This is a genomic window from Maritalea porphyrae, assembly GCF_030159895.1.
GTDB lineage: Bacteria > Pseudomonadota > Alphaproteobacteria > Rhizobiales > Devosiaceae > Maritalea > Maritalea porphyrae.
Genome location: NZ_BSNI01000002.1, coordinates 2,458,102 through 2,515,772, shown reverse-complemented (window position 1 = coordinate 2,515,772; position 57,671 = coordinate 2,458,102). Strand labels below are relative to the sequence as shown.

53 protein-coding genes (2 of these 53 only partly in view) are annotated in these 57,671 nt (G+C 50.4%); 35 read left to right on the top strand and 18 right to left on the bottom strand.

The genetic code is table 11. From position 1 onward, the window contains the following. A protein-coding gene (locus tag QQL65_RS15785) for a flavodoxin family protein (RefSeq protein WP_284366021.1) crosses the window boundary here: on the bottom strand, positions 1–167 show its 5' end (the start). The gene continues 316 nt to the left of window position 1, outside the view; the window shows 167 of its 483 coding nt (coding positions 1–167); the start codon lies at positions 165–167; its stop codon lies off the left edge, out of view. A 549-nt stretch (positions 168–716) separates the two neighbouring features. On the opposite strand from QQL65_RS15785, the gene QQL65_RS15780 reads away from it, so the two are divergent. From QQL65_RS15780 to QQL65_RS15770, 3 genes are all read left to right on the top strand, one after another. Next, positions 717–1,343, top strand: a complete 627-nt coding sequence (locus tag QQL65_RS15780) for a TetR/AcrR family transcriptional regulator (RefSeq protein ID WP_284366020.1) — start codon at positions 717–719, stop codon at positions 1,341–1,343. A 59-nt stretch (positions 1,344–1,402) separates the two neighbouring features. Next, a complete protein-coding gene (ilvC, locus tag QQL65_RS15775; protein WP_284366018.1) occupies positions 1,403–2,422 on the top strand; it encodes a ketol-acid reductoisomerase in 1,020 nt (339 codons plus the stop codon). Positions 2,423–2,550: 128 nt separating this feature from the next. Further along, positions 2,551–3,177: an MSMEG_1061 family FMN-dependent PPOX-type flavoprotein gene (locus QQL65_RS15770; RefSeq protein ID WP_284366016.1), complete on the top strand. Its 627-nt coding sequence runs from the start codon at positions 2,551–2,553 to the stop codon at positions 3,175–3,177. A 26-nt stretch (positions 3,178–3,203) separates the two neighbouring features. On the opposite strand, the gene QQL65_RS15765 is transcribed toward QQL65_RS15770, so the two are convergent. Continuing rightward, positions 3,204–3,521, bottom strand: coding sequence for an NIPSNAP family protein (locus QQL65_RS15765; RefSeq protein ID WP_284366015.1), 318 nt, complete (start codon positions 3,519–3,521; stop codon positions 3,204–3,206). Between the two features lie 131 nt (positions 3,522–3,652). On the opposite strand from QQL65_RS15765, the gene QQL65_RS15760 reads away from it, so the two are divergent. The 4 genes from QQL65_RS15760 to msrA all read left to right on the top strand — a co-directional run bounded on the left by QQL65_RS15760 (position 3,653) and on the right by msrA (position 7,713). Further along, a complete protein-coding gene (locus QQL65_RS15760) occupies positions 3,653–4,549 on the top strand; it encodes a PhzF family phenazine biosynthesis protein (protein ID WP_284366013.1) in 897 nt (298 codons plus the stop codon). Positions 4,550–4,627: 78 nt separating this feature from the next. Then, positions 4,628–5,056, top strand: coding sequence for a hypothetical protein (locus QQL65_RS15755; protein ID WP_284366012.1), 429 nt, complete (start codon positions 4,628–4,630; stop codon positions 5,054–5,056). 370 nt (positions 5,057–5,426) lie between these two features. After that, entirely contained in the window at positions 5,427–6,986 is a 1,560-nt protein-coding gene (locus tag QQL65_RS15750; protein ID WP_284366011.1) for a 2-isopropylmalate synthase, read from the top strand. Between the two features lie 127 nt (positions 6,987–7,113). Then, the gene (gene msrA / locus QQL65_RS15745) at positions 7,114–7,713 is read left to right on the top strand and encodes a peptide-methionine (S)-S-oxide reductase MsrA (protein WP_284366009.1); all 600 of its coding nucleotides are present in this window, start codon (positions 7,114–7,116) and stop codon (positions 7,711–7,713) included. 86 nt (positions 7,714–7,799) lie between these two features. Here msrA and QQL65_RS15740 read toward each other — a convergent pair whose 3' ends face one another. The 4 genes from QQL65_RS15740 to QQL65_RS15725 all read right to left on the bottom strand — a co-directional run bounded on the left by QQL65_RS15740 (position 7,800) and on the right by QQL65_RS15725 (position 10,600). Then, positions 7,800–8,786: an aldo/keto reductase gene (locus QQL65_RS15740; RefSeq protein WP_284366008.1), complete on the bottom strand. Its 987-nt coding sequence runs from the start codon at positions 8,784–8,786 to the stop codon at positions 7,800–7,802. Then, positions 8,783–9,160 carry a MerR family transcriptional regulator gene (locus tag QQL65_RS15735; protein ID WP_284366007.1) on the bottom strand — a complete coding sequence of 126 codons (378 nt, stop codon included), beginning with the start codon at positions 9,158–9,160 and terminating at the stop codon, positions 8,783–8,785. Before QQL65_RS15735 ends, QQL65_RS15740 begins: the two co-directional genes overlap by 4 nt. Positions 9,161–9,234: 74 nt before the next feature. Beyond that, positions 9,235–10,059, bottom strand: coding sequence for a mechanosensitive ion channel family protein (locus tag QQL65_RS15730; protein ID WP_284366006.1), 825 nt, complete (start codon positions 10,057–10,059; stop codon positions 9,235–9,237). A 103-nt stretch (positions 10,060–10,162) separates the two neighbouring features. After that, positions 10,163–10,600, bottom strand: coding sequence for a GAF domain-containing protein (locus QQL65_RS15725; RefSeq protein WP_284366005.1), 438 nt, complete (start codon positions 10,598–10,600; stop codon positions 10,163–10,165). A 189-nt stretch (positions 10,601–10,789) separates the two neighbouring features. On the opposite strand from QQL65_RS15725, the gene QQL65_RS15720 reads away from it, so the two are divergent. From QQL65_RS15720 to QQL65_RS15705, 4 genes are all read left to right on the top strand, one after another. Then, positions 10,790–11,428, top strand: coding sequence for a helix-turn-helix domain-containing protein (locus QQL65_RS15720; protein ID WP_284366004.1), 639 nt, complete (start codon positions 10,790–10,792; stop codon positions 11,426–11,428). 144 nt (positions 11,429–11,572) lie between these two features. Further along, positions 11,573–12,352 (top strand): GntR family transcriptional regulator, encoded by a 780-nt coding sequence (locus tag QQL65_RS15715; RefSeq protein WP_284366002.1) that lies wholly within the window; start codon positions 11,573–11,575, stop codon positions 12,350–12,352. Positions 12,353–12,436: 84 nt separating this feature from the next. After that, positions 12,437–13,219 carry a glucosamine-6-phosphate deaminase gene (gene nagB, locus QQL65_RS15710; protein ID WP_284366000.1) on the top strand — a complete coding sequence of 261 codons (783 nt, stop codon included), beginning with the start codon at positions 12,437–12,439 and terminating at the stop codon, positions 13,217–13,219. 176 nt (positions 13,220–13,395) lie between these two features. Beyond that, positions 13,396–14,523: a lipid II:glycine glycyltransferase FemX gene (locus tag QQL65_RS15705; RefSeq protein ID WP_284365999.1), complete on the top strand. Its 1,128-nt coding sequence runs from the start codon at positions 13,396–13,398 to the stop codon at positions 14,521–14,523. Between the two features lie 17 nt (positions 14,524–14,540). Here the strand turns inward: QQL65_RS15705 and QQL65_RS15700 are convergent, their stop codons facing one another. After that, positions 14,541–15,122, bottom strand: a complete 582-nt coding sequence (locus QQL65_RS15700) for a GNAT family N-acetyltransferase (protein ID WP_284365997.1) — start codon at positions 15,120–15,122, stop codon at positions 14,541–14,543. Positions 15,123–15,400: 278 nt separating this feature from the next. Here QQL65_RS15700 and acs point away from each other — a divergent pair, with 278 nt between their 5' ends. The 8 genes from acs (at position 15,401) to QQL65_RS15660 (ending at position 27,254) form a co-directional block, all read left to right on the top strand. Beyond that, complete coding sequence (gene acs, locus QQL65_RS15695) at positions 15,401–17,344, top strand: acetate--CoA ligase (protein ID WP_284365996.1); 1,944 nt, start codon at positions 15,401–15,403, stop codon at positions 17,342–17,344. A gap of 198 nt (positions 17,345–17,542) precedes the next feature. Continuing rightward, a complete protein-coding gene (locus QQL65_RS15690) occupies positions 17,543–18,367 on the top strand; it encodes a FecR family protein (RefSeq protein ID WP_284365994.1) in 825 nt (274 codons plus the stop codon). 180 nt (positions 18,368–18,547) lie between these two features. Continuing rightward, the gene (locus QQL65_RS15685) at positions 18,548–19,909 is read left to right on the top strand and encodes a FecR domain-containing protein (protein ID WP_284365993.1); all 1,362 of its coding nucleotides are present in this window, start codon (positions 18,548–18,550) and stop codon (positions 19,907–19,909) included. Between the two features lie 105 nt (positions 19,910–20,014). Next, positions 20,015–22,813 carry an EAL domain-containing protein gene (locus QQL65_RS15680; protein WP_284366314.1) on the top strand — a complete coding sequence of 933 codons (2,799 nt, stop codon included), beginning with the start codon at positions 20,015–20,017 and terminating at the stop codon, positions 22,811–22,813. 65 nt (positions 22,814–22,878) lie between these two features. Then, entirely contained in the window at positions 22,879–23,970 is a 1,092-nt protein-coding gene (locus tag QQL65_RS15675; protein WP_284365992.1) for a glycoside hydrolase family 3 N-terminal domain-containing protein, read from the top strand. 152 nt (positions 23,971–24,122) lie between these two features. After that, complete coding sequence (locus QQL65_RS15670; RefSeq protein WP_284365990.1) at positions 24,123–24,923, top strand: UDP-2,3-diacylglucosamine diphosphatase; 801 nt, start codon at positions 24,123–24,125, stop codon at positions 24,921–24,923. Further along, entirely contained in the window at positions 24,920–25,945 is a 1,026-nt protein-coding gene (locus QQL65_RS15665) for a glycosyltransferase family 4 protein (protein WP_284365989.1), read from the top strand. The genes QQL65_RS15670 and QQL65_RS15665 overlap by 4 nt, the downstream gene beginning before the upstream one ends. 94 nt (positions 25,946–26,039) lie before the next feature. Then, positions 26,040–27,254 (top strand): MFS transporter, encoded by a 1,215-nt coding sequence (locus QQL65_RS15660; RefSeq protein ID WP_284365988.1) that lies wholly within the window; start codon positions 26,040–26,042, stop codon positions 27,252–27,254. A gap of 86 nt (positions 27,255–27,340) precedes the next feature. Here QQL65_RS15660 and QQL65_RS15655 read toward each other — a convergent pair whose 3' ends face one another. Beyond that, positions 27,341–32,500 carry an apolipoprotein A-IV repeat region-like domain-containing protein gene (locus QQL65_RS15655; RefSeq protein ID WP_284365986.1) on the bottom strand — a complete coding sequence of 1,720 codons (5,160 nt, stop codon included), beginning with the start codon at positions 32,498–32,500 and terminating at the stop codon, positions 27,341–27,343. A 354-nt stretch (positions 32,501–32,854) separates the two neighbouring features. On the opposite strand from QQL65_RS15655, the gene QQL65_RS15650 reads away from it, so the two are divergent. The 8 genes from QQL65_RS15650 (at position 32,855) to QQL65_RS15615 (ending at position 40,025) form a co-directional block, all read left to right on the top strand. Then, the gene (locus tag QQL65_RS15650; RefSeq protein WP_284365985.1) at positions 32,855–33,241 is read left to right on the top strand and encodes an Hpt domain-containing protein; all 387 of its coding nucleotides are present in this window, start codon (positions 32,855–32,857) and stop codon (positions 33,239–33,241) included. 162 nt (positions 33,242–33,403) lie between these two features. Continuing rightward, positions 33,404–33,724, top strand: a complete 321-nt coding sequence (locus QQL65_RS15645; RefSeq protein WP_284365984.1) for a 2Fe-2S iron-sulfur cluster-binding protein — start codon at positions 33,404–33,406, stop codon at positions 33,722–33,724. A 206-nt stretch (positions 33,725–33,930) separates the two neighbouring features. Continuing rightward, the gene (cysG, locus tag QQL65_RS15640; protein ID WP_284365983.1) at positions 33,931–35,379 is read left to right on the top strand and encodes a siroheme synthase CysG; all 1,449 of its coding nucleotides are present in this window, start codon (positions 33,931–33,933) and stop codon (positions 35,377–35,379) included. A gap of 11 nt (positions 35,380–35,390) precedes the next feature. Further along, the gene (locus QQL65_RS15635) at positions 35,391–35,699 is read left to right on the top strand and encodes a DUF2849 domain-containing protein (protein ID WP_284365982.1); all 309 of its coding nucleotides are present in this window, start codon (positions 35,391–35,393) and stop codon (positions 35,697–35,699) included. Beyond that, positions 35,686–37,332, top strand: a complete 1,647-nt coding sequence (locus tag QQL65_RS15630; protein WP_284365980.1) for a nitrite/sulfite reductase — start codon at positions 35,686–35,688, stop codon at positions 37,330–37,332. Before QQL65_RS15635 ends, QQL65_RS15630 begins: the two co-directional genes overlap by 14 nt. Beyond that, a complete protein-coding gene (locus QQL65_RS15625; protein WP_284365978.1) occupies positions 37,325–38,611 on the top strand; it encodes a phosphoadenylyl-sulfate reductase in 1,287 nt (428 codons plus the stop codon). Before QQL65_RS15630 ends, QQL65_RS15625 begins: the two co-directional genes overlap by 8 nt. Positions 38,612–38,664: 53 nt before the next feature. Then, entirely contained in the window at positions 38,665–39,693 is a 1,029-nt protein-coding gene (locus QQL65_RS15620; RefSeq protein ID WP_284365976.1) for an NAD(P)/FAD-dependent oxidoreductase, read from the top strand. After that, positions 39,693–40,025 carry a 2Fe-2S iron-sulfur cluster-binding protein gene (locus QQL65_RS15615; RefSeq protein ID WP_284366313.1) on the top strand — a complete coding sequence of 111 codons (333 nt, stop codon included), beginning with the start codon at positions 39,693–39,695 and terminating at the stop codon, positions 40,023–40,025. Before QQL65_RS15620 ends, QQL65_RS15615 begins: the two co-directional genes overlap by 1 nt. Positions 40,026–40,217: 192 nt before the next feature. Here the strand turns inward: QQL65_RS15615 and QQL65_RS15610 are convergent, their stop codons facing one another. The 4 genes from QQL65_RS15610 to QQL65_RS15595 all read right to left on the bottom strand — a co-directional run bounded on the left by QQL65_RS15610 (position 40,218) and on the right by QQL65_RS15595 (position 44,251). Next, on the bottom strand, positions 40,218–40,505 hold the full coding sequence (locus QQL65_RS15610; protein ID WP_284365973.1) for a GIY-YIG nuclease family protein: 288 nt from the start codon (positions 40,503–40,505) through the stop codon (positions 40,218–40,220). Positions 40,506–40,792: 287 nt separating this feature from the next. Continuing rightward, positions 40,793–41,479, bottom strand: a complete 687-nt coding sequence (locus tag QQL65_RS15605; protein WP_284365970.1) for a hypothetical protein — start codon at positions 41,477–41,479, stop codon at positions 40,793–40,795. A gap of 818 nt (positions 41,480–42,297) precedes the next feature. Further along, a complete protein-coding gene (locus tag QQL65_RS15600; protein ID WP_284365967.1) occupies positions 42,298–43,029 on the bottom strand; it encodes a phosphotransferase enzyme family protein in 732 nt (243 codons plus the stop codon). Between the two features lie 19 nt (positions 43,030–43,048). Continuing rightward, complete coding sequence (locus QQL65_RS15595; RefSeq protein WP_284365965.1) at positions 43,049–44,251, bottom strand: MFS transporter; 1,203 nt, start codon at positions 44,249–44,251, stop codon at positions 43,049–43,051. A gap of 149 nt (positions 44,252–44,400) precedes the next feature. On the opposite strand from QQL65_RS15595, the gene QQL65_RS15590 reads away from it, so the two are divergent. Next, a complete protein-coding gene (locus tag QQL65_RS15590; protein WP_284365964.1) occupies positions 44,401–45,084 on the top strand; it encodes a DUF899 domain-containing protein in 684 nt (227 codons plus the stop codon). Here the strand turns inward: QQL65_RS15590 and QQL65_RS15585 are convergent. Further along, on the bottom strand, positions 45,078–46,112 hold the full coding sequence (locus QQL65_RS15585; protein ID WP_284365963.1) for a YcjF family protein: 1,035 nt from the start codon (positions 46,110–46,112) through the stop codon (positions 45,078–45,080). The two genes, QQL65_RS15590 and QQL65_RS15585, sit on opposite strands and share 7 nt — an antisense overlap. Beyond that, a complete protein-coding gene (locus tag QQL65_RS15580; protein WP_284365962.1) occupies positions 46,109–47,554 on the bottom strand; it encodes a YcjX family GTP-binding protein in 1,446 nt (481 codons plus the stop codon). Before QQL65_RS15580 ends, QQL65_RS15585 begins: the two co-directional genes overlap by 4 nt. 321 nt (positions 47,555–47,875) lie before the next feature. Between QQL65_RS15580 and QQL65_RS15575 the strand changes: the two genes are divergently transcribed. The 3 genes from QQL65_RS15575 (at position 47,876) to QQL65_RS15565 (ending at position 50,227) form a co-directional block, all read left to right on the top strand. Next, complete coding sequence (locus QQL65_RS15575; protein ID WP_284365961.1) at positions 47,876–48,133, top strand: YjhX family toxin; 258 nt, start codon at positions 47,876–47,878, stop codon at positions 48,131–48,133. Positions 48,134–48,420: 287 nt separating this feature from the next. Then, positions 48,421–48,960, top strand: a complete 540-nt coding sequence (locus QQL65_RS15570; RefSeq protein ID WP_284365960.1) for a DUF2087 domain-containing protein — start codon at positions 48,421–48,423, stop codon at positions 48,958–48,960. Positions 48,961–49,063: 103 nt separating this feature from the next. Continuing rightward, positions 49,064–50,227: an MFS transporter gene (locus QQL65_RS15565; RefSeq protein WP_284365958.1), complete on the top strand. Its 1,164-nt coding sequence runs from the start codon at positions 49,064–49,066 to the stop codon at positions 50,225–50,227. On the opposite strand, the gene QQL65_RS15560 is transcribed toward QQL65_RS15565, so the two are convergent. The 4 genes from QQL65_RS15560 to QQL65_RS15545 all read right to left on the bottom strand — a co-directional run bounded on the left by QQL65_RS15560 (position 50,224) and on the right by QQL65_RS15545 (position 53,977). Beyond that, positions 50,224–50,766 (bottom strand): PadR family transcriptional regulator, encoded by a 543-nt coding sequence (locus tag QQL65_RS15560; protein WP_284365956.1) that lies wholly within the window; start codon positions 50,764–50,766, stop codon positions 50,224–50,226. The two genes, QQL65_RS15565 and QQL65_RS15560, sit on opposite strands and share 4 nt — an antisense overlap. Before the next feature lie 7 nt (positions 50,767–50,773). Next, the gene (locus QQL65_RS15555; protein ID WP_284365955.1) at positions 50,774–51,946 is read right to left on the bottom strand and encodes an alpha/beta hydrolase family protein; all 1,173 of its coding nucleotides are present in this window, start codon (positions 51,944–51,946) and stop codon (positions 50,774–50,776) included. Positions 51,947–52,091: 145 nt separating this feature from the next. After that, positions 52,092–53,006 carry a homoserine O-succinyltransferase gene (locus QQL65_RS15550; RefSeq protein ID WP_284365954.1) on the bottom strand — a complete coding sequence of 305 codons (915 nt, stop codon included), beginning with the start codon at positions 53,004–53,006 and terminating at the stop codon, positions 52,092–52,094. A 101-nt stretch (positions 53,007–53,107) separates the two neighbouring features. Next, positions 53,108–53,977, bottom strand: a complete 870-nt coding sequence (locus tag QQL65_RS15545; protein WP_284365953.1) for an ATPase — start codon at positions 53,975–53,977, stop codon at positions 53,108–53,110. A gap of 32 nt (positions 53,978–54,009) precedes the next feature. Here QQL65_RS15545 and QQL65_RS15540 point away from each other — a divergent pair, with 32 nt between their 5' ends. The 4 genes from QQL65_RS15540 to QQL65_RS15525 form a co-directional block, all read left to right on the top strand. Next, positions 54,010–54,264 (top strand): hypothetical protein, encoded by a 255-nt coding sequence (locus QQL65_RS15540; protein WP_284365952.1) that lies wholly within the window; start codon positions 54,010–54,012, stop codon positions 54,262–54,264. Further along, positions 54,264–55,628, top strand: a complete 1,365-nt coding sequence (locus QQL65_RS15535; protein ID WP_284365951.1) for a flagellar hook protein FlgE — start codon at positions 54,264–54,266, stop codon at positions 55,626–55,628. The genes QQL65_RS15540 and QQL65_RS15535 overlap by 1 nt, the downstream gene beginning before the upstream one ends. A 66-nt stretch (positions 55,629–55,694) precedes the next feature. After that, positions 55,695–57,542 carry a flagellar hook-associated protein FlgK gene (gene flgK / locus QQL65_RS15530; RefSeq protein ID WP_284365950.1) on the top strand — a complete coding sequence of 616 codons (1,848 nt, stop codon included), beginning with the start codon at positions 55,695–55,697 and terminating at the stop codon, positions 57,540–57,542. Between the two features lie 12 nt (positions 57,543–57,554). Then, positions 57,555–57,671, top strand: the start of a protein-coding gene (locus tag QQL65_RS15525) for a flagellin N-terminal helical domain-containing protein (protein ID WP_284365949.1). Its footprint extends 1,383 nt past the window's final position; the window shows 117 of its 1,500 coding nt (coding positions 1–117); the start codon lies at positions 57,555–57,557; its stop codon lies beyond the right edge, outside the window.

Sequence of the window (57,671 nt, the reverse complement as noted above, 5' to 3'; positions counted from 1 at the left end):
GGTTTGCGCCCAAGAATGTTGTCTAAGCCCGCGCGCAAATCGCCCGCAGCGCCTAGATACTGATCACATCGGATTTCCTGCAGGTCAATTTGCAGCTTTTTTGCAATTGCGCGCGCGACAACTCGTGAATTGCCGGTTTTTGAATAGTAGATAACGAGTGTGCGCATATCATTCCCCCAGAAATATACTATCAGTTTAGGTGCTTAGTACGCTTGGCGCGATGATGTGGATCAACATTGGATTGGTCCGTTGTTTGCTACGGCTAAGGGATGTTTGCTCGCTAAAAGCTTGTGCGATGATGCTCAAACCTTTTCTTGAAACCGCTCAGGACATTGACGAATGTCTGGCGGTGAGGGGAGTTTTTTGAGGCGTTGGTTTCTTTCCCTCGTCAAGCCCGTGGGTGACGACAAGGGAGTTGCGCTAGCCGCGCTAATAGGTCCCTTATCAGCGCTCGTTGCGCGAACGCCACTTGGTTGTAAGGGCCGGTGCGAGATATACTTAATTTCCGCCCGCACCACCCCGCACGCGCCAAGCGCCGCTTGGGTAGATCCGGGGTCTGCATCAGCCCCGCAACATGGTGTTCTGCACCCCCGCCAAACACTTCCAAAGCGGGATGCAAAAAGGAAAAATCACAAATTCAAATTTCTTCTTGCAATTTACCGAACCGTACGGTACGGTTCTGTCAATAACGATCACTTAACCATTGGAGAATTGTGTTGGCTCAAGCAGTGCGTCTCGGCGATGAAGAATTGACATCACGTCAGCAGGACGTGCTCGATATTGCGCTTTCATTGTTGGTGGAGGTCGGTGACAAACTGACCATGACCGGCGTGGCGCGGCGTGCACGTTGCTCGAAGGAATCGCTGTATAAATGGTTTGGCGATCGCGACGGGTTGCTTACAGCGATTGTCCAGTGGCAAGCGGCAAAGGTTCGCTCTGTTCCTGTTGGTCCGCAGCGCATGTCTAAAGAGACGTTGCAGTCTCACCTCGAGCAGTTTGCATTTGATTGGCTTAAAGTGATATCGGGCGACATTTCCGTTGCACTGAACCGGTTGGCGATTACACATGCTGGGCCGCTGAGCAATTTGGGCACAACAGTTCTGATGAATGGGCGCTTTGCCGTTGGTCAACGCCTTAAACCGCTATTGAAGGCAGGTCGTGGGGCAGGGTTGTTGCACTTTAGCGACGAAGAAGAAGCATTTCGAACATTTTTCGGTTTGGTGATCAGAGATGTGCAAATCCGACTACTGTTGGGTGAAGAACTGGTGTTAAGCGAAACCGATGTGGTGCGCGATGCCAAGCGCGCAGTTGAACAATTTGTAACGCTTTACGGCGTGCGATGAAACAAGGCGGGACCAATCCCGTCATAAGAAGAATATAAATTACAAGAGGGATGACACCAATGCGTGTTTATTACGATCAAGACGCAGATCTTAATCTGATCAAATCAAAAAAAGTTGCCATTATTGGCTATGGTAGCCAAGGTCGCGCGCACGCGTTGAACCTTAAAGACTCTGGTGCGACAAATGTTGCTGTGGCTTTGCGCGAAGGTTCTTCAACCGCTGCAAAAGTTGAAGCAGATGGCCTTAAAGTTATGACAGTTGCAGAAGCTGCGGCTTGGGCTGATGTGATGATGATGGCAACGCCTGATGAGTTGCAAGCAGATATCTACAACAACGAAATCGCACCGAACATTCGTGACGGCGCAGCGATTGCTTTTGCCCATGGCTTGAACGTTCACTACGGCCTTATCGAGCCAAAAGACAGCGTTGACGTGCTTATGGTTGCACCAAAGGGCCCTGGCCACACCGTGCGCGGCGAATATCAAAAAGGTGGCGGCGTGCCATGTTTGATCGCGATCCATCATGACGCAACTGGCAATGCGAAAGACATTGGTCTTGCATATGCTTCTGGTGTTGGTGGCGGCCGTTCAGGCATCATCGAAACTACATTTAAAGAAGAGTGCGAAACTGATTTGTTCGGTGAGCAGGCTGTTCTTTGTGGTGGTTTGGTTGAATTGATCCGCGCTGGCTTTGAAACATTGGTTGAAGCTGGTTATGCGCCAGAAATGGCCTATTTCGAGTGCTTGCATGAAGTTAAACTGATTGTTGACTTGATTTATCAAGGCGGCATCGCGAACATGAACTACTCGATCTCAAACACAGCTGAGTGGGGCGAGTATGTAACGGGTCCACGCATCATCACTTCAGAAACAAAAGCTGAAATGAAGCGTGTACTTGAAGATATCCAATCTGGTAAGTTTACTTCAGACTGGATGCAGGAATATCGCGCCGGTGCTGCGAAGTTTAAGGCGACACGTCGCAATAATGACGCGCACCAAATCGAAGAAGTTGGTACAAAACTTCGCGATATGATGCCTTGGATTAAAGCAGGCGCATTGGTTGATAAAGAACGCAACTAAGGCGCTTTGCTTTCAATAGAATAAACCCTAGCTCTCCCAGAGCTAACTTGAGGGGTGCTTCATAGCACCCCTTTTTTTATCGCAGGTCGCAGTTTTGATGTACTCTGCATCATTTGGGAGGGGAAATTATGTACGAACCAACGCACCAAGTGACGACAGGGAGTGAAATTCGAGAGACTTTAGGCGAACAGTTTCCAAGTCAAAGCAACAAGATAATAAACCATATTGATCAACACTGTCGCAATTGGATTGCCAAGTCGCCATTTGTTGTTATTTCGAGCATCTCTGCAGGCGGATTTATGGACGTTTCGCCAAAAGGCGACCCACCTGGCTTCGTTAAAGTCTTGGATGATCACACTCTGGCTATTCCAGATCGCATCGGCAATCACCGAGGTGATACGATGTTGAACGTTCTTGAAAATCCAGCCGTTGGAATTCTGTTTGTTGTTCCAAACCGACGTGAGGTGGTTCGTGTGAATGGTGACGCGCTGATCATAAAGGACCCAGAGGTTCTCGGAATGATGGTGGTGAATGATAAGTTGCCGGACATGGCTATTATGGTCCGTGTGAAAGAAGCTTTCTTTCATTGCGGCAAATCGATGATACGCTCACGCATGTGGAACCCTGAAAAATGGGAGAGCGTCGAAGGATTGCCAACTTATGCGCAAGCATTGAAAGACCACGGCGATTTGGATGAGCCTGTAGAAGACATTGAGGTGCGTACAATGTATAATGAAACAGATCGCTTGTACTAACAGGGTCTCTACTGATTTTTCGTTGTTTACCTTGCCATTGGTGCCATAAATGGCTTCAAAAACTGCCTGTCATAGCGCCGAATGCACTTTGTATCATTTGCATACTGAAATGCCGCAACACATTTCGGGTCGTTCGCTATGTCGTTGCGGTATCGCTCATAGTCAGCAAGTGATACAAACGAAAATAGGGCGAGCGCTAAATCGTTGGCGCTTTCGTGGGGCATGAAATATCCGTGATGGTAGCCGCCGTGCTTTTGCACAAGCGGGACCCAGAGTTTGGCATAGTGCTCAAATTCTGCCAGTTTGTCGGGCTCGATTTCATAATTTACATAGCAAGTGATCATCAAATTCTCCAATGCTGCTTTGGTGAAATCAGCTGGACATGATTACATGCGATGATCGAATCAATGATATTGATACTGAACGGGTGCCTGGAGCGAAAAGAGGTGCCTTGTTGCGCAATGCGGGGGGCAACATGCAACTGCCATATACAATTCTTGATGTGTTCACCAAAAAACGGCTGGAGGGCAATCCGCTGGCTGTGGTGTTTGATGCGGACAATATGCAAACCGAGCAGATGCAGAACATTGCCAAGGAGTTCAACCTGAGTGAGACGGTGTTTGTTTGCTCGCCCAAGAACGAACGACATGTAGCCAATCTGCGCATATTTACACCGTCTGAAGAATTGCCGTTCGCTGGACATCCAACCGTTGGGGCAGCTGTGCTGTTGGGTTTGCGCCAACGTATCACCGCTGTGCGCTTGGAAGAAAAAGTAGGCACAATTGTTGCGATTACCGAGCGGATCAACAAGGTGAGTGGGCACGCTCGCTTTAGTTTGCCAAAATTGCCCGAGAGGTTGGGCGATGCGCCAGCAAATGAGGATATTGCAAAAACCTTGGGATTAGACGTTGCGCAAATTGGGTGCGGTGCAATGCAACCAGCGGTCTATAGCGCGGGTGTGCCGTTTGTTTTGGTGCCAGTTCAAGATCGTGAAGCATTGGCAAACATCAAGTTGGAGCGGCGCGGCTGGTCTGGCGTTTATGAAGGGCAAAGCAAAGAAGTTTATGCCTATACACCGATTGATGCGATCCGCGCCCCGAAATTTGCTGCGCGTTGCTTTGTTCATTTAGGTGATTTGCGCGAAGATCCTGCAACCGGCTCAGCGGCTGCTGCTCTTTGTGGCCTGCTATCCGATTTGCATTTCACACATGACGGATTGATCGATTTTGTTGTCGAGCAAGGCCAAGATATGGGGCGGCCCAGTATTATTGAAGCGCAGGTCAAGCGTGATGATGGCGTTTTGACCCATGCTGGCATTGGCGGCAATGCAATCGTATTGGCAGAAGGCACATTGATGCTGCCAGAGGAATAGGACGCTTCTTGTAGGTGCAATTCACTTGCATTGGGGTTTGCGCGCGCCTAACCTTTGTGGATCTTATGGGGGGGAACCATGACGTTTTTATCAAACATCTTGTTGATGGTGCATTTGTTTTCGATGGCTTTAGGCATCGGGGTTGGCATTTCAATTGCGGTCGTTTCGGCGGGCGTTGGTGACGTTGCAAGTGATGCGGGCAAAGCAATGCTCGGCGCCTTGAAGAAACTGCAAAGAATTGGCCGGGGTGCCGTGATTTTGTTGTGGTTGACCGGCATTGCGATGGTTGTGATTTCCTATCCTGATCCAGCTGGTTTGGGCGCGACATTTATGCTCAAAATTGCGGCAGTGGTCGTTCTAACGGGGGCTGTTTTTTATGCCGGCACCCTTGGTCCCAAAGTTGCAGCAGGTGATGCAGGCGCACGTGCACTTGGCAAAAAGTTGGGAATGCTTGGCGGAGCCATGTCGACATTGGCGCTGATATTGGCGGTGTTGACGTTTTCATAGAATGACAGATTGGGCGCGTCAGTTTTTGCGCTATTTGGACGGATATGGTAAATTATGGCGTTTGCAGCGGCAAAAAAGTTTGCTATGCCTTTTAGCGCATTGATTAATTCGTGAATGCTTGGAGCAATGGTTGCATGATACGCGACGCGTTTAAAATCGAAGATCTAGAGATTGCTCAGCAATATGCTGCGGCACCTGATCTTGCGCGCGGTCAGCAAAACCTACTCCTCGACCTCCTCCTTATTAGCCCCTGAGTACCGACAGTTCTCAGCGTGAGAGCGGGTGTTTAGGGGAGAAAACAAAAGCCGAAAGAATTTGATTTTTCCGGCCCGTTTTGTTTATCCGGGGTCGGCCACATTAGGACTATATCATGAGCCAAACATCACAATCCAATACAGACCGCGTCTATATTTTCGACACGACATTGCGCGACGGTGAGCAATCGCCAGGCGCTACAATGACCCACGAAGAAAAGCTGCAAGTTGCTGAATTGCTTGACAATATGGGTGTCGACATTATTGAGGCGGGTTTTCCAATTGCGTCAAATGGCGACTTTGAAGCGGTGTCGGAAATTGCTCGCAGATCCAAGAATGCTGTGATTGCAGGCCTTGCGCGGGCAATCCCCGCTGACATTGATCGAGCTGGTGCTGCAGTAAAACACGCACGACGCGGACGTATTCATACGTTCGTTTCGACCTCGCCAATTCACTTGGCGCACCAAATGCGTAAAACCCAAGAAGAGGTTTTGGAGATTGTCACTCAGACCGTAACCCAGTCTCGCAACTTGATTGACGATGTCGAATGGTCAGGTATGGACGCGACCCGCACACCAATGGACTTTTTGGCGAAGTGTGTTGAAGCGGCGATCAATGCTGGCGCAACCACCATCAATATTCCAGACACTGTTGGTTATTCGGTGCCTGAAGAATATTACGAGATGATCAAGACCTTGATCGAGACCGTGCCAAACTCTGACAAAGCCATTTTCTCAACCCATTGCCACAATGATTTGGGTATGGCCGTTGCAAACTCTTTGGCGGGTGTTCGGGCAGGAGCGCGGCAAGTTGAGTGTACCATCAATGGCTTAGGCGAGCGTGCTGGTAACGCAGCGCTTGAAGAGATTGTAATGGCATTGCAAACACGTGGAGACGCGTTGCCATATCACACAGAAATTGATGCCACCCATTTGGCACGGGCCTCAAAAATTGTTGCAGCTGCCTGCAATTTTCCGGTGCAGTATAATAAAGCCATTGTGGGTAAGAACGCTTTCGCACACGAAAGCGGTATCCACCAAGATGGTATGCTGAAGAACGCAGAAACTTACGAAATCATGACCCCGGCAAGCGTTGGGATCAAAGAAACGTCTTTGGTAATGGGCAAGCACTCTGGTCGTGCTGCGTTTAAAGACAAGTTGAAGGATTTGGGCTACGAGTTGGGCGACAATGCTTTCCAAGAAACCTTCGTGCGTTTCAAGGAATTGGCTGACCGCAAAAAGAACGTTTATGACGAAGACTTGATTGCTTTGGTCGATGATGAAATGGGCTCGATTGAAGACAAGATCAAGCTTGTGGCGATGAGCGTTTCGTCGTCAATCGGCGGTGATCATGTGTGCCAATTGACCGTTTCGGTTGAAGGTGATGAGAAGTCGGTCAAAGTGGCTGGAACTGGCTCTGTGGATGCGATTTTTAACGCGATTAAAGAAGCGGTTGGTGCCGATCCGCACCTTGTCCACTATGGTGTTGATGCGGTTACTGGCGGTACCGATGCGCAAGCTAACGCGCATGTTCGTCTTGAAATGAATGGCCGCATTGCTTCTGGTCGAACAGCAGAACCCGATACGCTTGTGGCTTCGGCGCGGGCGTATTTGAATGCGTACAACCGTTTGTTGGTCGAGCGCGGTGCGGCTGCACAAGGTGCGATGGCTGGTTAAGTTCAATTGCAATTCAGGTTTTGGGGCGCGTCTGATTTGGGCGCGCCCTTTTTGATTCAAGGCAATGTGAGTTGTTTGTGTTCGGCTATTCTGATTGCATGTCGCTAAAAGGGATTGGAGAATAGTTATGAGATATGCACTAGCGGCCTTGACCTTGTTCATCGGCATTGGCTCTGCCAGCATTGCTGAAGAGCGTGCGATATTTGCAGGCGGCTGCTTCTGGTGCGTTGAAAGCGACTTTGAACATGTGACGGGCGTAATCGAAGCGCGGTCCGGGTATATTGGCGGCACTGTTGAAAACCCAACATACAAGCAAGTAACGGCGGGTGGTACTGGCCACTTTGAGGCGGTTGAGATTACCTATGATCCCAATGTGATTGCTTACAGCCAGCTTGTTGATATCTTCTTTCGCTCGGTCGATCCAACTGATGCGGATGGACAATTTTGTGATCGCGGGGAGAGCTATCGCACAGCAATCTTTGCGGATGGCGAGGAAGAGTTGAAGGCAGCGGCAGAGGCGAAGCGGCAGGCCTCAATTGAGCTCGGCGCCCATGTGGCAACAATTGTTCAGCCTGCGATGCCGTTTTATCCGGCTGAGGATTATCACCAAGACTATTACAAAAAGAATAGCCTCAAATATAATTTCTATAGGTTCACCTGCGGGCGCAACAAACGAGTTGAACAGCTCTGGGGGAAACGTGCCTATCAGGGCATAAAAGACCACTAGCGAAGCTAGAAATAATAAGACCAAGCTTGAAGCAAAAAAGGGGTGCGCTGGCACCCCTTAGTTTTTGATATTTTTGGAATGTTGTCTTAGGCAATTTCGCCTTTCACCAACGCGTCGATTTCAGCAATCGCGTCGACACCAAGTGGACCGAATTCGAGCGCGCCGGCATTTTCTTGTGCTTGCGCCACGGTGCGAAAACCAGGGATTGGGATGGCAGTACTATTGTGTGCCCAAATCCAACCTAGTGCTCCCTGGGCGACAGTGCGGCCACCGCTTGTTAGGATTTCTCTGATGCCATCTAGACGTTCTTGCGCGTCTTCTGCGCTGCTGACGGCGCCCATCTTATTGACCCAAGGCTCGCCGCTTGCGCGCACATCATCCTCACCAAAACTGTGATTGATTTTGTACGTGCCTCCAAGCATGCCCATGGCAAGTGGCGCGCGGTTTATCGACAACAGGTTGTTTTTGTTGATAATATCGAGTGTCTCTGTTGCTGGCGTGAACAGGTTAAGATCATGCTGAATTGCTCGATAGTTTGCGCCACCAATCCATTGTTTGGAATGGTCTGGGTGGTCGGATGACCAGCCATAGCCACGAATTAGGCCCTCAGTGACGAGCTCTTCTAAGGCGGCTTGAGCTTCGATTGCTTCGTCGCCGTCTAGATCGTCAATGTGCAATTGATAGAGATCGATGACCTCGCGTTGTAAACGCCGAAGTGACGCTTGCACGGCTTTGCGTATGTAAGCGCGGTCAGCACCTTTTCCGGTGATTTGTTTGTTCTCTTCGTTGAATTTGTTGCCAAACTTAGTGGCCACAAAAATGTCATCATGCCCCTTGAGCGCTTCGCCAAGGATTTTCTCAGAATGGCCAGCGCCATATACGTCAGCAGTGTCGAAAAATTTGATCCCCGCATCAATTGCGGCGGCAATTGCGGCTTTGGATTCATTGTCGTCGACCACACCCCAGCCAACCGGTATGGCATCAGCCCAAAATGGGCCGCCAATGGCCCAGCAGCCAAATCCTAGTCGGGGAATTGTTTGGCCGGTCCACAGTTCAATTTCAGGCTTATTCATTGCGCGGCCTCATGTTTTTGGCTTTTAAGTACTGAATTGTAGTAAGCGATTTTCTCGTCCAAGTGTTTTTCGTAGGCGTCGAGTTCAGCGCGTTTTTCGGCCAGTCTTTCCCGATGGTTTTCCAAAAGGTCGATGCGGTCTGGCACTGTGTGTTCACCTTCGTTCACCAAATGGGTGAACGTTTCGGTTTCTGCCAGTGGCATGCCGGTGCCGCGTAGACACGCCAATAGCCCCAGCCACCCCACATCACTTTCTGCGTAGTAGCGGTGCCCTTTCTCGTCCCTTTTGGTAGACAAGATCAGCCCTCGCTTTTCGTAAAAGCGAATGGTGTCGGGAGATAGTCCGCTCATTTTTGCTGCTTCGCCAATATTCATTTTGACACCCTTTCATCTGACTATCTCAGATAAATAGGGGGTTGGAGCTGCTCTAGGTCAAGGGCGAAGGTGAATTATTTTTGAACCAGTTCTGGCGCAAGTATTCGCATGTGCGGGAAGGGGATATCCACGCCAGCTGCATCAAGAGCCTTTTTGCCAGCTTCATTGATCGCCATACGGGTTTCCCAATGGTCGGATGTGCGGGTCCATGCGCGGAGTTGCAGATCAACCGAGCTGTTACCTAGATTCATCACATAGACAACGGGTTCTGGTGTACTTAGCACGCGCTCGTCAGCATTTGCGACGTCCAGCAAGACTTTGCGCGCAAGGTCGATGTCAGCTTTGTAGTCAATGCCAACATCAAAAGAGAGACGACGTGTCATTTCCTTATTGTAGTTGGTGATGGTGGCATCCCAAATCTTCGCATTTGGGGTAAATACATAAAGGCCATCAATCGTGCGCAATCGCGTTGCGAACAAGCCAACTTGTTTCACCGTGCCATTTACCGCACTTGATTCAATGTAGTCTCCCACATTGAAAGGGCGCAGCCAGATGATCATCACACCAGCAGCAATATTTGAAAGTGTGCCTTGCAAAGCTAGGGCGATTGCCAAACCGGCCGCACCAATGACCGCAATAATGGATGCGGTTTGCACGCCAAGCCCGCTCAAAGCGATTACAATCGCTGTGATGATGACGCCATAGCGCACGAGCTGGCCAAACATGGGGGCAACGGTGTCGTCAAATGCTTTGGTGTTTGGCAGCAATTGTACAACGAGGTAAGCGAGCCATTTCGCCAAATACCAGCCGACAATCAACACAATTAATGCAACAAGGACATTGGTGCCATAGCCATTGATCCAATCCAAAGTCGCGGTTGTTAGTTGCGCTAATTCCATGAGGTGAACTCCATCGTCAGCTGATAATTCTGGTTCGCCTTTAACATGGCGATGTGACTGGCTAAGTCAAGTTGGACTATGCGGTGTTGTGGTGACAGTTTGTTTAGTCAAATAGCTCTGCTAGAGCGCAAGCGGCTTGAAATTTCTCAGGTGTGAAAAATCCTGTTTCGTGCAGGATATTGATGACTAGGATGGTTTTACCGTTTTCAACCACGGGCACGTTGACGATCGCGCCACACCCCAATGATGTGATCAGGTCCAGGTCGGGGAATTGATCGCCCATTTGGTCTGGGGCGTTGGCTAGAAATGGCTTTTGCTGCATAACAACCTTTTCAAACCAATCATTGTGGATGATCGGTTTGGTGCCGCTCGTTGGGTAGGCATCTGGGTTGGAAGAATAAGCACGCTTCGCTAAGCCGGCATCCAGATCTAGCTCCATAACCGTGAGCAGCTTGCAGCCTGGATTGTGTTCAGCGGCCAAAAACAAAGAATGATAAATTGCATTGCAATCCTCTGAATTGCATTGTTTTCCATTTGTCAATTTTGAACTCAAATTCTTGTTTTTTTCGGTTTTTTTGTCGCGTTTGCTTGCGGTTTGGTTTAAGCGAACCCAACTGCGCTGACCGGGAGCGAGCGGGCTTTTGGAATCACTGCGCATTTAGGGAGCTTAGGGCGCTGGTGTAAACTCACTTTTACGCTGGCGAGGGATAGACGGGCAGGAATAGCTGACATGATCAACGCCGATTTGGATCAAAGAACAGAATTTGTGGCTTCTGGTGGTGGCGAGGAGCGATCTCATCACGCCGGAACACCGCTGGTTGGTGGTCTCATTCGCGAACGTCGTCGTGCCATGAACATGACTTTGAAAGAACTTGGTGAGTTGGCCAATCTTTCTGTTGGGTTCTTGTCTCAGGTTGAGCGCGATCAAGCAACGCCTTCTCTTGGTGCATTGTCGATGATTTCCAAGGGCTTGGATGTTGAGATGGAGTTTTTCGTCTCTTCGCCTGCCGTGCATCGTGGCCGTACGCGCCAAGGCGAACGTGAGAGCTTTTCTGTTGATGATTCATCCCTGAAATATGAACGCTTGGGTGCAGACTTCGCGGGTAAAGCGTTGTCGTCGTTTATCATCACTGTGCCCGCTGGATATAAGTCGGAACAAGTCAGCCATGAGGGCGAAGAAATCATCTATATCCTTGAGGGTGAGGTGGTGACCTATGTGGAAAATGAAAAGGTCATTCTTGGCCCAGGCGATAGCCTGCATTTTCGCTCGACGCGCACGCATAGCTGGGAAAATGTGAAAGACGAAGTCTGTCGCATACTTTGGACTGGCACTGTCCCAATCTTTAGAAACGGTGCATCCCAAAAGTAGTCTTCTGCCCAATTCTATCGGCTTGGTATTGTTTGTTGCAAGTTTGGTTGTGAATTGGTATTTGATGGGTATGGTTGTTGTTGAGTAGATGATTCCGTTCGTCGTTCAGCGGGTGACCTGACCTATTGTTGGAGGACATTGAGAATGTCGAACGTTGACGAAGCGACACAGCCAGATTTGATTGGTTATCTCAAAACCGCATTGGAGCGCCCTGGCGTTCGTTATGAACTGCTGGCCGAAGCGCTGCGTCAAGCCATCCAGAAGGGCATATTGACCGCGGGCGAATTCTTGCTCGCTGAACGCGAGCTTTCTGAAAAATTGGGCCTTAGCCGTGTCACTATCCGCCGAGCATTTAAACCTCTGCTCGATGACGGTCAGTTGGTTCAAAAACGTGGCTTGGGCACTTATGTGCCGCGCAATCGACCGCAGTCTCTTGAAAAGTCACTAAAGTTCTTGAACGGCTTTTCCGAAGACATTCGAAATCGAGGCATGGAGCCGAGCTCGCAATTGGTCTTTAAGGGGTTGGTATCGCCTATTCCTGAGGTTTGCGAAGCGCTTGGCGTTGCGCCCCATATGCGCGTTTCGTGTTTTAGGCGCATTCGCTATGCGGATGGCAGTATCATGGCCTATGAACACGCCTACTTCCCGCTGGAAGCAATTGACGCTGATGCGGTAGATGAGGGCGACAGCCTATATGCGCATTTGGATGCGCGTGGGTTCCGGCCCGTAAAGGCTCGCCAATCAATCAAAGCGACGAACTGCGACAAAGAATTGGGCGGCTATCTTGGTGTCGAAAAAGGCTCTGCGATCTTGGATATGGAGCGTACGTCTTTTGACCGGAGCGGCAAGCCGGTTGAATTCACCCACTCATATTATCGAGGTGACCGCTATATCTATTCAACAGATGTTGGAGACGAAGACTAAGAATAAGCAATCAAACGACGAAGGCGGCAATGTATCGCCTTTGCGTTTTAAAGTTCACAATCATCATCACATGGGAGCAATTCCTTGCGTCTTGTTATCTTGCCGAATTCTGACGATGTAGCAGAATTCGCGTGCGATTTATTTGCACAACAACTCACCAATAAGCCTAAGAGTGTGTTGGGGTTAGCCACGGGCTCTTCACCGACCACGCTTTATCAAAAAATGATATCTCGGCAGAAAGCTGGCGACTTGAGTTTTTCTCAAGCGACCAGTTTTAACCTGGATGAATATGTTGGCCTTAGCGGTGATCATCCGCAGAGCTATCGCCATTTCATGAACGAGCAATTGTTCAATCATGTGGACATCGACCTAGCTCGCACATTCGTGCCGAATGGGGTTGCCGACAACCCAAACGATGAATGCAAGCGCTATGAAGAGCTGATTGCATTGGCGGGCGGTATAGATCTGCAGCTGTTGGGTATAGGCATTAACGGACATATTGGGTTTAACGAGCCACTTTCCAGTCTATCTTCGCGTACACGCGTCAAAACACTGACCAAATCAACCATTGAGGCCAATTCGCGTTTCTTTGGAGATGATGAGCGCCAACCCACAGATTCTATGACGATGGGCATTGGTACTATACTTGATGCACGCCAAGTGGTGTTGCTGGCAACCGGAGCGCACAAAGCGCAAGCCATAAAGGGCTGTGTTGAGGGGCCGGTTTCAGCATCGTGTCCAGCGTCGGCTTTACAACTACACGAGCATGCGATTGTCGTTGTTGACGAAGCCGCAGCTGCGGAGCTGACGATGAAAGATTATGCGATTTGGGCTGAGACACGGCATCAGGCCATGGAGCAAATGTAGTTCATTTGTTACGCTAATTAACTCAATAGAAACCCCGTTCTCAATTGAGGGCGGGGTTCTTTGTGTACAATTTACTTCAAATTATCTGTTTAAAGGCATTTTTTGCAGGAGTTTCAAATTCAACTGTTTGAATAATAGTTTTAGTCGCGCCCAATTCTATAGGCAAAATTCTTGCAATGGCTGATATGACCGCAAAAATGCTGAATAGTTCTGATGTTTCGATCCCGAAAGGGGCGAAGCTGACAATGAGTTATTTGACGCCAAAAGAATGGGACGAGACCGCTCATTTGTTTGATGGGGTGTGCCAAGAGCAAATGCATGTTTTCGCCTCTGAACGTTGGCCGAGCATGAAAATTGATTGCCTGCACTTCAAACTGGATGATGAACTGGTCGCTGGTTGTTTGGTGATGCATCGCGCAGCACCGCTTGGTCTTGGCGGCTTAGCAGTTTGCAAGTGGGGACCAATTCTGCTCGATGCTGCAGCGCCCAATGCGCAGCAACTGTTTGGCGACGTCGTTGATATGTTGATCAATCATTATGCGGTAGAGCGCCGCTTAATGCTGTCTATGTTGCCGCGGCCGCAGCCTGCGGAAACGAATTTTGCCGTTGAGAAACTGCAGGAACGGGGCTTCAAAGAAGGCGCGGGCCTACCTTTCCCAAATCGCTATTTTGTGAATGTTCAGCTCACCGATGATGCGATGCGGGCGAGTTTCGGCCAAAAGTGGCGCGCACATCTAAAAAAGAGCGAAAAGAACGGGCTTGAATTTGAGCATTGTGACGTTTCGCAAATGCCTGTCTTTTATGAACTTTATCGAGAGATGACAGCGCGCAAGCAGTTTCCGGATTATTCGGCTTTTGATTCACTGCATCATCTGATGGACAATATACACGAAAGTGCGCGCCCTGAGCTTTTCTTGGTTCGGCATGAGGGCGAACCGGTGGCCGGTGGTGTGATTTTTACGGCAGGGGATACCTCTGTCTATCTATATGGTGCGACGAACGATCAGGCTTTGCCGCTTCGCGCTGGTTATTTCATGCATTGGCACATAATGCGTTGGCTGGCGCGACAAGAGCGGATCAAATGGTACGATTTGGGTGGAACTGACGGCTTTCTAGGGCTGCACCAATTCAAGAATGGTATGGTCGGAAAAGCCGGCGTTGTGTCGCAAGTGCCAAAAGTGATGAACTATGCGCATTGGTTTATGCCAAGGCTTTTGGGGAACACGCTGTTCTTGGCTAGGGACGTGAAAGCGCAGATTATGCGCCGAATTCTGTCGCTGAAAAAGAACACACCGTCTGACTAAAAATTTCGCTGAGTCGCCTAGGATAAAAAGCCCTTGAGCCAGCTTTTTATGCGGCCAATGCGACCTGGAACGACAAACGGGCGATAGCCGGGCACGGTTTTCTCAAGAGCAATTTCAAAAATCTTGTAGTCTTCGCCAAAAATGTGCTTTTCAAGATGAGCCACTTCTGTCCAGCCAAATCTTTTGAGAATGATAAGTGCGGTGCGGTTGCCCGTTCGCGTGAAAGTCGAAAGCTTATGCCAGTGGCCATTGTCGAAATAGGTCTTGAAGAACGTGTTGCCGACGATCGCAAGCTTTGAGTTGCGAAATTTAGGCAAAATGTAGGACCAATAGAGAAAAACAACGCCATTATCGGGCCCTGAAATCATAAACCCGGCACGCTCACCATTTTTTCGCAAGACCAGCAAGTGATGCGGGTCATAATCAAACAATGCGCGAATGAGATGCTTGTTCACCCGCTGTTTTTCGAAAGCTTTGAATTCATTGTTGTAGAATTCAAGCTCGTCAATCGCTTGGTGAACATGGGTTAAGATCCAACCCAAATCGGCGGATTGCGCTGGTCCAACGGTTTCGGTTTGTATTTCAGAATGCTCAGACATGTTCGTTCACGCTTTCGAAATGCGAATTGTTGCGCCAAATATAGCTTCATCACCTTTCCGTTTCGTTGCAGGTACAAAAAGTGTCGCAATATTGCAGCTATTACCCAGAACAAGTCCAAAAAGATGCCAACAGATATTGACCTAAAGCGGTCAAAGCTTTAGCCATTTGGACACGGTGTTGTGGGGACAACGCGTGGCGCGCTAGTTTTGCGCCACCAACCGTAAGTCCGGCAGAAATGCCCTAGTTAGTAGACTTTAAAACGAGGAGGAGTGGCTCGATGAGTGAGAGCATTTATCAACCACCTAAAGAGATTGTCTCACACGCCCTGATCGATGCGGACAAATACCAAGAAATGTATGCGCGTTCTGTGAACGACCCCGAAGGATTTTGGGGCGATGCCGCTAAACGTTTGGATTGGATGAAAGAGCCGACAAAGATCAAAAACACCAGCTTTGAGCATTCAAATGTTTCCATCAAATGGTTCGAAGATGGCGAGTTGAATGTTTCGGTGAACTGTATCGACCGGCATTTGCCAGATCGCGCAGATCAAGTCGCTCTAATCTGGGAAGGCGATGAGCCAGGCAATGACGAGCATATAACTTATGCGCAGTTGCACCGTCGCGTCAGCCGTTTCGGCAATGTTTTGCGCAATATGGGTGTCAAAAAGGGCGATCGTGTAACGATTTACTTGCCCATGATCCCCGAGGCAGCCTACGCGATGTTGGCTTGTGCGCGCATTGGTGCGGTGCACTCGATTGTGTTTGCTGGCTTCTCTCCTGAAGCGTTGGCTGGCCGCATTACAGACTGTAAGTCAACAGTTGTCATTACAGCAGACGAAGGTCGTCGTGGCGGCAAAACAGTTCCGCTGAAAGCAAATGTTGATGAAGCGGCGAAGCACGCCCTTGGTATTGAGAAAATTCTAGTTGTCGAAAATACCGGCAACGAAATCGCGATGAAGGGTGGCCGCGATATTTGGTGGCACGAAGCTGCGACTGGCGTTGACGAGTTCTGTAAGCCAGAGCGCATGAATGCTGAAGATCCGCTGTTTATTCTTTATACGTCAGGTTCAACCGGCACACCAAAAGGCGTTTTGCACACCACAGGCGGCTATCTCGTATATGCGGCGATGACCCACGAATATACCTTCGACTATCATGATGGTGATATTTATTGGTGTACCGCAGATGTGGGTTGGGTCACTGGGCACAGCTACATCATTTATGGACCGTTGGCGAATGGCGCCACGTCATTGATGTTTGAAGGTGTGCCAAACTATCCGGACGCGTCGCGTTTTTGGCAGGTTTGTGAAAAGCACAAGGTCAACCAGTTCTACACAGCGCCAACGGCCATCCGTGCGCTGATGGGCGCGGGCAACGAATATGTTGAAAAGTGCGACCTGTCATCTTTGCGGATTTTGGGCACCGTGGGTGAACCAATTAACCCTGAGGCTTGGAATTGGTACAATGACGTGGTTGGCAAGGGAAAATGCCCAATTGTTGACACATGGTGGCAAACTGAAACGGGCGGTCACTTGTTGACGCCACTTCCCGGTGCCACTGCGACGAAACCGGGTTCTGCCACAAAGCCATTCTTTGGCGTTCAGCCTGTTGTGCTTGATCCGCAGAGTGGTGAAGAAATTCACGAAACTGCTGCTGAGGGTGTTTTGTGCATCAAAGATAGCTGGCCGGGCCAAATGCGCTCTGTTTACGGCGATCACGAACGGTTCGTGAAGACATATTTCTCCGATTACAAGGGCTATTACTTCTCAGGTGATGGCTGTCGTCGGGACGAAGATGGCTATTATTGGATCACCGGTCGTGTTGACGATGTGCTCAACGTGTCAGGTCACCGTATGGGAACGGCGGAAATTGAAAGCGCGCTTGTTGCGCACAATAAGGTTTCTGAAGCGGCTGTTGTTGGTTATCCGCACGATGTTAAAGGGCAGGGTATCTACTGCTATGTGACATTGATGGCTGGTGAAGAAGAAAATCAGGACCTTAAGGTTGAGTTGCGCAATTGGGTGCGCAAGGAAATCGGACCAATTGCTTCCCCTGATCACATCCAATTTGCACCGGGCTTGCCGAAAACCCGTTCTGGCAAGATCATGCGCCGCATTTTGCGCAAGGTTGCTGAGAACGATTTTGGAGCGTTGGGCGATACGTCAACTTTGGCTGATCCTGGCGTTGTTGATGATCTTATTGAGCACCGCGAGAACAGGTAAATCCTGTTCGACATAGTTGAACAATGGGCGTCGGGACTCTGTTTCGGCGCCTTTTTCTTTACACTTTCTTTGCCATAGCAACACACGTTGCTTTTGAATTGCTGGTATTGCGTTCGCCGTAATTGGTATCTTTACCTTTGCGCCGCAGGTTATGCATTCGATTACAGGCGACAAAGCGCGCAAAGGGATATTGCTATCATGTTCAGATCAATCATCGTAGCTATGGTATTTTTGCTTACTGCACTCACAGGCGCAATTGCGGACGAATGGGTTGCGAAGAATTTGCGTGGTGGCGTTTTTGTTTTTGAAAATGGCGCGTGGCTGCAAATCAAACGCGGGCATGTGGTGACAGATGACAGCGCAATCCAGACAGCAAAAGGTGCGCGCGTTACGTTTGTGCGCGGCAAAGAGTCGATTGATATTAGAAGTGATACGCGCATCCGTATTTCCGACAAAACCGGGTCAAAGCGCACAGTGGTTTCGCAGGATTTTGGCGAAATCATTGTTGATGTTGAGAAACGCAACGTGCAGCATTTTGAAGTGCGCACGCAATTGCTTGCAGCGGTGGTTAAAGGCACGAAATTCAGCGTGTCGTTCCGCGGTGGTGCGGCGAAAGTCGACGTTCAACGGGGCAGCGTCGAGGTTAAGAATAGTAGAACACGCAAGAAACTAGATGTAGGGCCAGATCAGACTGCGCAAGTGGTTGTTACCAAACCTCAGGTGCTAGACGTTGTTAAGACTGGAACGACAATTGTTGTCAACACAACTGCGCCGATCGCGAATAGTAACAACGGTGCTGCTTCAACTGTGCCGGGACCGTCGACAGTTTCAAGCGATACGACTGAGACAATTGTTGAGCAGGTGACGCCTGTTGTGGAGCAGGTGGAATCCGTTGTCGAAAATAGTACGGGGGATACGGCACCTGTCGAAGAAGTTGTCGACATTATTAAGCCGGTCAAAAGTGACGATGATGATGACGACGATGATGATGATGATGATGATGATGATGATGATGATGACTGATCATCGTTCTTGAATTGGTTTTGAAGTGATTTGGGCGCTGAAACGTAAAGTTTTAGCGCCCTTTTTAATGACCTGTTTACGCCAAAATTGGTTTTACCACTCATGTTAACAGCTTTGTTTACTAGCCTCGGCGATGATGGCGGCAACGAAAAGACAAAGAATTGTTTGGCAGGGCAGATCATGTTCAAAAAGTTTATCATCACAATTATCGCATTCGTTGCGATGACCACGGCATCGATTGCTGACGACTGGGTTGCGAGCAAGTTGCGTGGTGGTGTGTTCATCTTTAAATCGGGTGAATGGGTGCAATTGAAGCGCGGTGACGTTGTCTCTGATGACAGCGCGATCCAAACAGCGAAGAATGCGCGTGTGGTACTTCAACGCGGCAAAGAAAGCATAAGCTTGCGTGGTGATACCCGTGTGCGTATTTCCGATAAGAATGGGTCGCAATACACTGTCGTGTCACAGGACTTTGGTGAACTGACTGTCGATGTTGAAAAACGCAATGTGCAGCATTTTGAAGTGCGCGCGCCGTTGTTGGCCGCGGTGGTAAAAGGTACCAAATTTACTGTTACCGCGGATCGCAACGGCGGGGCTGCCGAAATCAAAGTGGACCGTGGTCGCGTTGAGGCGCGGGATGACCGTGCAGGCATGAAGGTTGATGTCAAGCCACGCCAAAAGGTGAAACTAAACACTAAAGACAAGCCTGTTTTGACTGTCGAAGGTAGCGGCGCGAAAGAGCCAATCCGTTCTACAGCAACGAATAAGGTTTTGACGGTCAAAGAGATTGTTAAAAAGGCTAAAAAAGCAAATCCGCAGGCAAAAATTGAGGTTGCACAGGTAGAAGAAGTTGCAGAGCAACAAGGTCAACCACTGCAGGTTGCTGATATCAAGGCGGCGACTGAAGGTAATACGCAGTTGCCGAATGCGACGGTTAACCAGGCAGCAGCTAATGCAAATGCAGCAGCGCAAAATGCAGCGAATGCCGAAGCAGTTGCCGCACAAGCTGAGGCTGAGAAAAAGGCTGCGGAACAAGCATTAAAAGACGCCAAGAAGTCTGGAGATGAAGCGGCAATTGCAGCTGCAGAGAAAGCAGCGGAAGAGGCAAAAGCCAAGGAAAAAGCTGCCGAAGATGCAGCGAAGGATGCTGAGAAGGCCGCGAAGGAAGCCGAAAAAGCAGCCGAGGATGCGGCCAAAGAAGCTGAAAAAGCTGCTAAGGAAGCAGCTGAGGCCGAAGAAAAGGCCGCGAAGGAAGCCGAAAAAGCAGCCGAGGATGCGGCCAAAGAAGCTGAAAAAGCCGCTAAGGAAGCAGCTGAGGCCGAAGAAAAGGCCGCGAAGGCAGCCGAAAAGGCCGCTGAGGATGCCGCGAAAGATGCCGCTAAGGCCGCGGAAGATGCTGCTAAGGACGCTGAGAAAGCGGCAGAAGATGCCGCTAAGGAAGCGGAGAAGGCAGCCAAGGAAGCTGCTGAAGCCGAAGAAAAAGCTGCAAAAGATGCGGCTAAAGAGGCCGAGAAAGCAGCAAAAGATGCTTTGAAGTTGTAATAGACAACAAAACCTAGATATGGCCCGTGCATAGTTAAGGGCGTCGTAACGCAAATATTGCATTATGGCGCCCCAATTGTTTGTTGAGTTGAGTCATTTTTGTCGATGCGTCCAGGACTAAGAAACTTTGCCGCTATTTTCCTTCTAGGGATTGCTGCGTTCTTAGCTAGCCAAAATGGCTTCTTTCGCGGTATCGACAACACATTTCGAGAATGGCGTTTTTCCCAACATCACGTGAATGTCTCTGGCGAAATCGTCATGGTGGACATTGATGCGCGTAGCTTGCACCAAATTGGTGTTTGGCCATGGCCACGCTGGGTTTACGCAGGTGTTCTAGATGAGTTGGTGCGCCTCAACGCCTACGAAATCGCGTTTGATGTCGATTTTTCATCCCGCTCTCAACCAGAAAATGATGCAGAATTTGCAAAGGCTTTGGAGCGAGCAGGCGGGTTCACCTATCTTGCGGCACTTCAACAAATTGGGTTTGGCACCAACGGCGAATTGACCTTGTTGACCAACTTGCCGCTGGAAGAGTTTCGCGCGCATTCAGAGTTGGCGTTGGTCAATGTTGAACCTGAACAAGATGGTCTGGTGTGGGAATTTGCCAAATATGGCATGATTGAGGAACGTATCGTCCCTTCATTGCCGACTTTGTTTTCACCCAAGCCAGAGACATCGAACAACAATTTCTATTACGTTGATTATTCGATTGAGCTGGGCAGCATTGACCGAATTCCGCTGATCGATTTGCTAAATGGTCAAATTGATGCCCAACGCATTGAAGGCAAAAAGGTCATCATTGGTGCATCTGCGCTTGAGTTGGGCGATCTGCTTGAAGTGCCACGCTATGGTCGTATTCCCGGCCCACTTGTGCAAGTTCTGGCTGCAGAAACGCGCATTCAAAACCGAGAGCTGTCAGATGGCGGTTCTGTCTTTGGCTGGCTGATATTTGGCATATTCGCTGCCATTGTTGCACTCTTTCGGCGTCCGCCGATCATTCGAATGGCATTCGCCTTCATCGGCGTATCTATCATCGTTGAAGCGGTTGCGTTTTTAGGGCAAGCGCACCTTCTGATTTTGTCAGAGACTTTCTGGGTGCATTTTGGGATTGTGCTGACTTATGTGCTTAAAGTGCTTGAGGCAATGGACATTCAGCGTTTGCTGGTGCGCAAAGTCTCTGGCGAGAACTCGCGCATGCAGGCCATTCTTGATCGCGTTATTGCCGACAATTTTGATGGCGTGATCATTATCGATAGCGCGTTAATCGTGTTGGCGGCGAGCACGCCGGCGCGTCAAATGCTTGATTTGCGCAGCAGCTTTGTCGGTTCAACTAGTTCTGTGCTGCCGGAAAAATTGTTCCAAGAAGTTACAACGGCGCTTGGGTTGGCAAAGCAAAACCGTGAGAAGAATGTCGTTCCAGAAACGCTTATCTTGCGTCACGGTAGTGGAGATGAGCCAGAGCTGGTCATTGAGTACTCAGTGACGGTTTCGCGGGTGGCAAAATTCGATGAAAACGATGCGAAAAAGCAGCTCACAGACTATGTGGCTTGTTTGACGTTCCGGGATATCACGCACCGATATAATCACGAAAAGCGCATGAACTATCTCGCCAATCATGATCCATTGACTGGTGCCTTTACGCGTTCGCGTTTGGAAGAGGAGCTTCTCGCATTCATCGGAGACAGCGCTGCAAACCGGCAACCTCTAACGATGATCTTGTTGGATCTCGACCGCTTTAAGAACATCAACGAAACGTTGGGTCACGCGGCGGGTGATTTGTTGCTGCGCGAAGTGGCAAAACGGATGAATGAATTTGGCCTATACAGCGTTGCGCGCTTGGGTGCGGACCGGTTTGCTGCAGCAAAACCTGGTTTGATGTCTTACGAAGATATTGATGAATTCTCTGAAGAGTTAATCTCGGTGATGACGAAACCCTACGAGCTTGAAGGGCACCGTGCCTTGATTGGCGTAAGCATTGGCATGACCGACACGAATAATTCTGGATTCACGCCGAAGGCTCTAATCTCTCAGGCCGATATGGCGCTTTCTGAAGCTAAGAACATACCAGGCAATAGTTATTCACTATTCCTGTCCGAACTCAATGATCGTATTCAAGACCGTCAACGGGTAGAAATGGCGCTGCTGGATGCGGTGGCCAACAAACAATTATATATCCATTATCAACCACAAGTGGACATGGAAACTGGGTACTGTTTGGGCGCTGAAGCGTTGGTGCGCTGGCAACATCCTGAACTTGGAACCGTACGTCCGGACCGCTTTATCTCGGTAGCTGAAGATAGTGGCATGATCATCGAGATTGGTCGTTGGGTGCTAGAGCAAGCTTGTGCTGACGCAATGAAGTGGCCAAAGCCGGGTAAGCTGGCTGTGAACGTATCTGCCGTTCAATTTGAATATGGCGATGTGGTTTCTGCCATCAAACACGCGCTCGAAGTTTCAAAATTGCCAGCAGATCGTTTGGACATTGAAATCACAGAAAGCGTTTTTGTAACCAAGCAGGACAAGTTCATCCAGACGCTGAATGAGATCGTTGATATGGGCGTTGGTGTTGCGCTGGACGATTTTGGCACCGGCTATTCGTCGCTAAGCTATTTGAGCCGTCTGCCAGTTGATAAAGTGAAAATTGATCAATCGTTCGTGAAAAACCTGCCTGAGGATGAGCAATCCATGGCTATTGTTCAATCAGTTCTTTCGCTTTCTACAGCGATGAATAAGCGAGTGGTTGCTGAAGGCATTGAGACCAAAGATCAAGCGTGGGTTTTGCGGCTTGCGGGTTGCGGCATTGGGCAGGGCTATTTGTTTGGACGTCCGCAATCGAACGAAAAATTCTGCAAGATGCTGGCCATTGATGAGCCGCAAGAGATTTTGCAAAAAGCTGCAAGCTAAACGCCATTTGTTTGCCGTTTTTGCCTATTACCCCTTCATTTCATATTCCAATGCACAGGATTTTTATGCGGCACTTACTTCGATTTGTGGTTCTTCTATCAGCTTGTTTGATCTCGACAGCCGTTCAAGCTCAATCACTCCGCGACATGGCGGGACAAATGATCATGATTGGGTTTGCCCATGATAGCGCTAGCGCCAAACAGCATCGACAATTGGTTAAATTGATCAGCGACGGCCGTGTCGGCGGTGTGATGTATCTGAAATACAACGTGAAAAGCCAGAACGATGTGGCCCGGATGAATAAAGATTTCTCAACGGCCAATTCTGCATTGGCGCCTCTGATTGCGATCGATCAGGAAGGGGGCGTTGTTGAACGCCTCACAAGTGCTGTTGGGTTCAAAGAAATTCCGCGCGCGCGAGATGTTGCGCTGAATATGGATAAAGATAGCGCCAAAGCACTCTACACGGATTTGGCCAAGCGGATGCGCAAACTGGGGTTCAACACAAATTTTGGTCCTGTGGTTGATCTAATCATCAACAAAAACAATCCAATTATTGCCAAGTATGGCCGTTCTTTTTCCTCGCGTGCTGACATTACGGCCAAGTTCGCAACGTCCTTTATTGATGGCCATCATCAGCATGGAATGATCACAGCGCTTAAGCACTTTCCCGGCCATGGCTCTAGCGCAGCTGATAGCCATCTGGGGTTTGTCGATATCTCGCAGAGTTGGGTTGAAGCCGAATATGAACCATTTGAAACGCTCATCAAGGCGGGTAAAGCCGACATGGTGATGGCCGGCCATTTGTTCCACAAGGGCTATGTGCGTGATGGTGAAGGGCAGGTGCCTGCAAGCCTTTCGCCTGTGGCGCTGACGACGGTTTTGCGGCAGGGTATGGGCTTTAACGGGGTGATCATTTCCGATGACATGGAAATGGGTGCGATTACCAAGCACTTTGGTTTTGAAGATGCAATTGTGCGTGCGGTTAATGCTGGCAATGACATTTTGCTGTTCTCCAACACGGTGAAGCCATCGCTGGGATTGCCGGATCGAATTTTGGCGGTGTTAGAAGCTGAAGCGCAGCGCGATCCTGCATTCGCAGCCAAAATCAAAGCCAGCTACAAACGGATTGTCGCCTTGAAAAATCGATTGCAATGATTATGTTGCGACGACCAAGTGCAAGGGTTTGAATGTGATGAAAAATCTAGTCTTTGCCGGATGTTAGAGTTCAATATACACTGTCATAATTGTGATTTTGGAATCGGCTAGATAGATTTCACCCGCGCAAAAGAACGAAGTGAGCGTTATCAATGACACCAGAAAACAACTCAAAGCACGTCAAAGCGTTGTTTATATCGGACGTGCATTTGGGCATGAAGACGATCAAGGTTGATCAGCTTCTCGATTTTTTGCGCTGCTATGATGCTGAAACCATTTACTTGGTTGGCGATATTCTGGACGGTTGGCGTTTGCAGAAAAACTGGCGGTGGCCAGCCGCCTACAATATTCTACTTCAAAAGTTGCTGCGCAAGGCGCGTAAGGGCGCTCGCATTGTATACTTGCCAGGCAATCATGATGAGTTTTTGCGCAACTATCTTGGTACCCATTTCGGCGATATTGAGATCATTGATCGCACAGTCCACCATGCTGCTGACGGCAAACGCTACTTGGTGATCCACGGCGATCAGTTTGATGTGGTGGTTCGCCACGCTAAATGGCTCGCACATGTAGGCGATTGGGCTTACAACGCGGCGCTTCGGCTGAATATCGGCGTCAATTTTGTACGTCGCAAGATGGGCTTTAGCTATTGGTCCTTGTCGGCTTGGGCAAAGCATAAAGTAAAGAACGCGGTGAGCTTTATCGGTCGGTATGAAGAGGCACTGGCGCACGAAGCAAAACAGTCCGGCGTTGACGGTGTAATTTGCGGCCACATTCATCATGCTGACATGCACGACAAATATGGTACCCGATATATCAACACAGGCGATTGGGTGGAGAGCTGCACCGCCATTGTAGAACACCATGATGGTGAATTTGAGCTGATCCGCTGGACCGAAATGGCATCGCCGAAGTCGGGGACGCGACCTAAGAAATCGCGAAAGGTTGCATGAAACGCATTCTCATCGTCACGGATGCTTGGCATCCACAAGTCAACGGCGTGGTTCGCTGTCTAGACAATATTGGCGATGAACTAAGAACTTTTGGACATGTGGTTGATTATCTGACGCCCGAGCGTTTCTGGACCATGCCACTGCCCACTTACCCAGAAATTCGAATTTCTCTTGCCCATTTGGGCCATGTTGAAGATGTAATTGATGAGGTGCAGCCTCACTTCATACATATTGCCACCGAAGGGCCCTTAGGGCTGTTGGCGCGGCAAGTTTGTTTGAACCGCCACCTTCCTTTCACCACCAGCTATCATACCCGATTTGCAGAATATATTGCCGCGCGCTTACCCGTTCCGGCTGAATGGAGCTATGCCTATTTGCGTTGGTTCCATGAAGCAGCTGCGCGCACCATGGTACCCACGCAATCTGTTGTTGTTGATTTGGCGCAGCGGGGTTTTCAAGGTGTGGTGCCGTGGACACGTGGTGTCGACAGAGCACAATTTTTCCCAGCGCGGAAAACATTGTTTGGCGAACTGCCTGGACCTCACATGGTGTGTGTGGGGCGCGTTGCAGTTGAAAAAAATGTCGAGGCGTTTTTGCAACTTGATATGCCGGGATCAAAAATTGTGGTTGGCGACGGTCCACAGCTTGATGAGCTGCGCGCGCGATATCCTGAGGCGCATTTTGTGGGGCAGAAAACTGGGGCAGAACTCGCCGCGCATTATCAAAGTGCTGATGTGTTTGTTTTTCCATCAAAAACAGACACGTTTGGGAATGTCATGCTTGAAGCGATGGCGTGTGGCGTTCCGGTTGCTGCCTATCCTGTAATCGGGCCAATTGACGTGCTTACTGATCCGCTTGCCGGGCGGATGAATGAGCGGTTGGACATTGCTGTTACGCAAGCGCTATCTCTCAAAAGGGAAGATGTTCTGCGCCATGCTGCAAGGTTTACATGGGCCGAATGCGCAAAAATGTTCTTTGATTATCTCGCCCCAACCGATTCAGAAATCAGTGTTGCGGCGTAGTTTTTCTAATACCAAAGTATAAAATTGCTTGCCGAATAGGCAATTTCAGGGCAACGATGCAAGTCCACATTGTCTCCTATTCGGGAAATGGCTCATGTCCATCGGTATCATTTCGCGCTTGTCCTCTTCCGAGGCACGGGCGTCTTACTATTACGGTTCTATGTTTTTGGCGGTTGGTGTCGCGGTGCCATTCCTGCCGTTGTGGTTGCGCCATAAAGGGTTCAGCGACGCAGATATCGGCATTTTGAACGCCATACCGATTTGGACCATGGTGATGATCAACATTTTCGTTGGTCGGTTAGCAGACAAAGCGTCCGACTGGCGCTCAGTGATTTTGGTTTGCAGTTTGATCGCTGCTGTCGCCCCTTTCTTTCTGTTCCTCACTAGCGATGTTTGGCCGATCATTGCCATTTGGACTTTGTGTGTTTTGCCCGTCATGGCGCTATCCCCAATCATTGATGCAGCAACGGTTCGCATGACGCGCCGTCGCGGAAGCGAGTTTGCGTTGATCAGAGTTTGGGGCACCGTGGGGTATGTGGCTGCAAACTTGATCGGCGGCTGGTATTTGGGGTGGGCAGGTATTGCACTGTTCTTACCCTTATTTGTTGGCTTGAGTTTTTTGCGTGGCGTTGTGGCTTTTCAATTGCCTGCGTTCCGCGCAACCGCGCCTGAAGATGCAAAGATCAAAGAAGAAGCGAAGAACGCACCGCCGCCGCACCGGTTGCAGGCGCAAGAGTTCAAACACATGTTTCGCCCGTGGTTCATCCTTGCGATTGTTGGGTCCGCTTTAATAACAGCGTCTCACGGCCCGCTTTACACATTTGGGTCACTGCTATGGGATCAGCAGGGTATTGGCAAAGAGGTGATTGGGCCACTCTGGGCAATTGGGTCTGCTGCTGAGGTGGTTGTGTTTCTCGCGTTTGCGCGAATTGCGCGACGCTTTTCAGCCCGTCACCTTATGCTGTTTGCTGCTGGTATGACGTGTTTGCGCTGGTATGGGATGACGCTTGAATTGCCAGTTTACGGATACTTTGTTTTGCAAATGCTGCACGCGTTTTCGTTTGGCGTGACATACTTGGGCACGCTTAACTTTGTCGCCAACTGGACGGCAGAGAAATTTGCGGCGGAAGCGCAAAGTAGCGTCCAGGTTTTGGGGCAGGGTTTGCTGGCAACCACTGTGTTTGGTTTCGGCTTTGTGTTTGCGCAGTTTGGGGCAAACGCATTTGGTCTTTCTGTTGCGATTGCGGGCATTGGCGGCCTATGCGTGATGGGATCACTTATCTTGATCAATCCACGCTCAGAGGCATAAAGGCTCATTCACTGAAATGGACCATATCAAAAAGCCCGCTCCTAGGAGCGGGCTTTGTTGTTCTTAAAGATATTGGGACAGCGCCCTTATCCAAGGCGACCAAAAGCATGGGCCAACATGGTGTAGACCTTGCCTCGGTCAGAGGTTAGCTGCGCTTGCGTGTCGCGTACAGGGTTCGGGCCGCTTGCTGCTTCTCGCAACAATTGTTCGAACTCAGACATAAACTCGCGAGCGGTCCCGGCAAATGCTTCATCGCGTTTTAGCTTTTTGCGCACATCGTCAAATGTACCTTGGCCCGCCAATGTGTAAAGGCGACGGGAGAACACATCTGTTTGACCATTCTGGTAGCGCATCCATGCGTCTTCAAGGGCACGCTGGTCGACAGCCGCAATCATTTCGCTTGTGAGGCTGTTTAGATTGCTGTCACGTTGCTGCTGCTCGGCTTCACCTTGATGATTGGCCGAGGCGTTGCGCAACAAGCTGCGCACCCAGTTGTCATCATCATCACTTTGTGGCGCTGGCGCTGCTTGCGGTGCAGGTGCTGGCCGTTGTGGTGCAACTCGACGTTGTTCAGGCGCCGGTTCTGGACGCCGCGTTTCGATGACGGGACGTGCCTGGGCATTTTGCTGTTCAGCTTCAATCTGACGTTCCAAGAGTGCCGCAATTTGTTCAGATGAAATGTCCTCTTCGCGAGATGGAACTTCAGGTTCTGGGCGACGCTGCTGTGGTGCAGGGCGCTTTGGCTCAACAGGGCGCAGTGCCTCTGGCTTTGGCTCAAAACGCGGGGTCTCGCGACGCGGCGCAGGCTTTGGTTCAGGCGCTGGCTCGTGGCGTGGTGCTGTTGTCGCCGCCGTGTAGCTATGTGAGCTAGATTGTGCGTTGACGATGTTGTTCAACTCGCTCAATGCCTCGATTTGCTCGGCAACCACCCGGCGCATTGCAGCGGCGCTGGCTTTGGTTTCTTCTGGCAATTCGAGCATGCCGCGTTGCAACTCGCCACGTGTGGCTTGCAGCTCTTCGTTCATCTGGCCAGCTGTTAGGCGCATGGCCTGCGCTGTTTCGTTGAACTGTGCTGTTGCCTGACGAATTGCATCTTGCATTTCTTCGACGAGCGCCTTCTGCGTTTGCTGTACGGCGCTTTGTGCGCGTTGGCTTTCTATGCCTGCTGTCTCTGTCAAAGTGCGTAGGTTGTTTGAAACCGATGAAGATGCACTGCGAACTGTTTCGTCCAGCGCTTCTTGTGTTGCGTTGATCCGCTGTTCGGCTTCGGCCACTGTATCGGCCAAAGAGCGAGCAAAGATGCGCAAGCGGTTGTCGATTTCTTCCGCGCGGTTGGTAAAGCCGTGCGCCAATGCGTCAAGAGCGGTGCGACCACCTTCGATGGTTTCAATCGACACCATGCTTGCATTGGTCAGCTCCTGTGCAGCGTCAGTAAAGCCGTGTGCTTGGCCCTCAAGCGAGTGCTTCACTTCACCAACTTCTGCTAGCAAGCCGCTAATTGTTGCTTGCAACGCAGATACGTGTTCGCTCATCAAGCGACCTGCATCATCCGTGCCGGCAAGGGCATCACGTACCGCATCCGAGTAGCGTGCAGTGTGTTGGCCAATATTGCCCTCGAGCGTCGCCAAATTGTTGCCTGATGTTTCAAGAACTTGCTGCAATAGCATGTTTGAATCGTTGAGCTTGGCCAATGCACGGGTAACATCTTCTTCGATGCGAGCTGTCGAGGTCGACATGATCTCTTCAGCGCTACCGGCTGTGCTCTCAAGCGCTGCGTTGAGGATGTTCTGGTGGTTGGCCAGACGATCATCAAGTTCGTTGGCTTTTTGGTCGATGATTTTGGACAAGGTTTCGGATTGCACAGCAACCACGCGGTTCATCGCGCTCGCTTTGTCGCTCAACTCTTGAGCAGTGGCGACGCCGCGTACTTCAACCAAATCTTGCAGCTTGTCGCCAACTTCGCGCATTTGCTCCATCGCACCGCGCACCAGTTGATCCATGCGGGTTGCGGTGATTTCAACGTCTGTTGAGATGTCGGCTGTCATGCCAACCAATTTCTCTTCAAGCGTTGCAGAGATGCGGCTTGCGCCTTCATCGATATTGGACATTGTTTTGCCCAAGGCCGAAGAAACAGAAGCGTTGATTTCGTTCAAGCGCTCAGCTGTTGCGTTGGCACGTGCAGCAATGGCGTCAGGCAATGTACCCAGTTTTTCGTCAATTGTGCGGCTGAAGTTTTCAGCGGTCGTTGCCAGTTGCGTTTCGCTTTGCGTTGCGCTCGTTTCGATGGTTTCAGCGGCGTTGCGCGCAGAAGCTGCCAAGCGCTGTTCGCTGTCGCTGATGCGCCCCTCGACTGATTTGTTGAGGCTGTTGAGCGTTGCAGCAAGACGTTGTTCGCCGTCAGAGACGCGGGTTTCTACAGTTGAAGACAGTTGTTCAGCGGACGCGGCCAAGCGCTGTTCGCTCTCGCTCATGCGGCCTTCAATGTTGGACACCAGACCTTCGGTCGCTGCATTAAACTGCTCTTCGCTTGAAGAAACGCGTTCTTGGATGGACGAGGTGAGCTCAGTAACCGTTTTGGACAAGCGCTGTTCGGTCTCTGTTACACGCTCTTCGGTTTCGCTTGTCAGCCCTTGCATAGTTGCAGCTAGGCGCTGTTCGGTATTTGAAACGCTGTTTTCGATTGACGAGGTGAGGTGCTGCGTTGCACGGCCCAATGTTTCAGCAGACTTGATCACGCGGCCTGCAATTGTTTTGTCCAACTCAGAAGTCGCGGTTTCAAATGTCTCGGTAGACTGTGACAAGGCGTTTTCAACTTTGCCAGCCAAACGGTCGGTGCTCTCTTCAATGCTTGCAATAGCGCTTGTTACTTTGCCGGCTACACCATGTTCTGCGTCAGAAAGACGTGAAATTGCCCCGTCGATTTCTGTACCCAAGTGTTCGTTCACTTCAGCAACTTTGCTCTCGATCATAGAAGATACTTGCTGCGTGCGTGTTTCCATTGTCTGGTTCACATCGCGCAAGCTCGCATCGATATTGTCGCGGAATTTCTCACCTGACGCGTCAAATGCTGATGACAATTCGGCAGTGCGTTCGCGCATTTGCGCATCCAGCTTGTCGCTAGATTGCTCGAAGTTCTGGCTGAATTCAGTGGTGCGTTCGCGCATTTGTGCGCTGAGTTTTTCTGCAGATGCATCGAATGTGCTGCCGAGGTGTTCGGTGCTTTCGCGCAGTTGCGAACCAAGCATTTCAGAACCGGACTGAATCCGCTCAGAAATTGCGTTGGTGTGTGTGTTGAGCGTTTCTTCCAATGCAGCAGCATTTTGAGTGAGGCTGCGGCTGTTTTGATCGATGGTTTCGATCAGTTTGCCACCTTTTTCGCCAACAATCTCGTCCATAGACTTCAGGCGGCTATCAAGGATAACGGCCACTTCGTCAACGCGAGAGGTAAGTTGTGCGGCAGTTGCATCGCCTGCTGTTTGCAACAAGTTGCGTGCATCATCCGCGCGTTCTTCAAGTACACCGCCAATTTGTAGCAATGCAGATTGAACACTTGATTCAAGGTTGTTGGTTTGAATTGCCAAAGTTTCATCAAAGCGGCTGCCAAATTCGGTCAAGCTTGCCTGAGCATTTGCAGAGTTTGCCAACACGCTATCAGCCAACCTGCTGCCAACAGCGGCAAGCTGTTCGGAAATCTCTTCGCCGCGTAGTGACATATCAACCAATACAGCTTCGCCTGATGCGCGCAATACGTTGCTAAGTTTTGCGCTTTCGCTATCAACAGCCGCGGTAATTGCAGATGCGCCGCTTTCAAATGTTGAGGTGAGGGCAAGGATGCGATCATTCACATTTGCATTGAAGCTATCTGAACCGTCGTTCAAAGCTGCGGTGAGCAGATTGGTTTTGTCGTCGAACAGGCTGGTAAATGCGTTGGTATTGCGATCCAACAGCTGGGCAACACCTTTCATGCGTTCATCAACAAGGTCGCCAAAACCATCGGTGCGCTCCACCAACACTTGGTCAAGTTGTGTTGTGCGCGCGGATATGAGGCGATCAAGGCGCTCATTGCGCTCATCAAAGTTTGACTGCAACTCTGTCGTACGCGCTGCGAGTGTGCTGTCGAGCGCTGAGGTCTTGTCCTCAATCGAGGCTTGTAGCTGATTGGTTCTGTTGGCCAATACGTGGTCAAACTCGCCAGTTCGTTCGGCAATTGCAGACGCAAGGCTGGCGGTGCGTTCGTCAACGGTAATATTCAGTTTCTCTGTGCTGTCTTCTAGCGCAGCAATCAGATCTACCTGGCGGTTCTGGATGGTTTCATCGATCGCCATGCCCGCAGTGTGTACAGAATCAGTGATTTCATTTTTCTGGCTTTCAATTGTTGACGTGATGTTGCCACCGACGGTCTTCATTTGATTTACAAATGAGGAACCAACACTGTCCAATTTGGTGGCGAAGTCTGAATGCACATCAGAAATTGCTTCGCGAACGCGGTCAGAATTGGTGACAACTGCTTTGCGTTGAGAGGCAAGCTCTTCAATCAAAGCGCGCATGCGCAATTCATTGTCCGCATAGGTGCGCTCAAGCGAATTCACTTCGTTGTGCACCATCACTTCCAATTCGCTTGCGCGAGACAGGGCGCGTTCTAGCCCGTCGCCGATCGCGTTGACTTCACGGCGTACGGCTTGGCCAACGGTTTTGATCTGTTGTGATGCAGCGTTTTCTGGCTCAGTTAGGCGCATGGCCGCTTGGGTCATCGAAGAGGCGGCAAGGCGCAGATCGTTCGCGCGTTTTGTCATTGCGGCAATCGCAAAGAACGCAAGGACTGGGATAACAAGCAAAGCGCTATAGGCAGCAAATTCTGGTGTGCGCAGCGTTTCAGTTAGCAGTGCAGAATCGGTCAAGCTTGCGCCAAAGCGGAAAAAGCCCAATGTACCAATAATGATGGCCCACACGATTGAGGCGAGTGCGGCGACCCAATATGGCGTGGATGTAGATTTGGACTGCAAGGAATAAAGAATGCCAGCGGCACTTGATCGATCATCATTCGCAATGCCTTTTGTGCGGGCAGCAATGCGTTCGGCTGAGCGCGTACGGCTCGGCGATGATGATGCTTTTGGAGATGTCTGCGGGGCGTCGTTTGGCTTGTCGTCTGCAGTTTTTGCTGCAACCGAATTTTCCAATGCGCTCTCTACCGCTGAAAATGCGAGAGTTGCCGGGTCCTTAGGTGTTGAACCTTTTTTATTTGCCATACTCATTACTACCTTTGCGTCCGCACACGTCCCAACGAAGCGGCTAAGGTGAGCTCAGGCAATTCGTGTCATATAAGTAAAAACACGCCCGGAGCGTCCCCCGGAAAATCAATAACGCAATAAAATCAATGCGTTTTTGGCCAAATCACACAACGCCGCCGAACGTTGGTATCACTTCTTTATACACTTTTTCGACGTGGAGCTTATCTTTTTATTAATAAATGGTTAACGCGTCAAAGTGCCCGTACTTTTAGGCCTTTAAATGTGCCCGATTTGTGGCGCTTAAGCCTAAGTTCATTCATCAATGATAAAGTTGTGAATAGTTTCTTGTTGAGTTTTGAGTAGGGCATTGAAATGGCCAAAGCAGCGGCACTTGCAGTAACCACGGGTTCGGCGTTTTCCCAAGGTGATCACCCAAGGTGGATTGATCTGGTTTTTCTTGGGCGTCAGACTATGGGAAAAAAGTCGCTTGAGATTGAAATTCTGAAGCTTTTCAAATCACAAATTGAAATTCATCTAACTCAGCTTGCAACGTTGGAAGACGGAGCGCAGTTGCGGGTTAGATTGCACACGATTAAAGGGGCGGCACACGGTGTTGGCGCCATTGAAGTTGGGCAGCTTGCGGCAAAGGCTGAAAAAGAACTGATGACCAACGGTACTGTGCAACCCGGGGCAATTGATCGATTGCGTCAAGCGCTGCAGGAAACCGCCAACTTCATCACGGATTTGCTGGAAGACTAGGCAAGCGCCAAGCACCCTAGATCTCATTTTTCATTCACAACTGACAATTGCGAAGTTGCAATGTGCGCAAATATCGCGGCCGCTTTTGTAAACGCACCGCTTGCAGGCATTTGCATTGGACGATATAGATCGCCCGTTGATCAGATATAAGGAACGCCCACTATGGCCAAAATCACCTATGTTGAAGCAAATGGTACCCGCCACGAAGTCGAAGCGGAGAACGGTTCAACGGTCATGGAAAACGCGATCCGCAATGATGTGCCGGGTATTGTTGCTGAATGCGGTGGCGCGTGCACTTGTGCAACATGCCATGTTTATGTCGATGAGGCATGGACAGCCAAAGCTGGTGGCCCGTCAGTGATGGAAGAAGACATGCTCGACTTTGCATTTGACGTGAATGACAACAGCCGCCTGTCTTGCCAAATCAAAGTTTCTGATGAGCTTGATGGCTTGGTGGTTCACGTGCCGGAAAACCAAGCATAGATTTCCACAATTGGGGTGGTGAGAAGAATTTTTCTACTAATCACCCAATAATTGAGATCAAATTGCTCAAGTTCTGCGCAATTGCTTTGCTGGCATTTTATCATCTTCCAGATTGATAGAATAAAGAAAAATCTAACAATTTCAGTGACTTGGCATTGGTCTGAGACTCCACTATTTTAGCGGCATCGATTAATCGAGGTCGCAACATGACACGCTTAGGCATATTCCCTGTTTCTTACAAAGTGCGGGGCAAGAAAATCATCATCGTTGGTGGCGGCGCTGAGGCGCTGGCTAAAGCGCGTCTGGCGATCAAAACCGATGCGCAAGTTGTTGTAATCGCCCGCAAAATCGAAGCTGATTTCTCCTCCCTTGACCTTGAAAATGACCATTTGGACGTGCGCGAAGAAGTGTTTGCAGCGCATCATTTGGACAATGCAGCTTTGGTGTTTGTGGGCGATGAGGGCCCTGATGCGGAGATCGCCAAACGGTTGGCGAAAGAGGCTGGTTTACCGCTTAATGTGGTGGACCAACCTGACCTGTGTGATTTCTTCACCCCAGCCATTGTTGACCGTGCACCGATTTCTGTTGCCATCTCATCAGAAGGTGAAGCGCCGGTTTTAGCGCGCTTGGTGCGGGCGCAAATTGAAGCAGCGCTTCCTTTGCATTTGGGCAAATTGGCAAGTCTTGCTGGTGGGTTGCGTCATCTGGTTGAGAAATTGATTCATTCGGGCGACCGTCGTCGGAAATTTTATCAGGAGCTTTTGGCATCACCTCAGGTTGAAGTTGCGCTGGGTGCTGGCGATCAAGATAAGGCCAATCAATGGGCAAATCATTTGTTGGTGGATCACGCCAATGTTGATCAGCGCAGTGGTTTTGTACATTTGGTTGGTGCAGGGCCGGGGGCTGAAGATTTGCTGACCCTTCGTGCACAACGGGTATTGCAGAGCGCAGATGTGATTGTGCACGACCAATTGGTGCCCGAAGGTGTGGTGCAAATGGGTCGACGTGATGCTGAGCGCGTGCCGGTTGGTAAGGCCAAAGGCCGCCATTCCTTTACCCAAAAGCGGATCAACAAGTTGCTCGTTGATCTTGCACAGTCGGGCAAGCAGGTTGTGCGTTTAAAATCCGGTGATCCGATGATTTTTGGACGCGCAGCGGAAGAAATCGAAGCCATGGATGCTGCAGGCATTGAATATGCAATCGTGCCTGGTGTTACTGCCGCTGCTGCCGCAGCTTCGGATGCACATTTGCCAGTGACTTTGCGTAATGTGGCCTCCGGTGTTGTTTATGCAACGGCGCATGGTGCTGATGATGCAGCGGTAACTCACTGGGCGACATTGGCCAAATCTGGTCTCACCCTTGGCATTTACATGGGCAAATCAATCATTAGCGATGTGGCAGGTGAGTTGGTTGCGCATGGGCTTTCAGCGCAAACGCCGGTTGGCATTGTTGTCAATGCTGGTCGTGCGAATAGCGCACGATGTTTGTCCACATTGGCAGAAATTTCAAGCCAAGCGCCGGAACTGGCTGACGGCCCCGCAATTGTATTTGTGGGTGAGGCGGTCGCCAGTGGCAAATGGGTAAGCGCAATCGAAGCGCCAAGCCTAGTACATAATTTGAATGGGGATACGTCCACCGCAATTGAGGTGGCGTGAAGGATATGACGATGAACGCGATTACAGCAAACGAACTTATTTCAGGTGCGGTTGTGTACCTTTACGAGAATGGCGACTTTGGTGTCGACCTGCAAAAAGCCAAACTATTTGGTGCTGATGAGCAAGCGACCCAAGACGCAATGCTTGAAAAAACATTGGCCAACCCTCGATTGGTGAGCGTTGAACCGATTGCCGTTGAGGTAAGCGAAACGGGCACCGTTTGGGCCAATCGCTTGCGCGAACAAATCCGGGCCAATGGCCCAACTGTTGGCGGCTTTGCGCGCCAGACATTGGAAGGAGCCGATCATGTATCGCTATGATGAATTTGATGCGGCTTTTGTCCGTCAGCGCACCGAACAGTTCGCCCACCAAGTTAAGCGTCGCCTTTCTGGCGAGTTGACTGAAGAGCAGTTTCGCCCACTTCGCCTGATGAATGGCCTTTATCTGCAACTGCACGCCTATATGCTGCGGGTTGCGGTGCCTTATGGCACTCTAAATTCGACGCAAATGCGCAAGCTTGCGCATATTGCACGCACCTATGACCGGGGCTATGGGCACTTCACGACGCGCCAAAATATTCAATATAACTGGCCAAAGCTCAAAGATGTGCCAGCGATTTTGGAAGAGTTGGCGAGCGTTGAAATGCACGCAATTCAAACGTCTGGCAACTGTATCCGCAATGTGACCACAGATCAGTTTGCTGGTGCTGCTGCTGACGAGATTATCGATCCACGCCCTGTGGCCGAGATCATCCGTCAGTGGTCGTCTTTGCACCCAGAATTCAGCTATTTGCCACGTAAATTCAAGATCGCCATCACGGGCGCGCCGCAAGACCGTGCCGCCGTGAAGTTTCACGATATTGGCTTGATGGCTGCGACCAATGATGCAGGTGACGTGGGTTGGCGCGTGTTTGTTGGCGGCGGTTTGGGCCGTACGCCGATGGTTGCGAAAGAGATATCGGATTATGTGCCGCACGAATATTTGCTGCCATATCTCGAAGCGATTTTGCGCGTCTACAACATGTATGGTCGTCGCGACAACAAGTATAAGGCGCGGATCAAGATCCTTGTTCACGAAACAGGCATTGAGACCATTCGTGAACAGGTTGAAGCTGAATTTGCAGAAATCAAAGAGGGCGTGTTGAAGCTGCCGCAAGGCGAGCTGACGCGGATTACTGAATATTTCGCAGCGCCTAATTTTGAGCCACAAACTGAAACCAAGATTGATGTTGCACAGTTTGAAGCAACAGACAGCGCTTATGCGCGGTTCCTAAAGCACAATCTGCATCCGCACGCCAAAGACGGCTATGTTAGCGTGACGATTTCGCTTAAGCCCATCGGCGGTGTGCCGGGTGATGCGACGGATACGCAAATGGAAGCGGTTGCGGACCTTGCTGAGCAATATAGTTTCGACGAACTTCGCGTGACTCACGAGCAAAACCTTGTGTTGCCACATGTGGCGATCAAGGATGTTCGCGCCGTTTACGACGCATTGGTGGCCAACGACTTGCAAGAAGGCAATGCTGGCCTGATCTCAGACATCATCGCTTGCCCTGGGCTTGATTATTGCGCCTTGGCAAACGCACGCTCGATCCCAATCGCGCAAGCTATCTCTGAGAAGTTTGCAGATCGCGAAGAAGAGTTTGGTGAGCTGAAGCTGAAAATCTCTGGTTGCATCAATGCGTGTGGTCACCACCATGTGGGGCATATCGGTATTCTTGGTGTGGAGAAAAAAGGCACAGAGCTTTATCAGATCACAGTTGGCGGCGACGCCACTGAAAACGCTTCAGTTGGTACCATTTTGGGCCGCGGCGTTGTGCCTGAAGAAGTGCCGAACGCGCTTGAGAAGCTGCTCGATCGCTATATGGCGGAACGCACAGGCCCTGAAGAGTCCTTCTTGGCTGCCTATCGCCGCTTAGGTGACGCACCGTTTAAGGAGGCGCTTTATGGCTAGTTCGAACTTGGCTCACGCCCAAACCGCAAAACCGCGTCCATCCGATCTGGAGCTTGTTGCGCTTAACGGCATGTTTGACGAAAAAGACGGCTTGTCCGTTTTGCGTCACGCATTGACTGGTGACGTGTCGCCTGCGCCCATTGCAATGGTGTCGTCTTTTGGTGCGGATAGCTCTGTGCTGTTGCATATGGTTGCCCAGATCAACCCGAACCAAGAAGTTCTGTTCTTGGAAACGGGCAAGCATTTCGCTGAAACGCTTGAGTATATCGAAATCACGAAAAAGCACCTTGGTCTGACCAATGTGCGTTTTCTTGAGCCTGACACAAAGGACGTTGAGCGGTTCGACCCGAAAGGCAATCTTTGGGAAACTGATCCTGATAGCTGCTGCCACATCCGCAAAACTGAGCCGCTTGATGCAGCTTTGAAGACGTATGGCGGCTGGGTGACAGGGCGTAAGCGCTTCCAAACCAATGACCGGGGCGTGTTGCCGCATTTTGAATTGACCACGGATGAGCGGATCAAAGTGAACCCGCTTGCCTATTGGGACAATGATGATGTTGCTGCCTATCGCAAGGCTCATGACTTGCCAGCGCACCCATTGTTCCTTAAAGGCTTTTTGTCAATCGGTTGTGAGCCGTGCACATCTGTTGTGAAAGAGGGGGAAGACCCTCGTTCTGGCCGTTGGCGCGGTAAAGACAAAACCGAATGTGGAATTCATTTCGATGTGAGCGGCAAGATCGCGCATCCAACAGTTGAAATTGGGCAAAAGCCAATGAATTTGTTCAAAAATGGCGCGTTTGTTGCCGATTTGTGGCGTGACTTGAAAGAAGATGAGGCGGTGACTGATCTCGATCATGTTCACATCCCGTTTGATGTCTATCTTGAAAACCGCGAAGAAATTGACGCCAATCCACGTGATTTGGGGCTGATCCTTCGCCCCGGTGACGATGTGGATGCGCTTGGCGAAGCTGCCAAGCAATTCTCATCGATTGTTGTGGAGTTCCCAGCGTTTACCGATGGTCGGGGCTATTCATATGCGCGACTATTGCGGGAGCGGTACAATTATGAAGGTGAATTGCGTGCGCGTGGCGACATTTTGACCGATCAGGTGGCCTATTTCCTCAGATGTGGGTTCGATGCCTTGACTGTTCAAAATGAAGCGACCAAAAAGGCGTTGCAGAACGATGACCTTGGTTCGGTCAATCTGTTTATGCAGCCTATCGGGGCATCGCAAGAGGTGCCTGTTGGAACACGTCCGTTTTTGCGACGGGCAAAATAAAATTGAATTGGGTGGTCCAGCGCCCGCGATAAAATACGAAGAGAGTACAAGAAATGAGCGAGCGTGAGATTGTCACCGATGTGGTGATCATCGGTGCAGGGCCTGTTGGTCTTTTTGCTGTTTTTGAATTGGGCCTGTTGGACATTAAATGCCACCTGATTGATATTTTGGACAAGCCAGGCGGCCAGTGTGCCGAGCTTTATCCAGAAAAGCCGATCTATGATATTCCAGCTTTCCCTGAGATTTCTGGACAAGAGTTGACCAATAATCTGCTTGAGCAAGCCGAGCCATTTGGCCCAACTTACCATTACAATCAGATGGTTACTGAGCTTGAGAAGCAAGAAGATGGATCGTATATCGTCAAGACAGACGACAACCAAACCTTCAAATGTAAGGTTGTGGTGATCGCTGCTGGCGGCGGTTCATTCCAGCCTAAGCGCCCACCAGTTCCTGAAATCGAGAATTTTGAAAACAAGTCTGTTTTCTACGCCGTGCGTCGGCGCGAAGAATTCCGCGACCATGATATCGTGATCGTTGGTGGTGGTGATAGCGCGCTGGATTGGACATTGAACTTGGCTGAAATCGCCAAATCTGTGACCCTTGTGCACCGCCGCGATAGCTTCCGCGCCCACACGGACAGCGTGAATAAAATGCGTGCGCTCGTTGAGCAGGGCAAGATCAACTTTGAGCTTGGCCAAATTGCCAACCTTGAGGGCGATAACGGTCAGATCACTGGCGTCAACTTGAAGACCAAAGAGGGTGAGAAGTTGCTGCCTGCAACACGTTTGCTGCCATTCTTTGGCTTGACCATGAAGCTGGGTCCAGTTGCGGATTGGGGCCTCAATCTTCACGAGAACCTAATCAATGTGGACACAGAAAAATTCGCCACATCTGAAGAAGGCATTTTTGCCATCGGCGACATTAACTACTATCCGGGCAAGTTGAAACTCATCCTTTCTGGCTTCCACGAAGCCGCCCTGATGGCACAAGCTGCGAAGAAAATTATCCATCCGGATCAAAAGGTTGTGTTCCAATACACCACTTCTTCAACCAGCTTGCAGAAGAAGCTTGGAGTGAAATGATGCGCGTTTATGTGACAGACCACGACGGCAAAGAGCACGAACTAGAAGCCCTTGATGGCTGGCGGGTAATGGAAGTTATCCGCGATTGGGAATTGCCGATTAAAGCCGAGTGCGGCGGTGCCTGTGCATGCGCCACCTGTCACGTATTCGTTGATCCTGAATGGCAAGACAAGTTGCACCCTGCAACGGATGAGGAAGAAGACATGTTGGACACCGTGCCAGACGTCCAAGACAATTCTCGTCTTTCTTGCCAAATTCTGATGAGCGAAGAGCTTGATGGGCTAAAGGTTTCTTTGGCCCCAAGCGCCAAGCCTGAAGAAAAAGTGGCTTAACGGATCTCACGCGCCGTATCACGGTTTGCACGACGCGCTAATACCGCGCTGTGCAAACTGTTGGCGCTCCAACGGGGCGGCCAAAAAGTTGGCCGGGCTGACCGCCCAAGAATTGGTTCAGTATTTTCTTTCTAAATGTTTTTGACAACACCCTCCATCGTCATTCCCGCGCAGGCGGGAATCCAGGTCTGATTATCCACAAACAGAAGCATAAAGATCGTTCCAATTGGGGTTAGACTTCTCGATTAATCGGACCTTCCATTCGCGGTTCCATTTTTTGAGATTTTTTTCTCGGGAAATTGCAGCGCCTATTTCATCAAAACGCTCGAAATGGACCAGCAGTTTGATGTTGTGTTCTTTGGTGAAACCATCGGAAACGGCTTCCCTGTGTTCCCAAACGCGCCTGACAAGATCACTTGTGACGCCAACATAGATAGTGCCGTTCTTCTTGCTTGCCATTATGTAAACGAAACCGCTCATGGCTTGATTTGTTCAGTCCTGGATCCCCGGGTCAAGCCCGAGGATGACCAAGAGAACTTTATCTGGTGGCGCAAAAAACAATAAAATCCAGCACAGCGAATAGGCCCTAAGTCATTCCCGCGAAGGCGGGAATCCAGGTCTGATTCCTAGTTGAACTAAGGTGCTCGTGTTCATTAATACTCAGTCGAAGGTTTCCTAATTTCATTTGCATGCTCACGCCGCGCAGGCTGTTCAGAGGGTGGAGCGGAAATCCTTTGCCGCATCGCAGCAAGATGGGCGTGCAAATATCATTCTGGTTGCACATTGAGCTCATAATAGACATTTTGGACCATACTTTTTTCGTTGTAGGGTTCGAAAATGTGTAAGCCCGAAAATTGTATAGTGTGTGACCCTGAGGGTAGTGGTTTGAGCATAAGCCAGTACCCATCGGTGGCGCTTGGCTCCATGGACGGTGCTTGAAACTTCGCGGGAACGCGGCCAAACAAGTTAAAGCACTCTTTTGATCCGACCCGATATCTTTCTGGGTAGTCGACTTTTGTCCCGTTTATGAAGGCTCTTATAAATTGGAAGCCTTGTGCTGCGGCGGTCGCTTTGACCTTGGCCGCTTGGCACGTCTGCTCCTCATCCGGGTAGGTCGCGACAACCAGATTGATAATTGGGAAAAACAGGTGTTTTCCCGCCGGAATGTCGCATTTTCTTTTGATGTAAGTGTCGCCGAATGCTCCGCCCAAATACCATACCGGACCTTCTTGGTTGACGTCACAGAATGAACCGTCAGTATCGTGCACCGGGCTCTCAGTTTGCTTCATGGAGTAGGCCCAGCGCCACCACTCATTCGCATAAAATTCGAGAGGTTTCCCGTCGACAGTTCCGTTTACCTCGACAACATAATCTGTATATGGGAACAGTTCGCCCGCAAAACTGGGTGTGGCAAATAAGCAAAGAAATGATGCAAAAACTCGTTGCGCTAACATTCTCACGCGTCCTTCTGGCAATTCAAAAAGTTGAGCTAAAACTAGAAAAAATTCTACGTCGCTAAGTATTGTTGGCGAACGTATATGGCTTGGCTAAAGCAAAGCTTAATCCAAAAGATAGAGATTTAATCATCTCGATTTTTAATTGGTCGTGGCGAGGGTTGGGCAATGTCAGCCGGTGGGGCAGAACTATTTTTCGCTTTCTTCGCACTTATCCTCGGGAAGCTTTCATTGCATGAAGGTATGATGGGGTAGCGGCACCGACTGTCGTGTAGTTTCCTAAAAAAACTTATCCCCGCCAAAAATCCCTATGCCACAATGTCTCACCTTTGATTGAAACCGTGCAGGCTGTTGACGAATGGCGGGCGGTGGAGGGCAAACCGCATCAGGCGGGGCGCTGACCAAATCAAGGGGGATGGCCGGATCATAAGACGTTTATGGTTCGCACCATTTTGCCTGTCCAGTCTGACACCGAAGGCAGCCGTAAGCCGCTTATTGGGCGCTGTTTCCCAATATCACCAAATGACCAAGGTCATAACAGTTTTGGTGGAGCGCTGGTTAAGGGGATAGAAGGGTCTAGCACCCCGGGGCAGCGCAAAGTTGGATGCAAAAGCCATTTGCGCGAGGCGTTTGACGTCTCATTTTCTAAAAACAAAGACGAGATTTCAAACGCCTCGCGCCCTGCAATTTCATCAACTGGCAGTTTTGCTGACCAGAGGATTCGGTGTGTCTGGTTGCGTCTTTCGGCGGTGAACTAGGGATTGAGTTGAAGGTTGGTTGCATTTGCAGAGGAGAGAACAGGATGGAACGTGGCGCAATCAAACGGGTTTTACTTCTGCCAATCGCCTCCTTGAGTAGTCATCGTCCCAACATACGGCAGCTTCCCAAGCGGAAACGGCTTGCGCGATTTTTTCAAGTCGATCTGCATCGATTTCAGCAGCGTTATGGGGAAGTGCAAGATCAAGAGAGGAGACGTCAACGCGGGACTCGTCCCAATCAATCAGTGCGACTTTATCCCCCGACATTAAGATGTTGCCGGGGTTCAGATCGCCGTGAACAACACTTTGCGGCAGGCCCTCGATTTTTCGCCAGGCGTTGCGGCATCGTTTCACGCCTTCGGCGGGCATCGCAGTCAAATCGATTTTTGTGCCTGAGTTTGAATTGATAAGATCAATTGACGATTTCCATCCGGGCCGTTGTGGCCAGTCTTTTGTCAATTCGTGGACGCGGCGAATGGTTTCGGTGACGCGTTTCCAATCATCTTTGGTTTTGGGCGTGGTACCGTCCAAATGCTCCATAACCACCAGCCCATTAGCAAACAATCGGCCATCTAGCGTTGGTATTGGTTTGGGTACACAGATGCCATTTCGGTCGAGAAATATCAGGAGATTCGTTTCCCACTGAAGATCCGCATCGCTTCGAGAGCCCAATCGTGCGACTGCCTTTTGATCGCGAATGGTGACAGACCATACTTCGTTCGCGACACCGTTGGTAAATCGCTTAATGCGTTTTGCGTCTTGATCCCAAAATTGAAGCGCGTCCCAACCCATGGAGATTTCTTATCGCAACCTACTCACCAACTGCAACTTTAGGCTTCACGAGCAACGTTTCATGCCCCTCAACCGGATGGCGGGGAATGAGTTGCGAAAGGGCCAGCGACAGCACCGCAAAGCCGGCGCCTGCAAGGAACACATAGGCCGGGTTCACCAGCCATATGATGCCAAAGACCACCGGGATCACCACTGCGGCGATGTGGTTGATGGTGAAGGCCACTGCAGCCGTTGGGGCCATGTCGGCAGGGTCGGCGATCTTTTGGAAATAGGTCTTCATAGCAATGGCAAGGGCGAAGAAGAAGTGGTCAATCACATATAAAGATGCACCCAAAAATGCATTATTTACAAAGGCATAAGAGACGAAAACAATGATTAGCCCGATATATTCAAAGGTCAGCGCTGCGCGTTCGCCAAAGTGGCCGATGGCGGCGCCAATGCGGCGGGCAAAGAACATGTTGAAAGTGGTGTTGATGATGAACAACAGGGCCACTTCATGCACATGATAGCCGAATTTCTCGACCATCATCCAAGCGGCAAAAACCACGAAAATCTGCCGCCGTGCGCCGGACATGAAGGTCAGCGCATAATAGAGCCAATAGCGTTTGCGAAGGATCAGTTTCTTGTTCTGCACATGGGGTTGTTTGAACTGTGGGAAAAAGAAAATGATGAACATAACCAGCGAAAGGGTGAGCCCGCCAAATACCCAGAACATAGCGATGTAGGGCAGCGCCAGCACTTTCCAAAGGAGGATCACAAGGCCATAGATCAATAATTGTCCAAAGGCGCTAGCAGCCAAAATGGTGCCCAACTGCTTGGCCGCAGTTTCCTTGGGCAACCACTGCAACTGCAAGCTCTGCGACATGGTTTCGTAATAATGGAAACCAAGTGACATGATGAAGGTGGTGATCAAAAGCCCGGTGACAGATGGGAACATGCCGGTGAGGGCTATGCCGATGCCAAACACAAAGAGGGAGATCAGCGCAAACGTTTGCTCTTTCCACACAAGGATGAAAAACACCGCCGTGAATGCCAAAAAGCCCGGAATTTCGCGGATCGACTGCAAAAGCCCCATATCCGCACCCGAAAAGCTGGCTTTATCGTGGGCGAAATTGTTGAGGATCGCGCTCCATGAGGCAAAGCCAACCTGAATGGTGATGGCCATCAGGATCAGCATGAAATAGGGCGTGCGGAGTTTATCAAGGCGGGCAGAGAAGGTCATAATATGCCTCTACGCCTCAAGTTTGGGCCGGTCAAGCGGATTTGGAAATTCTTCGCTTATTTTATTTGCCTGTCGAAAATCGCGATGCCAGTGCGACATGGTTCTAGCGACGCGAATGTGTCAGCATAACTGAATAGGGAGCAGGTGAGATGAAACCACAAAAAATTGTTGATCGGGCAACTTGGGAAGCTGAGCGCTTAGAACTAATGGCGGCGGAAAAAGAATTCACGCGGCAGCGTGATGCGCTGAGCGCCAAGCGGCGGGAAATGCCTTGGGTGAAAATTGAAAAGGATTATCGGTTTGAAACCGAGCGCGGCGAAGAGGGCTTGTTACAACTGTTCGGCAGCTGCGACCAGTTGGTGGTTTACCACTTCATGTACGGGCCTGATTGGAAACAGGGGTGCAAAAGCTGTTCGTTTTGGGCGGATAGCTTTGACCATAACACAGCGCATTTCGCGGCGCGGGACGTATCTTTCAAAGCCATTTCTCGTGCGCCGATGGATGTGTTTATGCCCTTCAAAAAGCGCATGGGCTGGTCATTTGATTGGGTCTCGTCTGCGCCATCAGATTTCAATTTCGATTTCGAGGTGTCGTTTAATGAGGAAGAAGAAGGGCGATATAATTACAAGCCATTTTCTGGTGGCACAGAGATGCCGGGCATTTCGGTGTTCGCCCGCGATGGGGCGGATATCTATCACACCTATTCAACGTTTAGTCGCGGGCTCGATCTGATGAACGCCACCTATAACTATTTGGACTTAACCCCGAAGGGGCGCGATGAAGATGGACTAGGCTATGCGATGGAATGGCTAAAGCACAAGGATAGCTATTGAGGTGTCTTATCATCCTTGGTGATTTTCATCAGATCAGGCAAAAACTCGCTGACCGAGGGGGCTTTGCCGGAAAGGAAAGGCATGGGCCGGGTCACGCGCATGGCGGCGATGCCTACCCGCACGGTCATCAGCCCGTTTATGACTCCTTCGCCCAACTTGGTGGAGATGCGCGCGGCAACTCCATGACCAAGCAATTGCTGCACCACGCTATCGCCCAGCGCGATGCCGCCGGTGAGGGCGAGGTGGCCAAGAATGGCTTTGAACAAGGTCATAAAGCCAAAAAAGCCGGGGCGGGCGCCGTAAAGCGCAGCGACGCGGCGGGAAAGGCGGATGCTTTCATAAAGCACGAAGCCAATATCAACGATGGCGCGGGGACTGACGGAGGTCACCAATGCGATGCGCTGGGCAGAGTTGGCGATCAAAGCGCGCGCCTTCTTGTCAAGCGGGTGTTGCAGCTCACGCTCGGCAAACGGCAAAAGATGGTCAGCGTCAAACACGCCATCTGCGCCTTTGTCGTAAGCGGCAACATGGCGCGCGCAATCGGCACGTTCGGCATAAAGTGAACGAATGTCTAAGGCGACATTCTGCGCATCTTTGAGTTTATGATTGGCGTGGGCTTCTTGCGCGGCGTGGCGCAAATGCTCAAGCTTTCGCAAGCGCAAAATGCCAAACAGTTCTCGGATGATTAGGGCGAATAATGCAAGGAGCAATATGCCAACGGCGGCTAAACCAACCCAGCCCAATGCCGGGTAACGGGCAAATAAATCCGAGACCAAACGCTCAAGCGCCAACCCCGTGCCTAGGGAAACTAGAAATGCCAAAGCAGCCCAAAATAGCTTGGACCAAATGGTGCTTTTGGGTAGCGCAACATCGCTAACCAATTCAAGGTCAGCGTTGAAGTCGGGTTCTTCCAACTTGGCTTTCGCCACTGCAAAAGCTTGCGGCGATTTTGGCGCTTCGGCAGAAGGTTTCTGCGCGGGCTGCTTGGTTGGTTTTGGATCGAGTTCGATGGCGACGGGTTTCTTCATTGCAGCTTGTCTCCAATCAAAAACTCGATGGCGCGGTCCATGCGAATGTGCGGCAATTTGATGTTGCCGCTATCCGTGGTTTCTGGCGCTGGTGGACAAAATCGTAAGAATTTGAGCTGGCCAATATGGTCTGCTTCAGGATCAAAAACAGATTCAGGTTTCTGCGGTAACTCGCCGGGAAATAAAGCAATTTCGGTTTTGCCGTTATAGGTTTTTGTATCCAGCTTCTCGCCTTTTTGCGGCGTGCCGATGATCGTCGGGAGCATTTCGCCCTCATGCTCCACCTCGCCCTCGCGGGTGGCGCGAACGGACGAAAGGGCAATCGACGACGTAGCGGCGCCTTTATATTGGGCGTCGCGGGCGGCATTGGCCACGAGGTGATTGAGGATCAATTCCAGCTGGTTGTGGCTTGTGTGATGTAAGTGATCTGCCTTGGTGCTGGCGAACAAAATCCTGTCGATATTGGACGAGAAAAGCGAGGTTAGAATATTGTTTGAGCCAGTGCGGAAACAGCTCAAAATTTCGCTGATCGCGCCTTGCAAATCTTGAACGGCAGCCGGGCCAGCATTGAGAGCCGACAAAGTGTCGACGAGTACAATTTGCCGATCAAGTCGTGCGAAATGATCGCGAAAGAACGGGCGCACCACGAGGTCTTTATAAGCCTCATAGCGCTTCTCCATGGTGGCGTAAAAACTGTTGTTTGGCTTGGTGCCAGACTGAGGCGGCAAAGGCGCAAATGTGAGTGCCGGGGATCCTTCCAAATCGCCAGGCATTAAGAACCGGCCCGGGGGCAAAGCGGACAGTGCGTGCACATCTTCTCGGCATTCAGCCAAGTAGGTCTTGAACGCTTCAGATAGCGCTTGCGCATCGGCTTCAACGATATCGCTGTCGGGTTTGATGGCGTTGCTGAAGAGCTTCCAATTCTTTGCCAAGTCGCTGCGCGCTGGTTCACTGGCGCGCTCGAATGCGTCGGTTGACCATTCCGCGTAGCTCTTGTTCAAAAGGGGCAAGTCGAGCAGCCATTCGCCGGGATAATCAACAATGTCGATGTGCAGTTCTTGCGGTCCGGTGATGCCGCCAACCCAGCTCGCGCTTTGATATTTGATGGTGAGGCGCAACTCAGAGATTTGCCGTGTTGAGGTTGGCCAATGGCGGTCTTTGCCGGTAAGGGCTTTGAGGTACTCCTCAAAGCCAAAGCGCGGCATAGTGTGGTTGGGCAGCGGGGACAGCTTTGCGCCGATGATGCGCCCCTCGGCCAGCGGTTTGAATAGGGGGAGGTTGTTGCCCTCGATCAATTGGTGGATCAATGAGGTGATAAACACGGTCTTGCCAGCCCGAGAAAGGCCGGTAACGCCTAAACGCAGATGAGGGGTGAAGATGTTTTGGACATTGTCGACCACGTTATCGAGCGCGATGCGGGTTTCGTCCACCCAATTGCTCATGCAGCTATGTTCCTCATTTTGCCCTTGTTGATTTCAAGGTAGGGATTTTTAGCGCGATCACAAGGGGTTGGCTTGTCGCGGCGTAATTGTTGCCAGATTGCAACGGAGCGAAAAATGCTGCTTTGGCGCGATTGAACTGGCGTCTAAATCGGCCTAGCTTCGGCTTGTGCTTTTCAAATCAATGCAAAATGCACGTGGAGTTTATGTCAGAGATTGTAGCCATCCGATAGCTTCCTGAAACGGAAGCACCCAAGAATATCGCCGCCTTTGCGCATTGCGAGGCGGGCGGTTGATTGCGACTGCTTAATCGGAACTACTCCATTGAATATCTCAAAATTAGAACAACGTGTTTTGCACGTTCTGTCGCAAGGCGGCAGGATTGCTTATGTGCGCAATGTGCATGGCAAGGTTATCGACGTGACATGCTTTTCGCGCGAAGGATTTGTGCTGACGGACTGCAAGTTGTCGGTCTTTAATCGCCTAAAGAAGCGCGGCTTTGTGAAATCTCAGGGCGGCAAAGCCTATCGGATTACACGTAAAGGGCGTGAGTCTGTGCGTCCACAATTTGACAATCGATAATACAACAACATGTGGTTGGGCGGCTGGAAAAATCGCCTAACCACAATTGTTTAGCGATTGAGCTTGAAGAATTGATTCAGTCAGTTGATGAAGTGAATCAATTTGCATTTGCAACAATTGTGCAATAGCTTGGCCTTTGGTCGGGCACTACCTAGGCGTCGCTGGCTCGCAATTGAGCATGCTAAAACTGCCCCTTCAACTGAGCTAACGCATTTGAACATTTTCTTGAGTGCCGGTTCGTTAAGTCTGCGACCAACGAGACGTAATTCGGCACATATGGATGTCAAATGTCGAAACAAATTATTCCGCTTGTGGCGGACGATATCTCTCAATTCTCCCGTTCTTTGACCAAACAGGTTTTGCAAAATGATGCGCCGCTGACGCATGTGCGTATGCTCAACATGCTGGCCAAAGCAAATGGGTTTCGCAATTTCCAGCATATGCGCGCGGCACACAAATCGCGGGAGCGATTGGATGATGTGCAAACCAGCACTGTAGATTTCAAACTGGTGGAGCGGTGTCTCAATCAATTTGATGAGCATGGTGTGTTGATACGTTGGCCTTCAAAGAACCTGGTGCAGAGAACTTGCATTTGGGTGTTTTGGGCGATGCTGCCTAAGGGGCGAAACCTGACCGAGAGGCAAATAAGCGTCTTGCTGAATGAGGGGCATAGCTTTTCTGATCCGGCGACATTGCGGCGGGTCATGGTTGGCTATCAATTGGTTTCACGCTCAAAAGATGGGGCCGCGTATTTGCGGATCGAGCAAACGCCACCGCCAGAAGCGATCGAGTTGATCGCTCGGGTGAAAGCACGTCGGCAAGAATAGGCATCGATTGAGCTAAGTTGGCAACATCTCTGCTTTACACTGCCGCTAGAATCGCAAAGTTTGAGGGGCCGTACTCTGTTTCAGGAGCGCCCCTCGGCACCTCATGTACAAGCTTTTAGCCATTATGGCGGTTGCGGCGATCACCGCGTCGCTTGACCTGATATCTATCCTCACTTTTGCTGGCTATGTGCTAGAAGCAGATGCGAAAGGCGTGGCCTTTATCGCAGTGGCGATGTTCTTGCCATTGGCGGTATTAGGCAAATTCTACGGTCAATTGGCGCAACGCTTTGCCGCGCGTGATTTGATGCTGGCATCGCTTGGCTTGCGCGGTGTTGCGACTGGGCTGATGTTTTTCGTCAGTGATGTGCCAAGCCTAGTGTTGTTGGTGTTGTTTCGATCAACCGCGATTGGATTGTTTTACCCAACCGTTGCAGCGCTTGCAGAACAGTTCCAAAAACATGGCAAGTTTGCGGCGTGGACCAATCTTACCAATTCTGGCGCTCGGGTTTTGGCGCCGCTGGTAGGGGGCGTGCTCGGCGTTCTTGTGGGTGAGAAATATGTGTTTGTGGCCAGCGCCGCCGCGTGCATTTTGGTGCTGCCTTTGGTTTTCAGTTTGCAGTCAGCAACGGCGCAAGCAGATGAGCAAATGGCAAAGCCACAGCGAGAAGGCGTGCGTATAGATGTGCGGACTTGGCTGCTGATGGGGTTGCCGATTGTTGGGGTGAGCGGTTTATCCGTGATGATGTCGAATTTGATGCCCTATACGCTCAATCTGTTTGAAGTCCCCAAGATTGCTTTGTCGATTGCGCTGTCGCTCTCGGCTGCAACTGGATTGTTGACGAATTTGGCGTTTGTGCGCTGGGGCAAAAAGCCAGAAGGTTTTCCAAGCAACATGGTGGGATTGTCTTGGATAGGCGTATGTTTAGGGTTCGTTGGACTGGCCGCAGTGGTTCAAACATCTCTTGCATTCCTCCTCATTCCCATCCTGTTTACGGTGCTGACACTCGCCAAAACGTGCTTCACCGTTTCGATATTGGGCTATGTATTTCAACAACCGAAAAACAAAGCCGCCCAACTCGCAGCATTTGACCAATCGCTTGGCTCAATGGCGGGGATGGTGACCACTTTGGTAGGCGCATTCTCGTTGGTTGGCCCTTCGCCCATTCCAATGATGTTTGTGGCGGCGAGCCTGGGCGGCGGCGTGTGTTTTATGTGGTGGGTGTTTGTGGGAAGAGCGAACCGTTTCGCTTTAGCCGCAAGCAGCTAACCGATTTTCTGCGCGTGGTAATCCTTGAGCAATTGCGTGTACCACTTTTTGCCGAATTTGATAGTATCCAGGCCATATCGCATGGTGGCGAATTGGAAGAAGGCAATTTTTTGAAACTCTGGCGGTACCTTGGATAGGTCCTGCGCCGCCAACATGCCTTCAAGCAGTGCGATCCATTTGTCAGCTTCGTCAATGTAGAGTTGGATATGTTCGCTCACATCGCCTTCAACGTGGCCCATATAGAAAAGGCGCAGCATGCTTTCGTCTCGGGTTTTGAAGACGGCCACAGGTTCGCTGATCCATGCTTGAAATGCCTCAGCGCCTTCAGGAGTGCGGTGGTAGATTATTTTGATGCGTTTGCCCGTGGCTTCTTCTCGGCTTGTCACGTGGCCGTTTTTCTCAAGCTTGGTGAGAGCAGGGTGGATGGAGCCAATCGATGTGTTGTAAAACATCGTTGTGGACTGCTCCATCGTCTTTTTGAGGTCATAAAGGCTCGCGTCTTGATAGGCGAGGAGCCCCAATATGATCATGTCCTGCATATGTGCCCTAGTGCTGTATGAGTTTTGTGCCAGCACGTTCGCTGATTTTACCCGTGCCGCGCAAGTGCAGGTTGAAAAATTCCAGCAAAGAGCCGTTTAGGTTGTCGCGCATTTGGTATTTGTCGATTGGTCCAAGTTGTCCGAACCACTTCATCATCGAGATTTCGTTGAGGTCACTAAAGTTCATGTGGCTTGCACCAAGGAATGTGCGCTCGCAGCCATTTGTTGCTTTGGCGATTTGCTGGTTGACCCAAGAGAAGTCAGTTGCAACACCGCCTTGATTGTTTGAATCGCCATAGGCAAAGCAAAACGCAGCGCTTGAATTGTCCTGAAGCGACCAGGTGAAAACAGGCCCGTCCATGTTGTACGCAGCTTTTACGCGATCATCATTCAGGCCCATATGTGTGGCAACAGAGCCGCCAAAGGAATGGCCGAAATAGCCGATTTTTGTTAGGTCGAGATTGTCCGCAATGGTCGCGGGCACGCTACCGCTTTCCAAAGCGTCAAGCACAATGGTGTTGTTGCCGGTCCAAACGGGGAATTGGTCAACGATGTCGGCGAACGCTTCATTTTGGATTGCGCGCATGGCAATTTTCCATTCCTCAAGCGACGTCGTGGCGCGCAACTCGTCATTGCCACGTTTTTGGCGTTCTAGAAGCGTTGTGACTTCTTCGGGTGAGTATTCGGCGATGCCGGGCTGACGCGGGACGGCAAGGTCGCCGTTTTTGCTCAATAGGCTGTGGCCCGGATGGTTGAGGGCGAGGACCACATAGCCGTGACTGGCCAATTCGATGATCTGATGGCTGTTTTGCGTCGCATACATGCCGTGGCCATGATTAAAAATCAGCACAGGATGATTGCCGTCAACTGCTTTGGCACCGATGAAAGCGGGGAGTGGTCTGTCATCCTGCATGGCGATTGCTGGGGTATTGTAGGCCTTGCCAAACTCAACAGCCAAGTCCGCAGGAATGGCTTGGGGCTGCTGCTCTGAGGTTTCGCTGGTTGGGTAAAATGCTTGAACATCTACCCATTCGTCGCCTTCAACGATTGCAAATCTTTCATAGCCGACCTTATGCGCACCTGTTGGTTGTGGCAGCTCGGGCTGGAGTTGAGTGAACAAATATCCCACCGCCAGCACGAGGGCCAATAGCGGCAAACCAATAATCCAAACGCGTTTCATCTTATCGCTCCGTCAAATGTATCTAGCCGATATATATGTATCTAAAAGATATATTGCAAGATGCAATGAGACGCAAAAAAAAGCCAAGCGCTGAGTTTTCAAACGCTTGGCTCCAATTCTTGATGATTAGATTCTGCGGAGTTGGCTATTTCTGACCAATTTTGTCCAAATCAAACTCTGTCGTTTGATACATTTGGTTGATCCAATTGCCGAACAACAAGTAAGCGTGCGAGCGCCAGCGGTTGAGCGGCTCTGCGGTCACATCATCGTTGGGAAACGTGTTGATTGGCGGCTGAATGTCAAGACCCGCTGCCTTGTCGCGCAGATATTCTTCGGCCAAAGAGCGATGATCATATTCAAGGTGATTGAGCATGAACAATTGACGGTTCTTTGCATCGTCGAGCAAGCAAAGACCCACCTCGCTCGAGCTAACAAGCACTTCCAAGTTCTTTGGAACGGATGCCTCGTCGATGTCGTTTATGCGTGACACTGGTATGGCAAAATCGTCTGAAAAGCCCAAAAGATATTTCGAGGCTTTGGCGACCGCTTGATGGCGGTATACGCCGAATGCCTTTTTCGGGCGACGGAACCGTTCAACACCATGGAAATAGTGCAAGGCAGCTTGAGCGCCCCAACATACGAACATGGTGGTGTGCACATTGGTGCGGGTCCAATCCATAATTTCTTTCATCTCGTCCCAGTAGCCGACATCTTCGAATTCGAGATGAGCGATTGGTGCACCAGTGATGATGAACCCATCAAACTTGCGATGTTTCACCTCGTCCCAGGTCTTGTAGAAACTCTCAAGGTGGGTTTGTGGGGTGTTCTTGGATTGGTGGTCTGTAATGCGCACCAAAGTCAAATCCACCTGAAGCGGCGTGGCGCCGATCAAACGGGTGAATTGGGTTTCGGTGCGTTCTTTGTTCGGCATGAGATTGAGCAAGCCAATTTGCAGCGGGCGAATATCTTGCCGGGTGGCGCGATCTTCGTCCATTACCATAACGCCCTCTGCTTCCAGCACTTTGCGGGCGGGCAGATTGTTTGGGATCTTAATGGGCATGGAAATACTCCAATTTTGGGTTGCTATATAAATCTGACGTCGCAGATTTTCGGGTTTTCGAATTTAGGGTAGAAAAGATTTAGGCGGAAGAAGTTAAGAACTCAACCGTTTAGGCGGCGTGCAACCGCCATCATCATCATCGCGTCGAAATCTTTGTCGTCGCGGATGGTTTCATAGTCGCGGGCTTCCACGACATATCCATGCTTGTCAGCAATCGCTTGATAGATCGGCAGGCGATGGCGCACGAGGGCAGCGAAGCCCCAAACGGCAAAATCGTCTGGGTCAACGTCAGTATCGTTTGAAATGTTTTTCTCGGCCTTATAGCGGCCCCAAGCGCTTTCAAGCATGTCAGGACTATAATACATCGGCTTCGGCGCTTTGACAAAGTTTGAGATGAGGCGCTGCTCATCTTCTTGTGTGCCGCGAATGTACAATAGGGCCGTGTGCTCAGTTACTGCTTTAAGCGCAGGGTCATTCGCATCATTCGGGTCAATCACTTCACAGAACGAACCTGAAGTATCGGCGATGAAGTGATCATAGCCATATATTTCGTGCGCGCGCTTGATGAAGTACCCAGTGTCTTGCAAAGCGGAAATCTCTGCAACGCGATGCTGCGCTTGCCGGCGCTGGAACTCTGCAAACGCTAAGCCATCTTTTTCCGGATTACCTGGTTGTCCCAAATAGGTGGAAAGCGGCGAGAGATTGTGAAACGTGATGTTTGAGCCGATATAGATGCTGTCTGACTTCAATAATCCCGCGAGAAACGGATCGCGCATGGCGCGGCGTTTGAAATTGTCGACAATATGCTCGCCCATATAGCGGGTGCCAATGCGATAATCGACTGAATAGTGGAACCAGCCGGAACGACGCAAATGTGTGGCCACCATGGTTTTGCCCACGCCTGACATACCAAAGGCGGTAACCGCTTTGCGCGGGCTTTCCTTATAGTCTTTGGCAGAAGCAAAAAGCATTTCAGACCTTTACTCAAAATTGATCCCACAAAGTGGGGCGAAACAACACTGAATTGCTCATAGCGGAGATTGTGGGTGCCCGCAAGCCAGACAATCTGTCATGGGTCTTGTGGGCAGCTAAGTGGGAAAATCTTGCCGCTTGCTGGGATGAATCTGCCGCTGTAGTGGCATCTCTCATGGTGAATAAGGACTTAAAACCATTTAAATCAACAGCTTATGGGTTTGGCATCCTAATTGCATTCTATTTGGCAATCGATGCGTGCGTCGTGATCAAAAGGAGAATGTAATGGGTATTTATGGTGCGTTGGCGACTGCCGTGACGGGGCTACAGGCTCAGTCCTTCGCGCTTGAGCATATTTCAGGCAATATCGCGAACTCTCAAACAACTGGCTATAAACGGATTGAAACAGACTTTGTCGATTTGATCCCAGATGCGCCATCAAAGCGGCAAATTGCCGGTGCGGTGTTGGCGCAATCACGCGCTACAAACGATGTGCAGGGCGATATTACGGTTGCTGACAGAAACACATATATGGCGATCAATGGCTCGGGTTTCTTTGTTGTTGAAAAGAAAATCGGTACCAATGATGGCAATGCGGTGTTTGGTGGAACCGACTTCTACACGCGTCGGGGTGATTTCGACGTTGATAAAGAGGGCTATTTGGTCAATGGCTCTTCTGCGTACTTGAAGGGGTTGCCGATTGACAGCAAAACCGGCAACGTTGCGGGTTCTGTGCCTGAGGTAATTAAACTCGACAACTCCTTCTTGCCTTCACAGCGTACAGCGGTTTTCAATTACCAATTGAACCTGCCACAACTGCCGAAAAACGCGGGTTATGATCCGGTCAACCCAAACTCGGAATTGATCGATGCAACTGCCTATAATGGTGGTTCGATTGATCCAAACATTGTTGCCGACGACAACGCCCTTTTCCTGGCGGATTCAATCGCCGGTGGCGCGATTACGGTTTACGCTGAAAACGGTGCGCCGGCTAACGTGCAACTTCGTTGGGCGAAGACAGATTCATACGCGAATGGTGGTTCGGATACTTGGAACCTATTTTACCAATTTGACGGTGATGCGGCTGGTACCAATCCGCAATGGAAGAATGTTGGCACAGACTATGTGTTTGGCACCAACGGTTCGCTTTCGCCGACTATTTCATCCGTGAACCTCACTGGTTTGGTGATTGACGGCATTACCATTGGTGATGTGTCATTGCTTCACGGTTCAAACGGCGTAACCCAATTTGCCGATGCAAACGGTACGGCCGAAGTGACCAAGCTTTCGCAAAACGGTTTCCCTGCTGGTGAATTTGTGTCGGTGGAGGTGAATAGTGAAGGGCGAATTGTTGCCAACTATTCGAATGGTAAAAAGGTTGAACTGGCACAAGTTGTGACGGCCAACTTTAATTCCGAGAACCAACTCAGACGGCATGATGGCGGTGTTTATTCTGCGACATCAGAATCTGGTGATGCGATCTTGGATATTGACGGCAAGGTGACCGGTGCGGCGCTTGAAAGCTCAAACACAGACATTTCTGAAGAGTTCACGAAACTGATTGTGACGCAGCAGGCTTATGCAGCGGGCACTCGGATTGTTTCGAGTGCGGATGAAATGCTGCAAGAAGCCCTCAATATGGTTCGATAAATGTTGGGCGCTTTTGCGCCCAACTGATGGCCCTTTGGGGTCGATTAGGTTTGTAACGGGATTACTATGGGATTAAGTGTAACACTTAGCAACGCTCTTGCTGGCATGGATATGAACCAGCGCGGTTTGACCATTGTGTCACGCAATGTGGCGAATGCGGGCACCCCTGGTTATCACCGTCAGAGCCTGACGCTGGTTGAAGATTTAGGTTCAAACAGCGTCAATGTCCGCGTTGCCAAGGTACAGCGCGCCTATGTGCAGGCCTTGGAAACGCAAACCCATCGTGAAACCAGTAAGATGGGTGCAATGGATGTCAAAGCTGGGTTTATGAACCAGCTTGATCAATTATTGGGCAAACCTGGCAGCATCAATTCGCTTGATTCACAACTGTCCAATCTAAGAGCCTCCTTTCAATCGCTGACGACAAGTCCAGAAGATTTTGTTGCGCGTTCGCAAGTTGTTGATCGCGCGCAGTCAATGGCTGAAACACTCAACTTCTTGTCTCGGTCTGTGCAGACCATGCGGGTTGAAGCGGAAAGCCAAATTTCGGTTCATGTTTCTGAGGTTAATCAGTACCTTTCGACGCTCGCAGATATCAACCAAGACCTGATGGACACGACGCGTGACGACGATACGCGTATTAGTGTGTTGGACGAACGGGATCGTTTGATTTCAAAAGTCTCAGAACTGGTCGATGTTACTGTGGACTATCGAGACGATGGCTCCGTTGCGTTGCATACCCGTTCGGGCGTTGGCCTGTTGGATGGCAAAGCATCGCAGTTTCAGTTTCAGACCGCTGGAAACCTGGCAGCGACGGCTCTGTATGACGCAGATCCTGCAAAATCTGGCGTTGGCGCCCTTACGATTGCGACACCGTCTGGCTTGGCGATGGATGTGGTTGCGCATGGCATATTGCACTCGGGCCGCATTGAATCGTTGCTTGAGCAGCGTGATAATACGCTGGTAACGGTCCAGAACCAGTTGGACGAAATTGCTTCTGGGCTTGCATTGGCTATGTCGACGGTTGAGACGGCTGGAAGTGCCGTTTCATCAGGCGGCGCTGATGGTTTCGACGTCGATGTTGCAAATATGCAGCCGGGCAATCATTTCACCGTCAAATATATGGAGGGTGGAACGCCAAAAACGGTGAATGTGGTTCGCGTTGATGACGCTACGAAGCTGCCAATGGATGAAACATCAGCGAATGGTGTGCGCACTATCGGGCTGGATTTCAGTGGTGGCATCGGTGCCGTCGCAACAGCGCTTAATGCCGCACTTGGGGCGGCTGTAACGGTTAGCAATCCGGCTGGATCAACTATTCGCATTCTTGATGATGGCGCTGGAAACACAACGGACATTAACAGCTTTAGTGCATTCCACACTGTGACCGCGGATCAAGGTGCCGGTGTTGGCCTATCCTTGTTCACCGATACTGGCGGAACAGTTTTTACTAACTCACTGGATGGTGTCTCGCAGAAACGCGGGTTTTCTTCACGTATTGCGGTTAATCAGTCTGTGGTTGCCGATAATACCTTGCTGGTCAAGCACACAGCGACAACTTCGATAGGCGATGCAACGCGACCAAACTATATGATTGATCAGCTTGCTGGGATGGAGTTTGTGGGCGCCACAACAGCTGACCAAGCCAGTGGCTTCTTTCGGGTATCCGGCAATGTTGAAAGTTTGGTCAAACAAACCTTGAACTTCCAGGGCAACATTATTTCGACCACGAACCAAGCGCATGCCAGCCAAGGCATTGTGATGGAGACGTTGGAAATGCGCGCTCAAGAAGCTTATGGCGTTGATATTGACGAGGAAATGGCAATGCTCCTGCAATTGCAAAATGCCTATTCAGCGAATGCACGGGTTGTGACGATTGCTAAAGAACTCGTTGAAACACTGATGCAGATATAGGGACGGATAAAGATGATTATCAATAACTCCATGTTTCCGGCCCAATTCAATTATCGCTCAATTGCGGATATGCGCAGCGATCTAAGTCGTTTGCAGCAACAATTGAGCACGGGCGAAAAGGCTCAAACT

Excerpts from the sequence above, each read along its gene's own strand:
- QQL65_RS15755 (WP_284366012.1), top strand. The coding sequence starts at position 4,628 with ATGACGTTTTTATCAAACATCTTGTTGATGGTGCATTTGTTTTCGATG.
- QQL65_RS15770 (WP_284366016.1), top strand. The coding sequence starts at position 2,551 with ATGTACGAACCAACGCACCAAGTGACGACAGGGAGTGAAATTCGAGAG.
- QQL65_RS15610 (WP_284365973.1), bottom strand. The coding sequence starts at position 40,505 with ATGAGCGGTTTCGTTTACATAATGGCAAGCAAGAAGAACGGCACTATC.
- QQL65_RS15760 (WP_284366013.1), top strand. The coding sequence starts at position 3,653 with ATGCAACTGCCATATACAATTCTTGATGTGTTCACCAAAAAACGGCTG.
- QQL65_RS15665 (WP_284365989.1), top strand. The coding sequence starts at position 24,920 with ATGAAACGCATTCTCATCGTCACGGATGCTTGGCATCCACAAGTCAAC.
- QQL65_RS15685 (WP_284365993.1), top strand. The coding sequence starts at position 18,548 with ATGTTCAAAAAGTTTATCATCACAATTATCGCATTCGTTGCGATGACC.
- QQL65_RS15655 (WP_284365986.1), bottom strand. The coding sequence starts at position 32,500 with ATGGCAAATAAAAAAGGTTCAACACCTAAGGACCCGGCAACTCTCGCA.
- QQL65_RS15625 (WP_284365978.1), top strand. The coding sequence starts at position 37,325 with ATGGCTAGTTCGAACTTGGCTCACGCCCAAACCGCAAAACCGCGTCCA.
- QQL65_RS15675 (WP_284365992.1), top strand. The coding sequence starts at position 22,879 with ATGCGGCACTTACTTCGATTTGTGGTTCTTCTATCAGCTTGTTTGATC.
- QQL65_RS15535 (WP_284365951.1), top strand. The coding sequence starts at position 54,264 with ATGGGTATTTATGGTGCGTTGGCGACTGCCGTGACGGGGCTACAGGCT.
- QQL65_RS15765 (WP_284366015.1), bottom strand. The coding sequence starts at position 3,521 with ATGATCACTTGCTATGTAAATTATGAAATCGAGCCCGACAAACTGGCA.
- QQL65_RS15730 (WP_284366006.1), bottom strand. The coding sequence starts at position 10,059 with ATGGAATTAGCGCAACTAACAACCGCGACTTTGGATTGGATCAATGGC.
- QQL65_RS15705 (WP_284365999.1), top strand. The coding sequence starts at position 13,396 with ATGGCTGATATGACCGCAAAAATGCTGAATAGTTCTGATGTTTCGATC.
- QQL65_RS15570 (WP_284365960.1), top strand. The coding sequence starts at position 48,421 with ATGTCGAAACAAATTATTCCGCTTGTGGCGGACGATATCTCTCAATTC.
- QQL65_RS15670 (WP_284365990.1), top strand. The coding sequence starts at position 24,123 with ATGACACCAGAAAACAACTCAAAGCACGTCAAAGCGTTGTTTATATCG.
- acs (WP_284365996.1), top strand. The coding sequence starts at position 15,401 with ATGAGTGAGAGCATTTATCAACCACCTAAAGAGATTGTCTCACACGCC.
- QQL65_RS15690 (WP_284365994.1), top strand. The coding sequence starts at position 17,543 with ATGTTCAGATCAATCATCGTAGCTATGGTATTTTTGCTTACTGCACTC.
- QQL65_RS15635 (WP_284365982.1), top strand. The coding sequence starts at position 35,391 with ATGAACGCGATTACAGCAAACGAACTTATTTCAGGTGCGGTTGTGTAC.
- QQL65_RS15555 (WP_284365955.1), bottom strand. The coding sequence starts at position 51,946 with ATGAAACGCGTTTGGATTATTGGTTTGCCGCTATTGGCCCTCGTGCTG.
- QQL65_RS15630 (WP_284365980.1), top strand. The coding sequence starts at position 35,686 with ATGTATCGCTATGATGAATTTGATGCGGCTTTTGTCCGTCAGCGCACC.
- QQL65_RS15550 (WP_284365954.1), bottom strand. The coding sequence starts at position 53,006 with ATGCCCATTAAGATCCCAAACAATCTGCCCGCCCGCAAAGTGCTGGAA.
- flgK (WP_284365950.1), top strand. The coding sequence starts at position 55,695 with ATGGGATTAAGTGTAACACTTAGCAACGCTCTTGCTGGCATGGATATG.
- QQL65_RS15740 (WP_284366008.1), bottom strand. The coding sequence starts at position 8,786 with ATGAATAAGCCTGAAATTGAACTGTGGACCGGCCAAACAATTCCCCGA.
- QQL65_RS15545 (WP_284365953.1), bottom strand. The coding sequence starts at position 53,977 with ATGCTTTTTGCTTCTGCCAAAGACTATAAGGAAAGCCCGCGCAAAGCG.
- QQL65_RS15560 (WP_284365956.1), bottom strand. The coding sequence starts at position 50,766 with ATGCAGGACATGATCATATTGGGGCTCCTCGCCTATCAAGACGCGAGC.
- QQL65_RS15750 (WP_284366011.1), top strand. The coding sequence starts at position 5,427 with ATGAGCCAAACATCACAATCCAATACAGACCGCGTCTATATTTTCGAC.
- QQL65_RS15645 (WP_284365984.1), top strand. The coding sequence starts at position 33,404 with ATGGCCAAAATCACCTATGTTGAAGCAAATGGTACCCGCCACGAAGTC.
- QQL65_RS15615 (WP_284366313.1), top strand. The coding sequence starts at position 39,693 with ATGCGCGTTTATGTGACAGACCACGACGGCAAAGAGCACGAACTAGAA.
- QQL65_RS15595 (WP_284365965.1), bottom strand. The coding sequence starts at position 44,251 with ATGACCTTCTCTGCCCGCCTTGATAAACTCCGCACGCCCTATTTCATG.
- msrA (WP_284366009.1), top strand. The coding sequence starts at position 7,114 with ATGAGATATGCACTAGCGGCCTTGACCTTGTTCATCGGCATTGGCTCT.
- QQL65_RS15590 (WP_284365964.1), top strand. The coding sequence starts at position 44,401 with ATGAAACCACAAAAAATTGTTGATCGGGCAACTTGGGAAGCTGAGCGC.
- QQL65_RS15720 (WP_284366004.1), top strand. The coding sequence starts at position 10,790 with ATGATCAACGCCGATTTGGATCAAAGAACAGAATTTGTGGCTTCTGGT.
- QQL65_RS15735 (WP_284366007.1), bottom strand. The coding sequence starts at position 9,160 with ATGAATATTGGCGAAGCAGCAAAAATGAGCGGACTATCTCCCGACACC.
- QQL65_RS15605 (WP_284365970.1), bottom strand. The coding sequence starts at position 41,479 with ATGTTAGCGCAACGAGTTTTTGCATCATTTCTTTGCTTATTTGCCACA.
- ilvC (WP_284366018.1), top strand. The coding sequence starts at position 1,403 with ATGCGTGTTTATTACGATCAAGACGCAGATCTTAATCTGATCAAATCA.
- QQL65_RS15715 (WP_284366002.1), top strand. The coding sequence starts at position 11,573 with ATGTCGAACGTTGACGAAGCGACACAGCCAGATTTGATTGGTTATCTC.
- QQL65_RS15650 (WP_284365985.1), top strand. The coding sequence starts at position 32,855 with ATGGCCAAAGCAGCGGCACTTGCAGTAACCACGGGTTCGGCGTTTTCC.
- QQL65_RS15585 (WP_284365963.1), bottom strand. The coding sequence starts at position 46,112 with ATGAAGAAACCCGTCGCCATCGAACTCGATCCAAAACCAACCAAGCAG.
- QQL65_RS15680 (WP_284366314.1), top strand. The coding sequence starts at position 20,015 with ATGCGTCCAGGACTAAGAAACTTTGCCGCTATTTTCCTTCTAGGGATT.
- QQL65_RS15660 (WP_284365988.1), top strand. The coding sequence starts at position 26,040 with ATGTCCATCGGTATCATTTCGCGCTTGTCCTCTTCCGAGGCACGGGCG.
- QQL65_RS15600 (WP_284365967.1), bottom strand. The coding sequence starts at position 43,029 with ATGGGTTGGGACGCGCTTCAATTTTGGGATCAAGACGCAAAACGCATT.
- QQL65_RS15620 (WP_284365976.1), top strand. The coding sequence starts at position 38,665 with ATGAGCGAGCGTGAGATTGTCACCGATGTGGTGATCATCGGTGCAGGG.
- QQL65_RS15565 (WP_284365958.1), top strand. The coding sequence starts at position 49,064 with ATGTACAAGCTTTTAGCCATTATGGCGGTTGCGGCGATCACCGCGTCG.
- cysG (WP_284365983.1), top strand. The coding sequence starts at position 33,931 with ATGACACGCTTAGGCATATTCCCTGTTTCTTACAAAGTGCGGGGCAAG.
- QQL65_RS15580 (WP_284365962.1), bottom strand. The coding sequence starts at position 47,554 with ATGAGCAATTGGGTGGACGAAACCCGCATCGCGCTCGATAACGTGGTC.
- QQL65_RS15700 (WP_284365997.1), bottom strand. The coding sequence starts at position 15,122 with ATGTCTGAGCATTCTGAAATACAAACCGAAACCGTTGGACCAGCGCAA.